Here is a 57,671-nt window from a genome sequence, read left to right on the forward strand (position 1 = left end):
CGCGTGGCGCAGATCGTCAAGCGTCAGGCGGAGGGCGGCCATGAAGTCGCCGTCGTGGTCTCCGCCATGGCCGGCGAGACCGACCGACTGGTACAGTTCTGCCGCGAGGCGAACCCGCTGTTCGATCCGGCGGAATATGACGTGGTGGTGGCCAGCGGCGAGCAGGTGACCAGCGGCCTCCTCGCCATGACGCTGCAGGCGATCGGCGCGAAGGCGCGCAGCTGGATGGGCTGGCAGCTGCCGCTGCGCACGGACCTGTCGCACAGCAAGGCGCGCATCGGATCGATCGTGCAGGACAACCTCATCGCCTCGATGCAGGCCGGCCAGATCGCGGTGATCCCCGGCTTTCAGGGCATGACCGACGAAGGCCGCCTCTCTACCCTTGGGCGCGGCGGATCGGACACCAGCGCGGTGGCCGTGGCCGCGGCGATCGAGGCGGACCGCTGCGATATCTATACCGATGTGGACGGCGTCTACACCACCGATCCGCGCATTGTCAGCCGCGCGCAGAAGCTGAAGATGGTCACCTATGAAGAGATGCTGGAACTCGCCAGCGTCGGCGCCAAGGTGCTGCAGACCCGCTCCGTCGGGCTCGCGATGAAAGAGGGGGTGCGCGTACAGGTGCTCTCCAGCTTCGTGGAGGACGGCGCCCCGCCCGCAGACAGCCTGCCCGGAACGATGATCGTGAGCGACGAGGAACTCGCCGCCGCACAGGACAAGGACCCCAGCATGGAACGCCAGCTCATCACCGGCATCGCCCACGACAAGAACGAGGCGAAGATCACCCTCACCCGCGTTCCCGACGAACCCGGTGCGGTGGCGCGCATCTTCGGGCCGCTGGCGGATGCCAACATCAATGTGGACATGATCGTTCAGAATGTCGGGCGCGATCGGGGCGAAACGGACGTCACCTTCACCGCGCCGCGCAGCGATCTCGTCCGCTGCACCGAAATCCTGGAAAACCAGCGCGAGGCGATCGGCTACAACCGCATGATCACCGACAGCCGGATCGCCAAGATCTCTGTCGTGGGCGTCGGCATGCGCAGCCATGCCGGCATCGCGGCGGACATGTTCAAGGCGCTGTCCGACCGCAAGATCAACATTCAGGCGATCACCACCTCCGAAATCAAGGTCAGCGTTCTGATCGACGAGGACGAGACCGAACTGGCCGTCCGCGTGCTGCATACCGCCTACGGGCTGGACGCGGACTAGACACCCTTTCGCTTTTGCGGGGAATGGCCCCTTCTCAGCTCCCCACACGCTTGCGGGAGCGTCCCGGGGTGGGCATGGAAGCTACATCAGATCCAGCGGCCCGCTTCGCTGACTTCCACCTTTAACCCCTTCCCCAATCGGGAGGGGATCGAGCAGGACCACCATGACCCATCCCAACCTTCGCCGCTTGATGTCTCGCGGCACCGATTTCCTCGGCTGCGACTATGCCATCATGTGCGGCGCGATGAGCTGGGTGTCCGAGCGCAATCTCGTCTCCGCCATCTCCAATGCGGGCGGCTTCGGCGTGATCGCCTGCGGCGCGATGACGCCGGACCTTCTCGACAAGGAAATCGCGGCGACCAAAGAGCGCACCGTCAAGCCGTTCGGCGTGAACCTGATCACCATGCACCCGGACTTGATGGAGCTGATCGCGGTCTGCGGGCGGCATGAGGTGACGCATATCGTGCTGGCGGGCGGCCTGCCCCCGCGCGGCTCGATCGAGGCGATCCGCGAAACGGGCGCCAAGATCATCTGTTTCGCGCCGGCCATCGCGCTCGCCAAGAAACTGGTGCGCACCGGCGTCGATGCGCTGGTGATCGAGGGCATGGAAGCGGGCGGCCATATCGGCCCGGTTTCCACCAGCGTTCTGGCGCAGGAAATCCTGCCCGAGCTGGCCGATCAGCTTCCCATCTTCGTGGCCGGCGGCATCGGGCGCGGCCAAGCCATCGCCAGCTATCTGGAGATGGGCGCGGCGGGCGTGCAGCTGGGCACCCGTTTCGTCTGCGCCACCGAATCGATCGCGCACGAGAATTTCAAAAAAGCCTTCTTCCGCGCCTCCGCCCGCGATGCGGTGGCCAGCGTGCAGGTCGATCCCCGCCTGCCCGTCATTCCGGTGCGCGCCTTGAAGAACAAGGGCACCGAAGCCTTCACCGCCAAGCAGCGCGAAGTCGCCGCCGTGCTCGACGAGGAAAAGATCGAGATGAGCGAGGCGCAGCTTCAGATCGAGCATTATTGGGCCGGGGCCCTTCGCCGCGCGGTCATCGACGGCGATGTCGAGAACGGATCGCTGATGGCCGGCCAGTCGGTCGGCATGGTCAAGCAGGAAGAAAGCGCCGCCGAGATCATCAACACCCTCGCCAACGAAGCGGAAACCGCGCTGGCGCGATAGCTCACGCGCCTGCACTGGCCAAAAAACCGTGAGCCCTGAGCTCGTCAAAGGGCGTTTCTCGGTGACAGCGCTATCTCGAGAATCGCCGTAGGTGCTGCGCACCGTCTGCGACTCCGATAGGCTCAGGGCTACGGCTCTAACCGGTAAAGTTTGCGCGTTGGGCGAACGCTGTCGGTCGCTGGTCGAGGCGCGCACTGGCTGTCTTGCAATCGCAACACAGCTTGGCGATACAGGCAGCATGACCGACGAACCCCAATCCGCTGCCGCCGAACCGCTCTGGGGCGAGGCTGAGGGGCTGACCGCGGTGGAGCCCAATTATCGCTGGGTGATGACCATCAACGCGGGCATTCTCGGTCTCATACTGCTCGTCGGCGTGGCCGTCGCGGATTTCGTGCTGGCCGAAAAACTCGGTTGGCAGCAGGGCAGCCTGCTCGGCCCGCTGGCACTGATCATCCTCTACCTCGTCTTCGCGATACCCGGACGGCGCTGGCTGCGGCTGGGCTATGATCTGAGCGAGGACCGGCTGCGTGTGGCGCGCGGTTATCTATGGCGGCGCGATACGATCGTGCCATTCGGACGCATCCAGCATATCGATGTCGATCAGGGAATAATCGACCGCGGCTTCGATCTGGCGACGCTGATCGTCCACACTGCTGGCACGCATAACAGCACGGTAAGCCTGCCCGGCCTGGACGAAACCCGCGCCGCCGAAATGCGCGAGGCGATCCGCGCGCATATCAAGCGCGAGACGCTGTGAACGAGGCCGCGGCCCCGCCCCGCCCCTGGGGCGAAGAGCGTCCCATAACTAGCGAGGCGGCGGTGGCCGCGGCAGCCGGCGAACCGCAACGCACACATCCGCTCTCGATCGTCACCGGCTTCATCGCCGCCTTGCCGCAGGCGCTCTACGCCATCCCGGCCTTGCTGGTGGGCGGCGGCAAGGCGCTGCCCTTCCTGATCTTCATCATCCCCACAATCATCGCCCTTTCGGGTTTCGCGCGCTGGCTGACCTGGCGCCATTTCACCTATCGCATCGGCGAAGAGGAAATCCGGATCGATCAAGGCGTGGTCAGCCGCCAGAGCCGGTCCGTGCCGTTCGAGCGCATTCAGGATGTGGGGCTGGAACAGAAGCTTTTGCCCCGGCTGCTCGGCCTTGCCGCGGTCAAGATCGAGACCGGCGGCGGCAAGGGCGAGGATGCCGAGCTGAGCTATCTGAAGCTGGCCGATGCCGAGGCGCTGCGCGACCTGATCCGCGATCGCAAGCAGGGGGTCATTTCTGAAACGAACGCTGCGGCGAAGGCCACCGTAGAGGATGAAGCGCCGCCGCTTTTCGCGATGGATACGCGCCGCCTCATCATCGCTGGATTGTTCAATTTTTCGCTCGTCGTGATCGGCCTCACCTTTGCGTTTCTGACGCAGATTCAGGATTTTCTGCCCTTCGATCTTTACGATACGGAATTCTGGATGGGTGTCGCGGGCCGGGTGCATATCGAGGAAATCCGTACCATTGGCCTCGCCGCGCAAATCATGGCCGCCTTAGGCGGTGTTCTGATCCTGATCGCTGTCGGCATCTTGAGCGGTATCATACGCACGGTGCTGCGCGATTACGGGTTCCGGCTCAGCCGCGTGCCTGCGGGCTTCCGCCGCCAGCGCGGGCTTCTGACGCTCACCGATGTGGTACTGCCGCGTCACCGCGTTCAAGCGGCGCTGATCCTGAGCGGGCCGATCCGCCGCCATTTCGGTTGGCGCGAGTTGAAGTTTCAAAGCTTGGCGCAGGACAGCAAGGCGGGGAGCGACCACAGCGTCGCCCCCCTCGCCCACCCACAAGAGCTGGAACCGATCCTGACAGAAGCGGGGCTGGAGAACGCCGCCGACGCCGCCCGTTTTCACCGCGCAAAGCTCGGCCCGTTCCTGCTGAACTGGTCCATCCTGGCGCTCCTGATCGGGGGCGGGGCTACGGCGCTGCTGTTCATCGCACCGCTCGCCGCGCCAGTCGCCTATGCCATTGCGGGGTGGTTCCTGCTGCTCGCCTGGCTGCGCTGGCGCTATCATCGGCACGCGCTCGTCGGCGGTCAGCTTTATGTGCAGACCGGCTGGTGGCGCCAGCGCCTGACGCTGCTGCCTATGGTGAAGACGCAGAGCATCGATCTCGTCCGCAGCCCGGCGGACCGCCTGTTCGGCACGGCAGGGCTGGTCTTCGGCGTGGCCGGAGGATCGGCCAGCTTCCCGCTGCACCTGCGCGCCCTGCCCCTCGCCGACGCCGCAGCGCTACGCGAGACGATCATGGCGGCCGTGACGCGCGTCGATTTTTCGGAAGTGAACGAGGCCTAGGGTTCGCATCCCCAAAACCCGTAGCCCTGAGCCTGTCGAAGGGCGCTTCTCCGTGTTGCGCTGCATCCGATAGACGCCCTTCGACAAGCTCAGGGCTTACGGTTTTCATCAGCATGCATTTCCAGATGCTGGCCATTCTCGAGGCTGCACCCTAGCATCCAGCAAAAGACCAACAGGGAGACCCCTCATGCGCCCCGCTTTCGCATCGCTCGCCGCCATCGCGCTCGCCAGCCTTTCGCCGTCCGCCGCCGCCCTTGCCGCTCCGCCAGCGCCGGAATCGCAGCCGAATCAGGACGCGGCGATCCTGCATGACGTGATGGAAGAATTCTGGGCCTATGTGCTGGAGCGCAACCCCACGCTCGCCAGCTCGGTCGGCGTGGACGATTATGCCGGACAGGTCAGTGATTATTCGCTCGCCGAAATGGACCGCGAGGCGAACCAAGCCGGCGCGTTTCTGAAGCGGCTCGATATGGTCCATCCCGATCGCCTGAATGAGGAAGACCGGGTGAACTTCGCCATCCTGCAACGCATGCTGCGCGAGCAAGTGGAGGCCAATGCGTTCGGCCAGCGCACGGTGAACTTCACGAGCTATTCCAGCTGGCACCAGAATTTCGCCTCGCTCGCCAGCAATTCGCCGTTCGATAGCAAGGCGGATTATCGCAGCTATATCGATCGCCTCGCCAAATTCCCGCAGATCAACGATCAGTCGATCGCGGTGGCGGATCAGGCGATCGCGGGCGGCTACACCCAGCCCTGCGTCACCCTGGTCGGCTATGAAGGTACGATCACGGGGCTCATCACCGAAGACCCAACGGAAAGCCGTTTTTACGAACCGTTCACCCGCCCGCGCCCGGCCACGATCTCAGAAGCCGATTACGAGGCGCTGAAGCGTGAGGCGGCACAGGTGATCCAGCAGGATGTGTTCCCGGCGCTGCTGAAGGAGCGTGACTGGTACACCGAAAATTACGCCCCCAAATGCGCGCGCGATCCGGGTGTCTCCTCCCAGCCGGGCGGCGCCGACTATTACGCCTTCCGCATCCGCCAGATGACGACGACGGACATGACCGCGGACGAAATCCATCAGCTTGGCCTCAGCGAAGTCGCGCGCATCCGGGCGGAAATGGAGAAGGTCGCGGCGAAGGCGGGCTATGACAGCCGCGAGGCGTTTATCGAGCATCTGCGCACCGATCCGTCTTATTATGCGAAGACGCCGGAAGAGCTGCTTGCCAAAAGCGCGCTGCAGGCGAAGAGCAATGACGGCAAGCTGCCCGGCCTGTTCGGCCGCCTGCCCCGCCTGCCCTATGGTTTGAAAGCGATCCCCGCCGAAACCGCGGAGGGCACCACCACCGCTTATTACGGCCCCGGCTCGCCGGAGATCGGCGTGGCGGGCACCTATTTCGTGAACACATCGAAGCTCGACCAGCGGCCCTTCTGGGAAATTCCGGCGCTGACATCGCATGAAGCGGTGCCAGGTCATCACCTCCAGATCGCGCTACAGCAGGAGCTGGAGATGCCGGAATTCCGCAAGCAGCTCGCCTTCTTCACGGCCTTCGTCGAAGGCTGGGGGCTCTATTCGGAACGGCTCGGCATCGAGATGGGCATCTACGACACGCCCGAAAAGGATATGGGACGGCTGAGCTACGAGATGTGGCGCGCCTGCCGCCTCGTCGTCGACACCGGCATCCATTCCAAAGGCTGGTCCAAGGAAAAGGCGGTGGCCTTCATGACCGAGAACAGCGCGCTCAGCGCGGCGAATATCGATGCCGAGGTGAACCGCTATATCTCATGGCCGGGCCAAGCGCTCGCCTACAAGATCGGCGAGCTGAAGATCCGCGAACTCCGGCAGCGGGCCGAGGACGAGCTCGGCGAGAATTTCGACATCCGCGGCTTCCACGACGTCGTGCTCGGTCAGGGCGCGGTGCCGCTGGATCTGCTCGAACGGCGCGTCGATGCGTGGATTGCGGAAAAGGCGGGCTGAGCGGCCCGCCTTTCAACCGTCACCCGTTCGCACTGAGCCTGTCGAAGTGCCGTTCTCACCGGGAGCGAAGCCCAGTGAGGTGAACGGGGGCTTCGACAAGCTCAGCCCTAACGGATTTTAGTTAAATCTAAGGCTCAATTCTGCGGTTCGGGCAGCGGCGTTGTCGCCACCGGATCGGCCTCGCTCTCGGGCACATCGTCCGCAGGCGTTTCGCCGGCAGCCGCTGCCGCCTGCGCCTTTTCGCGTGCATCGCGGCGGGCCAGCTCTTCCTGCACCAGACGTTCGGTCTCGGCCGCTTCCTCGTCGATCCGCGCAAGGCGCTTTGCCCGCTCTTCCTCGACCAGCAGACCGGCCTGCATCTCGGCGCCGCCATCACGCTCGGCATAAGCGCGCTGGATCAGCTGCTGCGTACAGCCGGTGACGCCGCCTGGCCCCGTCGGCGTACAGCTGCCAATGCCGCCCTGGCCGATCGTCTCGAGCGAACGCACCCGCTCGCTCCACGATTCATTCTCCGGGCTGTCGCTGGAACGCAGGCCCTTGGGGATGCGATAGCGCTCGCTCTCGTCGAAGCGCTTGCAGACCACGATTTCGTCGGCGGTGCTGGGCGGGCAGGCATCGTCACCGTAGATGGCAAGCACCTGCACCCGGTCACCCGCATTGTCCTGAGCAGCGGCGGGGGTTGCGGCGGCAAGGGCGAAACCGCCGGCGGCCAGAGCGAAAGAGAGTTTTGCGAAGGTCATATCCATCCTCATCCCAGCGGCCGCGTGAACGCCGCCTTAAATTCGTTTCGAAACCGCAATCGCCACGCGGCAACCCAGCCGGATCAATCCGCTCATTAGCGGATAGCCCGGGGCGTCCTCCGCACCGGAGGCGAGCGCCGTGTCGCGATGTTCCAGCTCCTCCTCCCTGAAATCCGCGATCATGGCCGATAGTTCCGGGTCGCTATCGCCCAGCTCGTCCAGCTGTTCGCTATAATGCCGGTCGATCTCGGTCTCGACCGCGGCGGTGCAGGCCATCGCCGCCTGCGGAGAGATGGCGGCCGTCACCGCGCCCAGCGCAAAGCCTGCGCGGTCCCAGAACGGACGCAGCGCCGTCGGCCGCACCCCGCGCTCTATCATCAGCCGGTCGAACTCGCTGCAATGCCGTTCCTCCTGCGCCGCCATATGCGCGATGGAGCGGGCCGCGGGCGAGCGATCGCCCATCACCGCCAGCTGACCGGCATAGATGCGCGTGGCCCCGAATTCGCCCGCCTGATCCACGCGGATCATGCTTTCGATCGATGCTTTTCGCGGCTGGCTCATGCGGGCCTCCTGCTGGCGTAAAAGAAGATGGCGGCAGCGCCGACCACCGAAATGAGGAAATTATATCCGGCCAGAGAGATGCCGAACAGCGACCATTGCACCTGATCGCAGCGCACGATGGGCGCCTTCATGATCGCGTCCAGAAAATCGCCACCGCCGCTCGCCTGAATAGTGGAGGAGCAGCTGGTGATGCCTTCCCACCAGCCATATTCCACCCCGGCATGAAAACCGCCGATAAGGCCGGAGATCAGGATGGCAAGGCCCGCCAGGATGACGCAGGCGCGAGCCGCGCCGCCTTTCACCGCGAACGCCAGCAGCGCCAGCGCGAGCGCAGCGAAATGCGGGTAGCGCTGCCACCAGCACATCTCGCATGGATACAGGCCATAGGCATATTGGCCGAGATAGGCGCCGCCCAGCAGCGCGGCCGGGATCAGCAGCGCCAGCCAGCGCGCGGTAAACAGCGCCCGGGTTCGCCGCGCCGCCATGTCAGTTTGTCGCCGCCTTCTTCTTGGCCGGAGCGGTCTTGGCCGCTGCCGCGCCGAGCTGGCCATTCTTGCCAAGGCGCCCGATCGTCTCCAGCGCATAATGGAGCTGGAAGTCCTCGATGCCCTGCGCCTTCAGCTCATCCGCGGTCATGGAAAAGCGCGGATCGTCCTTCTGGTCTTCCTCCAGCGCCTTGTCGTCGGCGGCCAGCTCGTTGATCAGATGGCGGCGAAGATCGGATTCGCGGATATTGGTTCGCGAGGCATAATCGGGATCGCTGAGCTGCGGCACGCGTATATCGGGATCGATCCCGCCTTCCTGCACCGACCGGCCGGAGGGCGTATAATAGCGCGCGGTGGTAAGCCGAAGCCCCGTATCGTTCGTCAGCGGCACGATGGTCTGCACCGATCCCTTGCCGAAGCTACGCTCGCCCATCACCAGCGCGCGGTGACGATCCTGAAGCGCGCCCGCCACGATTTCGGACGCCGACGCCGAACCCGCGTCGATCAGCACGATCACCGGCAGGCCGCTCGCCGCATCGCCGGGCTTGGCGAAGAATTTCAGCGTATCGGCCCGGCGGCGGCCGCGCTGGGAGACGATCTCGCCATCGTTCAGGAAATCATCGGAGACGTTCACCGCCTCGTCCAGCAAACCGCCGGGGTTCGAGCGCAGATCGAGGATATAGCCCAAGGGCTTGTGGCCCAGCCTCTGGTCGATCGCCTTCATCGCCGCCCGCACGTCCGCGCCCGCGCCGTCGGTGAAAGAGCTGATGGTGATGATGCCGACATCATCCTTCGTTTCCCACTTCACCGGCTCCAGATCGATGATCGCACGGGTGATGGTAACGTCGAACGGCTTGTCGCGGCCGGGACGGAAAATGGTGAGCGTGATATCCGTGCCCGGCTCCCCGCGCATCTGCTCCACCGCTTCGTCCAGCGTGCCGCCGTAGATCAGCTTGCCGTTCAAATGCGTAATGAAATCGCCCGCCTTGATCCCGGCCTTGTCGGCGGGGGTATCGGCGGTGGGCGCGATCACCTTCACCGCCTCATCCTCCATGGTGACGGTAAGGCCCAGCCCCCCATATTCGCCCTCGGTCTGCGTCATGAGGTCCGAATAAGCGCGCTCGTTCAAATAGGAGCTGTGCGGATCGAGGCTGGAGAGCATGCCAGAAATGGCGCCCTCGATCAGCTTGTCGTCATCCACATCGTCTACATAAAACGCCTTGATCCGCTGCATCACGCCGATCAGCTCGCTCATCTCCCGCGCCGACCCGGCATCGACCTGCGACATGGCGGCGGTGGAAATGGGAAGCAGTGCGGCGGCTCCGGCCAGAGCGAGCGCGCGGAAAAGACGGGTGTTCATATCGATGTGCAGGCCTTCGGGTGATGGGATGCAGGCATGGCACCGCTATAAGGCGATGCGCGCCCGCTTTCCAATCGCATTAAACACGCATGACTTTCATGGGCGTGAATAAGGGGCGAAGGCGCGGCGTTCGATCGGCATCCGTAGCCCTGAGCCTGTCGGAGTCGCAGACGGCTCTTGAGCCAAGGGCGTCTTTCGACCGAGCGCTGCTGCCGATAGACGTGCTTCGACAGGCTCAGCACTTACGAATTTTTGCGACTGCGAAGGGAAGCTTTTACAGCATCGCCGCGACGTCCACCGGCTTTCCCTTGCGGCGCAGCTCCAGCGTCACACGGCCCCCCGCACTGCCAAGCGGTTCACCGGCGCGCACCACCGCGTCCTTGGCAACCGAGAGGCGCCCGAGGCCGGTGACGAGGCTCGTCCAGCCCGCGCCGTGATCGATAATCACGATATCGCCGAAGCTGCGGTAGCGCCCGGCATAGCGCACGGTGCCCGCCGCCGGGGCAACCACGGACGCGCCCGGGCTTGCTGCAATGGTGATACCCCGCTGGCGATAGCCCGAGGCGCTTTCCTCTCCGAAACCGTTCACGACCTTGCCCGCCACCGGCAAGCGATAGGCGGCTGAGCTTCGTTCGGCGGTATCGCCGCGCGGCTTCACCGGCGGTGGCGGCAGATCTTGCAATACGGCCAGCACCTCGCCTGCCGCCCGGTTCCGTTCCTCGTTCGCCACGATATCGCGCGCTTCTTCACCCAGCGCCAGCGCGCGGGAGCGTTCGCGCACCGCACCGCTCTGGAGTGCGGCGAGCGCGCGGCGTTCCGCCACCTCCGCCTCGGCCAGCGCCTGACGCCGTTCGGCGAGCGCGGCGCGTGCGCCCGCCAGATCGTCCAGCTCGGCGCGTTCGGCGGCGCGAAGCTTCTCCACCCGGCGGATCGCGGCGCGCGTTTCGGCGGTCCGTGCCTCGATACGCGGGACGGTGCTGTCCAGAATCGCGCGGACATGAACCAGATCCTTGGTCGATCCGGGGCGCAGCAATGCAAAGGCAGGCGGCTGGCGCGAAAAGCGTTCCAGAGCGCCGGTCAGCCGCATCAGCGGTGCGCGGGCGATGGCTAGCGCGCGCTCTTCCTCCGCCAGCCGTCCGCCGATGATGGCAAGCGCCGCGCGGGCTTCTGCGATCCGCGCTTCCTGCGCGGCGATATCGCGTTCCAGCGCGTTGCGCCGGGCGGCGGTTCCGCGCACGGCGCGCTCCGCTTCCTCGGCCTTCACCCGAAGCGCCTCGCTGCGCTCCTCCGCCGCCACGGCATCGTTCTGCGCGTCCGCCACCGTGCGCTGCGCCGCGGGACCAGCCGCGGCCAGCAGCGGCAGTAGAGCGAGGATGGGAAGGGCTTGGCGCATCGCGTTATCCTTCGCGATGATAGGGGTGGCCTGCAAGGATCGATGTGGCGCGATAAAGTTGTTCGGCCAGCATGGCGCGGGCCAGCATGTGCGGCCAGGTGGCGCGCCCGAAGCTGAACAGCAGGTCCGCCTCCGCCCGCTGGGCATCGTCAAATCCGTCGGCCGCACCAATCATGAAGCGCGCCTCGCGCACCCCGTCGTCGCGCCAGCCGCCCAGCATGTCGGCAAATTCCAACGAATTGAGGGTGCGGCCCGTCTCATCCAGCAGGATGGTGCGCTGCTGTGCCGCCGGCTCGGGCACTTTCCCGCCGCGATCGGGCAGCTCGGTCAGCTTTGTGGGCCACTGGATGCGCTTCACATAGCGCTCGACCAGCTCCGCCTCGGGCGAGCGCCCGATCTTGCCGCGTGCAACGATGTGAAGCAGCACGCGGCCCCTCCCCGATTCAGTCTTCCGCGCGCGGCGCGGTTGCCGTCAGGCGTTTGCGGTTTCTCCGCCCTCGAACGCCCACATCCGCTCCAGATTGTAGAAGCTGCGCACTTCGGGGCGGAACAGGTGGACGATCACATCGTCGGCATCCAGCAGCACCCAATCGGCATTGGGAAGCCCCTCGATCCGCGCGCGGCCGCCGGAATGCTTGATCTTCTCGGCCAGCTTCTGCGCCATCGAGGCGACCTGCCGCGTGGAACGACCGCTGGCGATGACCATATGATCGGCGATCGAGCTTTTGCCTTTCAGATCGATCGAGACGACTTCCTGCGCCTGATCGTCGTCGAGCGAAGCCAGTACGATATCGAGCAGCCCGTGTCCCGTTGGGATGGGGGCGGTTGGCGCCGTGGGGCGGCCCGGCGCAGGCGTGACGTTTCCGGTCAATTCGACTCCTCGGTGTGTTGAACGGACGAACTCGCGTCCGGCGATTTCCCATTTGCGGGGCCATCGCCGTCCGTCAGAAATTCGCGATACCAGTCGGGATCGGCCATGCGGATGGCGGTGGCCGAGCGGGGATCGGGACGAAAGCGCAGTAACACGAGCGCCGGCGTACTCCAGTCCGTCCAGTTTCTTCGCCGGTCCGGGCGATGGACGAACCGCCGGAACCAGGCCATTGCGGGTGACGCAAGGGCATCCTCCATATAGCCCGGACGGGCAATGACCGCAATCGGCATCGTCCGCGCGATCCGGCGCCAGTCCCGCCAGCGGTGAAATTGCGCCAGATTGTCCGCCCCCATCACCCAGATGAAGCGGTGTTTCGGATAACGCCGTTTCAGCGCGCGCAGCGTATCGACGGTGTAGCGCGTGCCCATCCGCCGCTCGATGTCGCTGGCGACGATGCGCGATCGGCGGGCTTGCCGCTTCGCCGATCCCAGCCGTGCTTTATACGGCGCCATGCCCTTTTGCGGCTTCAGCACATTGCCGGGCGAAACGAGCCACCACATCGCGTCCAGTTCCAGCGCGTCGATCGCGAACAGGCTGATCGAACGATGCCCGCCATGCGCCGGATTGAACGATCCGCCCAACAGACCGATGCGGCTCACGCCCAGAACCCGAAACGAATCGAACAGGACAGGAACAAAACGCGATTCAAGCGGCGATCGACCCATTTATCGAGCTGATGCATATCAAGGTTCCCTCTAAAATGGGTCATTTCATCGCACCGTCGCCTCGACTCGTCCGTATTTCGGCGGACATTGATTCGCATTCGATGGATCGCGCCGCTAACTCCGGACCCGAAACGAACAAAGGGTGGGTCTCTTGAGCTTTCAAGCGAAGGCAGCCGGTTTACGCAACCGGCTGACGGAACTATTTGTCGATCGCGAATTCTTCATGCGTGCCCAGGGTGAGGTGCGCTTCATCAAGATCAGCGCGAAATTACAGAAGCGGCTGGTGACGCTTGGCGCGCTGGTGCTGATCGCGATGATCGCGATTTCCGGCGCGGCGCTGTTCGGCCTGATCGCCACGGGCATGGAGCAGAACCAGCTCGCCGCCAAGCAGCAGCGCATCGCCACCGCGCAGGAACGCGTCGCGGCCTATCGCGGCTCGATCGATGAAGTCGCGAAGGATCTGGCGGCGCGGCAGGACAAGCTGGACCGCTTGTACAAAGGCCATTTCGGCCCGCTGAACGATGCGGCCGCGCCTGAGGCAGAGGTGGACGAAACCACCAGGAAAGTCAGCGCGATGATCCCCGAGGCCGCGCCGCTGGCCCGCCTCGAAGCGCGTCAGCTGGCCTTCGTTTCGCAGCTTTCCGGCCTTGCCGATCAGCGCTCCAAGCGCGCCGAGGCGGCCATCCGCAAGTTCGGTATCGATCCGCGCCGCTTCCTGAAATCGAACGAGGCGAGCGGTGGTCCGCTGATCAAGGCCGGCAACACCAAACAGGATTATGCCGATCCGCGCTTCGCCAGCCTGGCCGGCAAGCTGGGCCGGATGGACGCGCTGGAGCGCCTGCTCGCCGCCATCCCGACGTCGAAGCCCGCGGCGATCACCGCGATGACCAGCAATTTCGGCTTCCGTCACGATCCGTTCACCGGCGAAGGCGCGTTCCACAGCGGCATCGATTTCCGCGGCCCCCGCGGCACGCCGATCCTCGCCGCGTCGGAGGGCAAGGTAACCTTCGCCGGCGTCAAGGGCGGCTACGGCAACTGCATCGAAATCACGCACCGCGGCGGCATCGTCACCCGCTATGCCCATTTGCGCAAATTCACCGCGCATGTCGGCCAGACGGTCGATCGCGGCCAGCAGATCGCCCAGATGGGCTCCACCGGCCGCTCCACAGGCCCGCATCTGCATTTCGAGGTCCGCGTGAACGGCCGCGCCGTCAATCCCGCCAAATTCCTGGAGGCCAATCCGGATGTTTTCCAAGCCCAAGCAGACGCCCGAAACCGCACCGACGCCGATGCGTAACCGCGATGCCGCGGGCGGCCACGGCACCACCTTCTCGATCATCGGCGCGGATGTCCGTGTCAGAGGCGATATCGAGGCGAGCGTCGATCTGCATATCGACGGCCAGGTGGAAGGCGACGTGCACTGCGCCGCGCTCGTGCAAGGCGCGGGCAGCGTGATCACCGGCGGCGTGGTGGCGCAAAGCGCCAAGCTCGGCGGCCGCGTGGAAGGCTCGATCGACGCGGTTGACCTCGTCATCGAAGCGGGCGCGGAAATCCACGGCGACGTGACCTACACCAACCTCACCGTCGCCAACGGCAGCAAGGTCGAAGGCGCCTTCCGCCACAAAAGCAGCGCGGCGGACAAACCGGCCAGCAACGTCGAGCCGATCACGCCCGCAAAGGACATCGGCGCTCTGCGGGCGTAAAGCCAAGCGCCGAAAATTCAGCGCAAGACTTTACCGATAGCGCCTCGTCGCCCCTGCGAAGGCAGGGGCAGCGGCATTTTGTGTCGAAGACATTTGAAAACGACCTGTCGGCAATTACTCGAATTATTTCCCTTCCCAAACCTGGACATTCAAAGTCTACATTTGGAACGGTTGCGGAATGTCCGATTTCGGGTTCCGTGAGCATCTAAAAATCCGAAGGTCGTAATTGTTGGAACGTGCCGTTCCGGCCGTGATATCATCCGCCATGGCCATCTTAAAATCCCAAGGGGTATCGCCCACTGAGCGGCTATTAGCGGAATTATGCGACCGTACTTTTTTGCGCCTATGGAGTTATCCTAATCCGTGCCGCGACGACGGAAAAGAACTGTGCGACCTGCTCGTCGTCTTTCAGAATGACGTTCTGATTTTCTTCGACCGAGAAAATCGGAGATTTGACCAAAATCCAGAAGACGTTGATCTAGCTTGGAAGCGCTGGCGCAAGGAAGTCATCGACAAGCAGGTTGCCACCGCCCACGGCGCGGAAAGGTACATTCGCTCCGGGCGATCGATCTATCTGGATCCTCAGAAGAAACAGCCATTTCCTATTCCGATCGATCCAAGCCAGATTCGGTGTCATAAGATCGTTGTTGCGCATGGCGTGAAAGAGGCTTGCAAGCGAGCTTCTTCGGCTAACGTTTTAGGTAGCTTGGCAATCTCCTACGAGGAGAAAGACGAGCGATCCGATCGCCCGTTTTTCGTGCAGATTGATCGGAAACATCCGGTCCACATTCTCGACACCGAGAATTTGCAAATCGCCTTGTCCGAACTCGATACGATTTTCGACTTCACGGCTTATCTGGATGCAAAACTCGAAGCGATTCAGCGTCACGCCCTATCGTACTGCGGAGAGGAAGATGTCATCGCGCACTACTTTCTCAATTTTGACGAGAAGAAAAATCGCCACATGATCGGTACGCTCGACGCGTTCGATATGGTTCATATCGGTGAAGGCGAGTGGTTCGATTTTGAGCGCAGCGAGCTATATGGGCGGCGAAAAGAGGCAAACCAAACTTCGTATTTCTGGGATCGCTTGCTACAGATAACGTCCAACAATGCCCTGAAGGGTGTGCTCGGCGGAAACAGCAAGCCTTTCCACGGCAAGAGCGCGTTGCATTTCATGGCCATGGAACCGCGCTTTTCTCGGCGAGGCCTTTCGGACTTCATGTTGAAGTCGATACGAAACTTTCCCGAATCCGATGAGCCTGTGGTTCGTAATGTCTCGCTGATGCCTTCATTCTACGAAGGCGTGGTGTACGTGTTCCTCCAACTCAAAGTTTCAGATGATCTCCGAAATTCAGAGACCTGTCGGGAGGTACGTTCCGGCATGCTTGAGATAGCGTGTGCCGCTGCAAAGCTTAGAATGCCGACCCTTAAGAGAGTGATCGGCATAGCGACTGACGCGCCGAAGTTCGCGGGCAAAACAAATTCTGAAGATTTGCTTTTGATGGAATTTGAGGACTGGAACGCACAGCGACGGGCCTACTATGAGGACGCTAACGAGAAACTGAGATTTTTCCGGACACCACAAATGGAGGAGTGCAAACAGACGATCTCGGAGTTTCCGACGGCAACTGCAAAATCCAAAGCGCGCGGCAAAGTGGGAAGAAACGAACTATGCGTCTGTGGGTCCGGTTTGAAGTCCAAAAAGTGCTGCGGCCGATAGAGTTTACGAGCCGTAGAGGAAGTAAAGAGGGCTTGCTGAGTGATCGCCGCGGAGCAGAAGACACCCTCCCCCCGACTTGGAGCACTTGCCGTCGTTGCCAGCAGGTGGCCTCGCAAAAAAGCTGACATCCTTCGCTGCGCAGCCATGTAATTGAGCCCCAAGCGCGTCCAATGGCTAACATTGAAGGTTTCTGCGCGCAGAGGCTTAGAAATGTCCGCTCATAGGATACTCTCCCGTTTCGCGGAGTGACTGATACTAGGACGCAAAATGGCCCCTTTCGCAGCCGCTTCGAGCGGCAGCTGACTACCTTGATTCGACCAATCAACGCTTTTGTCGAAAGCAGTCTTTCTCGAGGTCACAGTCTGCAAAGGCCCCGCGCAAAGCATAACTTCCGCCTAAAATCGCTGTCCTACACCGCCCCGCCGGCGCTATGATCGCCCCATGCACACCTCCCGCCTCCGCCCCTCTCTCGACGGCGGGCGCGGGGGACGCGCTTGTTGCGAACGACTTCGCGCGAAACCCGCCTTCCGCGACAAGGGTGACAAGCCAAGCTCAGGCGCGCGGGGGTTGGCGGCGATAGCTGAGGGCTTCGGCGATGTGGATGCGGCTCACCTCATCGGCCTCGGCCAGATCGGCGATGGTGCGCGCGACGCGCAGCACGCGGGTGTAGCCGCGCGCGCTGAGGCGCATCGCCTCGGCCGCCTGTGCGAGCAGCTTGCGGCCCGCCTCGTCCGGCGTGGCGTGGGCTTCCAGCACTTCGCCGTCGATCTCGCAGTTTGTGCGCGCCGCGACGCCTTCGTAGCGCGCGGTCTGGCGCGCCCGCGCGGCAGCCACTCTGGCGGCGACCTCTGCGGAGCCTTCGGCGGGCGGCGGCAGGACGAGGTCCGCGGCGGTCACCGCCTCCACCTCCACATGCAAGTCGATCCGGTCGAGCAGCGGGCCGCTCACCTTGCTCTGATAGTCGGCGGCGCAGCGCGGCGCGCGGCTGCACGCCAGCGCGGCATCGCCGAGGTGGCCGCAGCGGCACGGGTTCATGGCGGCGATCAGCTGCACCCGCGCGGGGAAGGTGACGTGGCTGTTGGCGCGCGCGACGCTGACCTCGCCCGTCTCCAGCGGTTGGCGCAGGCTGTCCAGCACGGGCCGCTGGAACTCAGGCAGCTCGTCGAGGAACAGGACGCCCAGATGCGCCAGGCTCACCTCGCCCGGCTTCACCTTCAGCCCGCCGCCCACCAAAGCGGCCATCGAGGCGCTGTGGTGCGGATCGCGATAGGGCCGCGCGCGGGTGATGCGGCCATCGATCAGCGTGCCCGCGACGGAGGCGACCATGGAGACCTCCAGCGCCTCGGCCGGTGTCAGATCGGGCAGGATGCCGGGCAGGCAGCTCGCCAGCAGCGACTTGCCCGCGCCGGGCGGCCCGATCATCAGCAGGTTGTGCCCGCCCGCCGCGGCGATCTCCAGCGCGCGCTTGGCGGTCTCCTGCCCCTTCACCTGGCGCAGGTCCGGTCCGGCCACGCGCTCGCTCGCCTCGCCCGGCGCGGGCGGGGTGAGGACGGAGCTGCCGTTCAAATGGTTGAGCAGCGCGAGGAGGTCGGGCGTCGCCAGCAGGTTGAGCTCGCCCGCCCAGGCAGCCTCCGCGCCCTGCGATGCCGGGCAGATGAGGCCGCGGTCGCTCTCCGAAGCGTGGAGCGCGGCCAGCAGCACGCCGGGCGAGGCGGCGACGCGCCCGTCCAGGCCCAGCTCGCCCACCACGACATACTCGCTCAACGTCTCGGCGTCCGCCACGCCCATTGCGCCGAGCAGCGCGAGCGCGATCGGCAGATCGTAATGCGAGCCTTCCTTGGGCAGATCGGCGGGCGAGAGGTTCACGGTGATTCGCTTCGGGGGAAGCGACAGGCCGATGGCGGTGAGCGCGCTGTGCACCCGCTCCCGGCTCTCGGCCACCGCCTTGTCGGCAAGGCCGACGATGGTGAATTTGGGCATGCCCGGCGCGATCTGGCACTGCACCTCCACGGCGCGCGCCTCCAGCCCGAGATAGGCGGTCGTGGCGACCGTCGCGACCATATGCGTGCCTCCCCCCCAAGAAGCGGGCGGCCGGAGCGGACGCCTTGGCCGCGATAGTGTCGCGTCCGCGCCCGTCTGACAAGCGCCGAAATGGTGGAAAGGTCAGTCCGCTTCGGAGACTTCGCCCACGAGGTTGCACGCGAACAGGCGCTCCACGTCCTTGCGCGCCCAGCCCTCATGCTCCGCCGCGGCGAGCAGCACCATCAGCTTGGCGAGCGCGGCGACGGGCGTCATGTCGCCCGAAGTAATCGCGCCCACCTGCGGCAGCCAGGCGCCCGCGGCATAGGCGCTCGACGCCTGCCGCCCGGCGATCACCTGCGTGCTGTCGACCACGATTACGCCCGCCTCGCTCGCCGCCTGGAGCGCGCGGTAGACGGCGCCCTCGGCCGGGGCATCGGGATTGCCGGAGGGGAAGTTGCCCTCGCCATAGCCCAGCAGCACGAGGCCCTTGAGGCCGGTGGAGACGCAGGCGTCGATCAGCCGCGCCATCTGCGCGGTGCCGGCGGCGGCATCGAAGGCGGCGGGGAAGGCGCTGAGCGGCATGACGGCGCAGGCGTCGATGGTCTCGGCGATGGCCGCCAGCCGATCGCGCACGCCTTCGCGCACGCTGGGGTCATCCAAGCTGACGGATCGGTCGGCGGGGCCGGGCAGCACGCGGGCGCGGTCCACGTCCAGCGTGATGCCATAGTCGCCCAGCGGCGGGTAGTTGGGCGAATCGAACGCGCGGAAGTCGCTGGCGTCCACCTTCAGCACGCGCGATCCGCGGAACAACCGTGCGTCAAAGTAGACGCAGACCTCCGGCAGCCCCAGCCGCGCGCAGGCCACCGCGCCGCATAGGTTCTGGAAGGCGTCGGTGTTGAAACGCAGCACGTCCGGCTCCCCGCGTGCGTACATGGGTACTTGGCTGCCGGTGACGATGACGGGTTTGGACAAGAGCGCCCCCCCCGCCCCGCCGCAGCCGACGCGGTTCAGCAGGAACGGCAGCGCGGCCGCGGTATAGTCCATCGAATCGGTGCCATGCAGCAGCACAAACCCGTCGAACCGATCATACTGCTCCAGAATGTAGTCCGCGATGCGGCACCAGTCGCGCGGCTGCAAATTGGTGCTGTCCAGCGTGCCCGTCGCAGCGTTCGGAAAGGCAAGCCCGGTGTCCAATGTCAGCTCCAGCTCCGGGTACATCGCGGTCAGCACCGGCTCGATCAGCCGCCGCGAATTGGCCGCGAAGTCTTGCGCGCTCATCGGTGCCAGCGGGTCGCCGACGCAGGCGATAGTCCCGCCGCTGTTGATGACGCAGATCTTCATGAGGCTTTGCCCTACCCTCTATTCGTAATCGTCGTCCTGATAATAGTCGCCTGCCAGATCGCTGAACTTGGTGATCTCGCTCTGGAACTGCAGGGGCACGTTGCCGGTGGAACCGTGGCGCTGTTTGGCGACGATCAGGGTGGCGCGATTGACGAGCTGCTGATGGCGTTCTTCCCATTGTGCCCATTTCTCGACCACGTCGGGCGGACTCGATCCGTCCTGATTGGGCGCATCGGGGCGCAGCGCGTCGTGATAATATTCGGCGCGGTAGATGAAGAGCACGATATCCGCGTCCTGCTCGATCGAGCCCGATTCGCGAAGGTCCGAGAGCTGCGGGCGCTTGTCCTCGCGCTGCTCCACCGCGCGGCTGAGCTGCGATAGCGCAAGCACTGGGACGCTGAGTTCCTTGGCCAACATCTTGAGGCCGCGGCTGATTTCCGAGATTTCATTTACGCGGTTGTCGTTCGCGCGGCCCGTGCCCTGCAGCAGCTGCAGATAGTCGACGATGATGAGGCCGATGCCGTGGCGGCGCTGCAGGCGGCGGGCGCGGGCGCGAAGCGCCGCGATGGTGAGACCGGCGGTATCGTCGATATAGAGCGGCAGATCCTGCAATTCCCGGCTGGCACGCGACAGCTCGCGAAACTCTTCGCGGCTGATCTTGCCCATGCGCAAATGCTCGGACGAGATACCCGACTGTTCGGCCAGAATACGCGTCGCCAGCTGGTCGGCGGACATTTCCAGGCTGAAGAAGGCGGTCTTGGCACCGACAGACTGCGCCGGATCGATTCCGTCGGCCATGTCGCGCATGTATCGGCTCGCCGCGTTGAACGCGAAGTTGGTGGCGAGCGCGGTCTTGCCCATGCCCGGACGCCCCGCAAGGATGGTAAGGTCGCTCGCATGCAAGCCGCCGATCTTGCGGTTCACGCTGTCGAGACCCGTGGTGGTGCCGGAGAGGTTGCCGCCCGCCTGCAAGGCCCGCTCGACCATGCGGATCGCCTCGGTCGAGGCGGTGAGGAAGTCGGTCGCCTGTCCGCTTTCCCCTTCGCCTTCGGCTACCTTATAAAGCGCGCTTTCCGCGTCCTCGATCTGTTGTTTGGGATCGATCGATTCGCTGGTGTCCAGCGCCGCCTCGACGAGGTGCCGGCCGACCGAGACCAGCTCGCGGAGAAGCGCCAGGTCATAGATCTGCTCGGCGAAATTGCGCGCGCCGATCAGGCCGATATTGCTCTCGGTCAGGCGCACCAGATAGCCGGTGCCGCCCACTTCCTTCAGCGCCTCATCATGCTCGAAAAAGGGTTTCAGCGTGACCGGCGTCACCACCATGTTGCGATCGAGCAGCTTCAGCACCTGATCGTAGATTCGCCCGTGCAGCGGCTCGAAGAAGTGCTGTGATTGCAGCTTGGTCTGCACGTCTTCCGCGATACGGTTGTCCAGCAGCAGCGCGCCCAACAGCGCGGCCTCCGCCTCGATATTGTGCGGCAGGCGGGTGGTCTCCTCGCCCTCCCCGCCATCGCTCACCAGTCTGATTGCTTCCGCCATGGGGCGCCTGATGAACCCTCGGCAGCAATGCTGGCAAGTGTGGCGGCGATTATCGCTGGGGAACGATCTGTGGATCGCTGTGGATAAAACATTACTGCTTGTCCCTGCGCGCTCATCGCCTATCGATGGCGACATGGCGAACCCGCGCATCATCAAGGTAGAGCTGGACGAGGCGACGATCCTCTGGCGCAATGCCGATATTGAGCAGGAGCGCCGGATCGCGATCTTCGATCTGATCGAGGAGAACCATTTCGCGCCGTGCCGCGATTATCCGGACGGCTATGCGGGCCCCTATCAGCTTTATCTCTCGGTGAATGAAGGGCGGCTGGTACTCGACATCAAGCGCGAGGATGGCGGAGCGCTGGAGACGCTGATCCTGGGCCTGGGCCGCTTCCGCCGCCCGATCCGCGATTATTTCGCGATCTGCGACAGCTATTATCAGGCGATCCGCAAGGCCACCGCGCAGGAAATCGAGACGATCGATATGGCCCGGCGCGGCGTCCACAATGACGCGGCCGAGCTGCTGAAGGAGCGGCTGGAGGGCAAGGTCGACGTGGATTTCGCCACTGCACGGCGGCTGTTCACATTGATCTGCGTTCTGCATATCAGGGGTTAGAACTGCGGTGGCCGATTCACCGGCCCGCGCTCTCATCCAATCCGAATGACAGGGGAATTCACAAGGTGGCGCGACGGCGTGGCAAGCTGCTTGGCATCGTTCTGGTGCTGCTGGTTCTCGGCGGACTGGCGGCGGGCGCGTGGCTGTTCGCGGCGCGCTGGGCCCCTTCGCGCGCGCAATATCCGGTACAGGGCGTCTATCTCGATACGCATGAGGAGCGCGCGACCTGGCCTACGATGAAAGCGACCGGCGTCGATTTCGCCTATCTGCTCGCCACCATCGGCAGCGATGGGCGCGATCAGGATTTCCAGCGGCGACTGGCTGAGGCAAAGGCTGCAGGAGTGCGCGTGGGCGCGGTACACCGCTTCGATCTGTGCCGGCTGGCAGGCGATCAGGCAGGCAATTTCATCACCAACGTGCCGCGTGGGCGGGACATGCTGCCCCCGGTGATCGAGATGCGTTTCCTCGACAGTTGCAAGGACAGACCGGGCCGTGCGCTGGTCCTTTCCGAGATCGCAGCGCTGATTGCGCAGATCGAAAACCATTCGGGCAAGCCCGCGGTTATCAAGCTGGGCAAGGATTTTGAGGCAATGTACGATATCAGCACGGCGGTGAACCGCACCGTCTGGCTGCAACGTGATTTCTTTCCGCCGGATTATGCGGCAAGACCCTTCGTCATGTGGACGGCGAACGAAAAGCGGGACGTGGAGGGGCTGGAAGGCCCCGGCAACTGGGTGGTGGTACAGCCATGAGCGGTGATTTTTCCGGACTGGACTTGGCGCTGGTGGTCGAGGCGCGCAAGGCGATGGCGAACGCCTATGCGCCCTATAGTCGCTTCGCGGTGGGCGCGGCGGTGGAGTTGGACAACGGCACCATCGTGCGCGGCTGCAATCTGGAAAATGCGAGCTACGGCCTGGCGCTATGTGCCGAAGCCACCGCGCTCGCCACAGTGAACGCGCATGGCGGTTTTGCCCGCGTGCGCCGCATTGCCATCGCCGGCGGCCCGATGGACGCCGATCCGGGCGCACCCAGCGCCGTCGTCACCCCCTGCGGACGCTGCCGCCAGATGATCCGCGAAGCGCGCGATGTAGGCGCCGCGGAAATCCGCATCATCTGCGCAGGCGCGCACGGGGAAACGATGCGGGTCTACGGGATCGATGACCTGCTGCCTGATGCGTTCGGGCCGAGCAATTTGAGCCAGGGGACCGCATGAGCATTCTTTCCGACATCTGGATCCGTGAGCAGGCGCAGAGCCATGCCATGATCGAGCCGTTCGTCGAGGCGCAGCGGCGGGACAATTGCATCAGCTATGGCCTCAGCTCCTATGGCTATGACGCGCGCGTGGCGGACGAGTTCAAGATCTTCACCAATGTCGACAGCGCGGTGGTGGACCCAAAGAACTTCGATTCGAATAGCTTCGTCGATCGCAAAACCGATTGTTGCATCATTCCCCCCAACAGCTTCGCCCTCGCCCGCACGGTGGAATATTTCCGTGTGCCGCGCGACGTGCTGGTCATTTGCCTTGGCAAATCGACCTATGCGCGTTGCGGTATCATCGTGAACGTCACGCCGCTGGAGCCGGGCTGGGAGGGGCATGTCACGCTGGAATTTTCCAACACCACACCCTTGCCGGCGAAGGTCTACGCCAATGAAGGCGCCTGCCAGTTCCTGTTCCTGAAGGGCGATCAGCCTTGCGAGACGAGCTATGCCGATCGCGCCGGAAAATATATGGGCCAACGCGGTGTCACCCTGCCGAAATTGTAAAGATCAGGGGGCGGCATTAGCGATTCGGTAAGCTCTGATCGCTCGCGACTCGCCGGTTTCTCTGGGTTTACGTCTTATTAACCTTTTGCATTCATTTGTCGGATGGTTAATAATGCTGGCGCGTATCCGTTTCAGGGATCGGAACGTGCGGACCGAATGAGTCACAAAGGGGCGACCTCATGCGTGTACTTCTGATCGAAGACGAGCCGACCACCGCGAAAGCGATCGAGATGATGCTCGCCGCTGAAGGCTTCAACGTCTATACCACGGATCTGGGCGAAGAAGGCCTCGATCTGGGCAAGCTGTATGATTACGACATCATCTGCTTGGACCTGAACCTGCCGGACATGCACGGCTACGACGTCCTCAAAAAACTGCGCGTCGCCAAGGTGCAGACGCCGGTGCTGATCCTTTCGGGCGTCGGTGAAATGGATTCCAAGGTGCGCAGTTTTGGCTTCGGTGCCGACGATTACGTCACCAAGCCCTTCCACCGCGAAGAGTTGATCGCGCGTATTCACGCCGTTGTGCGCCGTTCCAAGGGCCATTCCCAGTCGGTCATCCGCACCGGCAAGCTTGCCGTGAACCTCGATGCCAAGACCGTAGAGGTGGACGGCAACCGCGTGCACCTCACCGGCAAGGAATATGCGATGCTGGAGCTGCTCAGCTTGCGCAAGGGCACCACGCTCACCAAGGAAATGTTCCTCAACCATCTCTATGGCGGGATGGACGAGCCGGAACTGAAGATCATCGACGTCTTCATCTGTAAGCTGCGCAAGAAGCTCAGCCTGGCCTGCGAAGGCGAAAACTATATCGAAACCGTCTGGGGCCGCGGCTATGTGCTGCGTGACATCGACGAAGACGGAACGGAACGCACCCGCGCCGCCTGAGCTGCCGCGCGAAAACCTTCATCAAGGATCGAATGAAGGCGGTGCCGCGGCGCCGCCTTTTTTCATTCCGCCGTATCGATGAACCAGCGTTCGGTGCCTTCCAGCCCGATCGCTGTCAGCTTGCCGCTTTCCCATGCACCGGTATCGATGCCGATGCGGTGGCCGCGTTCTTCCACCTCTTCGCTGATCGTGTGTCCGTGCACCACCAGCTTGTCGAGCCGCCCCTTATGCTCGAGAAACTCCTCGCGAATCCAGCGCAGATGCCGGGATTTCTGCGAATCGAGCGGCACGTCCGGCTTCACGCCCGCATGCACGAACAGATAATCACCGATCGCGATGCTATCCTCGAACGCTTCGATGAAGGCGGCATGTTCTTCCGGCACAACCTGCGGGATGCGCTGGGCCAGTTCGGCATGATCGAGTGCGTTCATTTCCTCTTCGGACAGGCCATAGCTCATCACCGTCTCACGTCCACCGATCCTGTAGAAAAAGCGCGCGACTTCCTTGGAGGGAGAGCGCACTGCCTCCAGGAACACCTCTTCATGATTGCCGGCGAGAAAGCGCACATTGCCGCGCCTTGCGCCCAGTTTCATCGCGCGTTCGACCACGCCGCGCGAATCGGGCCCGCGATCAACCAGATCGCCGAGCAGGATCAGTGTGGTCTCCGCAGTGCCTCGCGCCGTATCGTCCGCCTCGATCTTCGCCAGCAGCGCATCGAACAGGTCCGCGCGGCCGTGGATATCGCCGATCGCATAGACGCGCTCCCCCTCCGGGATGCTCGCCTTGCGGCCGCGCGGGCCGACCACGTCTTTTTTGCGTTTGAGAAGTCTCAGTACCATAAGGCCAAACAGATTGCCGAAAAACGCGCGCTTATAGCCTGCCTCGCTGAACTCAAGCTTGATCGCGTCATTCGGATGCGAAAGTCAGCCCCGCGCGTTCCTCGAGCCGCTTTGCCAGTTCCTCGCCGAAAAGCGCGCCGGGCGTCCATACCCCTCCATCGCCGTCATGCGCGCGTTCGGACAAGAGAATCGCCGTTTCCGCGATCATGCGACTGGTGGAGCCGTAACCCGGATCGCGATCCCCCTTCACGCCAAAGCGCGCGGCACGACCGTCCGGCCACTCGCCGATAAACAGGAGGTCGTAGAAGCCGGCATCGCGCTCCGCCTTGCTCGGCCCCTCGCCCGGTTTCGGCCCCTTGTCGCCGGCCAACGGATTGGCCTTAGCGAGCATTTCGGCGGCCTTCTGGCCCATTTCGCCGGGGCTCGTGACCACCATCTCGTCATATCGAAAATCTTCCCCATAGGGATGGCCGAGCAGATGGTTGGTGCGGTGGACGTTCTTGGTGTTGATCGTCGCCATGATGAACGGCGCCACCCAACTGTCCAGCGCATCATCGACATGCGGGACAAGACCCTTGGGCTGGTCCGGCCCCTCGAAACCTGGCGTCAGCGAAAAGGGATCGGTGAGATAACCGATCACCTTCGGGTCTTTCGCCGCCGCGGCCATGGTGGCCTTAAGGCTGGCCGCCGTACCGCCGGAGAAACCGCCTTCCATCGCCCTCACCCGTCCTTTCACGCGCGGCGCTGGAGTGCCGTTGGTCGCGCGGGCGTGCTTTTGCAGAAGAAGCACGCCAAGATCGAAGGGGATCGAGTCGAAGCCGCAGGAAAAGACGATCCGCGCGCCCGTGCGCGCCGCCTCGGCCTGATGCAGATCGATCTGCTGACGCATCCAGGCGGGCTCTCCGCACAGATCGCAATAATCCGTGCCCGTCTTGGCGCAGGCGGCGACCAGTTCGTTGCCGTGCAGCTGGTAAGGCCCAACAGTGGTGAGGACTACCTTGGTGCGCGCGCACATCGCTTCGAGCGAGGCGGGATCGGATGCGTCGGCGACAATCAGCGGCGTATCGCTCGGCGCGCCAATCGCGCTGCGCACCTGCTCGAGCTTGGTGAGATTGCGCCCGGCCATCGCCCATTTCAGCTCGCTGCCACCATGGGCCTGCGCGACATATTCGGCGACCAGCTGTCCCGTGAAGCCTGTTGCCCCATAGATAACGACATCGAATTCGCGATTGGTCATGCCTTCCCTCCCGGCTTGGTTGCTACGTCGAAATCGCCGCGTTTGCGCGCCACCTCACGCTCACGATGCTCTTCCAGCTCCCGCTCGCGTAGCTCGTGCTCGCGGTCCCGTTTTGAACGCATCCGATCGAGCCCGTGGCTGACATTGCCATAGGAGAACACCATGACCAGGCCGCCCGCAACGGCAAGGTTTTTGAGGAACATTGCCTGCTGAATCGGATCGCCCCAGTCATTGTGAAAAACCAGGCCGGTGAGAATGCAGAAGCCTGCCAGCAAAATGGCCGTCAGACGCGTGAACAGGCCGAGCAGCAACAAAAGCCCCAGCACCACCTCGAACGTGGCCGCGGGCACGGCAAGGCCAGCCGGCAGTCCGACAGATTGAATATACCGATCCGTGCCCGCCAGATCGAGAAACTTGCCCAATCCCGCCAGGATGAACAGCGGCGATATCAGGATGCGCGCAATCAGCGCGGCAAATTTGCTGACGAAGTGCATGGAACCCTCTCTTCCTTGGCTCGGCCGGTTTGTTACCGCCACATCCATTACGCACCCGTCATGGCTTTCGTTCCGCGCGAGACGGGCCGCTGCGCATTTGCGGCGCATCGCGGTTGTACGTTACGCCATACCGCGCATATGAAAGATCACGATCATTCGAGAGGAGCAAGGCATGCGCGAACATCTGAAACATTATATCGGCGGCCGATGGGTGGAGAGCGAGGGCGGTGAGCGGCATGAGGTGATCAACCCGGCGACTGAAGAGCCGGTCACCGCGATTACGCTGGGTACCGCAGCCGATGTCGACAAGGCCGTTGCCGCTGCGCGCGAAGCCTATGAAAGCTTTTCGCAAACCAGCGTCCAGGATCGCCTCGCTCTGCTACAGCGCATTGCCGACGAATATAAAGCGCGCATGGGCGACATGGCCAAGGCGATCAGCGAGGAGATGGGCGCGCCGATCAGCTTCGCCAGCGCCGCGCAGGCACCCGCCGGCCTCGGCCATTTCCTCGCTACCGCAAAGGCGCTGAAAGATTTCGCGTTCGAGGAACAGATCGGCAAGGCCACGGTGCTGCATGAGCCGATCGGTGTCGTCGGCCTGATCACGCCGTGGAACTGGCCGGTCAACCAGATCAACGCCAAGGTCGCGCCCTGCATCGCCGCAGGCAATACGATGGTGCTGAAGCCGTCCGAGGAGTGCCCGTCCAATGCGGTGATCCTCGCCGAGATCATGGAAGCCGCCGGTGTTCCCGCGGGCGTGTTCAATCTCGTGCAGGGCGACGGGCCGACCGTCGGCGCGGCGATCGCGGGCCATGAGAATATCGACATGGTGAGCTTCACCGGATCGACGCGCGCGGGCATCGCTGTGGCGCAGGCCGCCGCGCCGACGGTGAAGCGCGTTCACCAGGAACTGGGCGGCAAAGCGCCCAATCTGGTGCTGGAAGGCGCCAAGCTGGACGAGGTGCTTCCGCCCACGCTGCAAGGCGTGCTCGCCAATAGCGGGCAGAGCTGCATCGCGCCCACGCGCCTGCTCGTTCACGAAAGCCAGAAGGAAGAGGCCGAGCAATTCGCGAAAGCCATGTTCGCACAGACCAAGGTGGGCAGCCCGGACGAACAGGGCATGCACATCGGCCCCGTCGTGAACAAGACGCAGTATGACAAGATCCAGGAGCTGATCGAGAGCGGGATCGAGGAAGGGGCGACATTGCTGGAGGGCGGCCCCGGCCTGCCCGAAGGCGTCAACCGCGGCTATTATGTGCGCCCCACCATATTCGCCGACGTGACGCCCGATATGCGCCTTTTTCGCGAGGAAACCTTCGGCCCCGTCGCGACGATCACGAGCTATGCGAGCAGTGAGGAAGCCGTGCGGCTGGCCAATGACACCGCATATGGCCTTTCCGCCACCATCTCCGGCGATCCGGAAGCGGCCCGGCCCGTCGCGGCCAAGCTGCGCGCGGGACTGGTCACCGTGAACAGCTGGGGGCCGGACAGCGGCGCACCCTTCGGCGGCTACAAGCAATCGGGCAATGGCCGTGAATTCGGCGCGTACGGCTTGCGCGACTTCATGGAGGTCAAAACCCTCGTCGGAGCCTGAGCGAATATCGCCCGCCGCCGCCAGTCAGTGGCGGCGGGTGGTCTCTGGAAAGTTTCTATTGAAACAAAATTGCTGAAAAATAGTCGCGTGCGCACACTTGACATACACAGAGGCTCCTGCCACCCAAGCGCCGCCTGCAATGGTGCGGGCGAAGGAGCTTTTGCCATGACCAACGGACGGGACACCCTATTTCCCACACCGGGCGCGCGCTTCTTCTATTATTATCTCGGCTCGTTTAGCAGCCGGTACGTCTACTGAGGCGTATCGGACCGAAAATCACCGCCGGAGAACCGGCGCATTTGCTGACGGCGGCCATTCTATGCCGCATATCCATCCGAGAGTTATTCCATGACCCAGAATCCGAAATCCGCCTCGCGTCCGATCGATAATCTGCGTGAAGAAATCGACGCGCTCGACGATGCGCTGCTCGATCTCGTTGAAAAGCGCTTGGCGCTATCCAAGTCCATCGCCGCCGCCAAGAGCGCGGAGGACGACCGTCATCTGATGATCCGCCCCAAGCGCGAGCGGCAGCTGATCGAGCGCCTCGCCGGCAACACCCGCGCCATCCCGCGCGCCAGCGTTTCGGCGATCTGGCGGGAACTGATGAGCCTCAATCTGCAATCGCAGCGCAGCACCGAACTGGCGCTATGCGCGGATGAGCGCCGCATGCACGTCGCCGATCAGGCGCGCCGCCGCTTCGGCACGGTCGCCCCCATGGTGGAGGTGGCAGAGCCCGCCGCTGCACTGGAACGCGCCCGCACGCGTGAAACCATTGCGATCATCGAACTCAATCCGAAGGCGGACTGGTGGACGGTGCTGGCCGAGGACGACGATCTTGTCATTTTCGATGCGCTGCGGGAGGAAGGCGGCTGGGTTACGGCCATTGTGGTCGGCCGGCTGGACAGCTCGCATGTGCCCGAAGACCGCCGCTACTGCGTCGTGAGCGCGAGCGAGCTGTTGTCGCGCGTGGTGAAGGGGGAGCCGATCTGTCCGCTCGCCAGCGCAGGCGATTGGCGGTTGTGCCTTACCGATCTGGCATCGGCGCACACGCTTTCCGACGCCGCCTGAAGAGGCCGCATCATGACCAGTGAAGTCGCCTATCAAGGCGAGCCCGGCGCGTTCGGCGAGATGGCCTGTCTCGCCGCCCTTCCGGACTGGAAACCGGTTGCCCATGAAAGTTTCGAAGCGGTGGCCGACGCTGTCGCCGCCGGACGTTTCCAAAGAGGGATGATCCCGGTCGAAAACAGCAATGCCGGGCCGGTGCCCGGCAATCTGGAAATGATCGCATCCAAGAACGTCACCATCCTTTCGCGCCATGCGCTGCCGGTTGCGATGCACTGTCTTGGACTGCCGGGCGCCCGGCTGGAGGATATCCGTCTCGTGCGCAGTCATCCTATGGCGATCAAAGAGTCCCGCCGGTTTCTCTGTGATTTGGGGGCGGCAACCGAGGAATCGCGCAACACCGCGATGGCCGCGCATCGTCTTACCGAAACGGGTGATGCCACGGTGGCCGTGCTCGCCTCCTCCCGCTCGGCAGAGATCTACGGTCTCGAATTCCTGGCGCGTGATGTGCAGGACAGCGCGGACAACACCACCTTTTTCGCGATGATCGCCCCACGCTGAGCGGGCATCGCCGGCTCAATAATCCCGCGAAACCCGCGCGTTCACGCTCTGGCGGCCGATGGTCGAGATGCTCGACAGGATCGATAGCCAGCGCGTGATCTGGAACTCCACCCGCGTCGCCGAATAGCCGCGCCCATCGGTGATCAGCTCAACATAGGTGCGGCGCGTGAGATATTTGCCTGCCGCGATGCTGGTACCCTGCCCGGTTTCCGCGTCGGCGGGCAGGAAGCGGAGCCGATCGAGCCCGGCGGCGCGCCGTACAGCGTTGATCGGGTCGAGCCCGCCGCCGCTGCGCAGCCCCGCCACCGCGCTCGCCAACTGAACGGCCTCCGGCGCGCTGAGATCGGTCACGGATGATCCGAACAACAGCCGGGCGAGCAGTTCCTCTTCCGGCAAAGCGGGCGTGCTGGAAAAGCGGATTTCGGGCTTCTGTCCGGTACCGGTGACATTGATGGTCGCATCGACATCCCCCGCATCGGCGAGCGCGACGATATCGAGCGCGGGATCGGGCGGGCTTTCGCCGCGGAAGCGGATGAACCCGCGCGAGAGGCGGAATTCGCGGCCTGCAAATTCGTAATCGCCGCGGATCAGTTCCGCCTGCCCCTCTATCTGAGGGGCGTTGACAAGGCCGCCGACCTGGAAATTGCCCCGCCATTCGCTGTCGAGGCCGAGGCCTGTTACCACGATCTCATCGGGTGCGCGGGCCTCCAGCGCGAACCGCCATTCGCCGCCGCGCCGACGCTGCACCCCGTCATCCGCCGGGCGATTGATCTCGCGCACCACAAGGTCCGGCAACTGCTCGCTAGCCTCTGCATTGCCGAGCGTGAAGCGTCCCTCGTTCACCAGCACCTTGCCCGAAATTGTGCCACCCTGCCCGCTTGACTGGATGTGCAGCGGCCCGGTCACGGTCGCGGCGAAATCCTTACGGTCGATCAGCTCCGCGCTGTCCGCTGACAGGTTGAAATCGATCGCAACGCCGCGGCCACCGGAGAAATCGAACGCGCCCGATCCGGTCACTTTCCCGCGTCCAACCTTGCCACTGACCTGCTGAAACAGAAGCCGCGAGCCGTTGAACCGGCCCTGCGCAGCGATATCGGTGACGACGGTTCCGGAAGCGCCGCTTTCCAGCCGGGCACCTTGCGCGCGGACAACGCCGCGGATGACCGGATCGGTCAGACTGCCGCCGATGTCCGCGCCCAGCCCGACCGGACCGGACAGGTCGAACAGCTCAAACCCCGTCAGGCGCCAGAGCGTGCCCGCCTCACCGGAATAGCGCGCCTGCGCGAACAGGCGGCCATCATAAAGACGTCCGATCAGGTCTCCGGTCGGTGCAAGATCGGAAATGCGCGCCTGGACACGGCCGACGATCTTGCCGTCGTTCGCGATCACCGCGCGCATCGCCATCGCATCGGCCGAAAGCGCCGCGTTCAAGCCGATATCGAGCGGACGAGAGCTGACGAACAGGCCGGAGCGGCTGAGGCCCTTGATCCGAAGCTTCGCATCGCCCGTCGGCTGCAGCCCACCGCGATAATTGACCGTACCGGTTGCCCGCCCGCCAAGGCCCAAATCGGAATAGGCCAGATCCAGCAGGGCCAAAGGCATGTCCGCAAAGCGCAGCTCCAATTCGGCCGAGCCGCCGAACTTTCCCGCAGCGCGCAGCGTACCCCCGCCATAGCTGATCGCCGTGGGGCGCAGGCGCCAGCCCGCATCATCGCGCACGAAAATGGCAGGCTTGGTGAGGCGGATCGGCTGGCGGCGAAAGCTGCCCGATCCACTCACCGCGATCCGGTTCGGCGCGACGGCGGCGCGCGCATCAAAGGCGAAGCGGCTGCCGCGCGTGCCCGCCAGCTTGGCCGCGACATTGCCGCTCCCGTTCACGATCTTGGCCCGCGCATCCAGCGTACCGAGCACGAACTTGCCCTGGCTTATTCCCTGCGCGCGCAGGGTGGCATCGATATCGGAACGCCCCTCACTGAAGAAGGCGTCGATGCTGCCATCGGCGGTGCGTATGCGAATGTCACCGGCATTTCCGAAACGCGCGTTGCGCGCCGTAAAGCTGCCCTGCACGCGCTGCCCGCCGGGCTGACCCATCAGCCGCAGATTGCCGTCCACCCCGCCCCCGCTGAGCGCCAGCGTACCTGTCAGCCCGCCATTTTCCGGACGCACTCGCCCGCGCGCGAGGGTATCGGCCACCAGCAGCCGCTCGACATCGAAGGTCGCGCCGCCACCTTTGGGCAGCAGGATCGCGCCATTGCTGATGAACGGACCCAGCAGCGATCCGCCTGCCGCTTCATAGGCGAAACCGCTCTGCGTGGGATCAAGCACGAGCCGCACATCCGACAGGCCCGCCGCGTCGAACGGATTGGCGAGGTTCAGTACCAGCCGCGGCCGCTCCAGCCGCCCGACCAGCGCCATATCGAAGCGCCCCCACCGTTGATGTTCGCCCACGCCGTCGATGTCGAAAGTGCCGTCGCGATTGCGCAGCCCGCCACCTGTGAAACGGAGCAGCGGCGCAGTGACGGTGAAGTCGGGGAAGCGGAACAGCCCGTCCTCTCCGCGCACGAGCCGGGTGCGCAGCCGGGGCTGACCGCCCGCCAGATCGCGCAGAAACGCATTGTCGAACCGGGTGGTGACGGCATCGACATCGCCCGCAATGGTCAGCCTGCCAGCTGCGCCGGGTGCCAGAAGCAGGTCTGCGCCGATATCGACGAGGCCGAGGCCGTTCACCGGAAAATTGGGTGCCTTACCAATGATGCGTACGCGCCAGTCGCGCTTGTCCAGCGCCACATCCACATTCGCGCGTCCGGAAAAGCTGCGGGTCCGCACGGCAAGCTCCTCCCCGGTGATCCGCGATCCGGCGATGCGCAGGCGCCCGTCCGCCGTCAGATCGGAAAACAGCCTTTCACCCAGCGGGCCGAGGCCGGCCACCAGGCCTGCCTGCAGACGGATCGGCAAGGTGCCGACGCCGTTCACCAACCGCCCATCGCCCGCCGCGCGCATATTATACAGCTCCGCCTTGCCCAGCATCAGGCTGTCCGCGCTCGCACGGTAATCGAAGCGAAGGCGTTTCGGCGGACCGTTGAGCCGCGCCAGCACCCGCAGATTGCCGGCCTTCAGGTCCTTCGAAAGCATGCGCGGATCGAGTATGCGCAGGTCCGCCCGCATCGCATCGAAGCCGCCTTCGCGGGCATCATATCCACCATCGAGCGCCAGAAGCGCGCTGTTCGAACGCAGCGTGCCGCGCCCTGACCAGATGCCGTCCTCGACACGGCCTGCCAGATCGACCGCAAGTTGCGGAGCGGTCAGCCGTGCCAGCGCGCCGCGCAGGAACCGGTCCGCATCCAGGGTGCCCATCGCGGTATAATATCCTGCCCGCGCACCCAGCGTCAGGTCCGCCAACATGTTTCCGCCGCTGTTCGCCGTCAGCCGCCCGTTCCAGCGCTTCCAGTTCCCTTTTCCTTCCACCTGTGCGGAAAGGCCCTCCTCTACGCCGATCAGCGCCGCGATCAGCCCGCCTTGCGGTGCCAACACGTCACCGTCGAGCGCGAAACGCTCGTCATCCGGCGCAATATCGATATCGAGCTCAATGCTGTCGCCTGCACTGGCGAGACCGGTCAGCTGCGCGCGCAGGCGATTGTCGCGTATCTCCCCATTGCCGAACAGCTTGGCGGTCTGTGCGCGGCCGCCCACCGCTTTGTCGATCCGGATATCGGGCAGCGAAAAGCTCCCGATATAGATGTCGAATTGCGGCAGCAGCGGACCGCCTGTCGGCACGAGCGCGGGTTTGCGAAGCAGCTGCGCGCCGTTCGCTTCCAGCCGGTCGATCGAGAGCCGCTGGCCGAGCAGCGCGAACGGGAACCAGTCCAGCGCCACTCGCTCCGCGCGGAAGAACGTGCCTTGCGGGTCGCTCAGCGTCAGGCCGCGCACGATGGTATTTTCGTAGATCGAACCCTCGATCCGGTCGATCCCGATGCGCAGGCCGCTTCTCGGCTGCTGCTCCTCGATTTTCGCGACGATAAAACGGTGCCCCGATGGCGTGTCGAGCCAGATCATCGCGCTGGCGAGGGCGGTGAGCAAAAGAACAACCACCGCCAGAATGCCGGCCTGCCAGCGCCTGCTGCGGCGGCGCGGGCGCGCGTCTTCTTCCTCCGCGCGGACCTGATCGGTTGCGGGCTGCTGCTCGCTCAAAAGGCCTGTCCCAAAGACACCGCCACCGCGATCGGCCCGTCGCCGGGGCCGGGGTTCAGCGGCGTGCCGACATCGATGCGGATCGGCCCGAAATCGCTATAATATCGCAGGCCCAGCCCCACGCCATATTGCAGGTTGGAAAGGTCCGGGAACTGCGCGGTGGTGACGCTGCCCGCGTCGATGAATGGCACCACGCCGAAATTGCCGAAGCGGTAGCGCGCTTCCAGCGAGAATTCGGCGAGGCCGCGCCCGCCGATCGGATTGCCGCTGGGATCGCGCGGGCCGATCCGTTGAAACCCGTAGCCACGGACCGATCCGCCGCCGCCCGCATAATTGCGGCGCGAGGGCGCGATCAGGCCAAGTTCGGTTCCGCTGATAGCGCCGAACCGCGCACGCCCTGCAATGACGACATCGTCGCGTATGGGCTGATAGACGCTGGCGTCCAGCTGCATGCGCGCATAACCATCCGCGGCACCGAGAAAGGAAATCTCGGGAGACAGCGTTCCGCCGAGCCGGAAACCACGCGTCGGATCGAGCAGATTGTCGGTGCCATCGTAAAACAGCCCGGACGGGAAAGCGCCGATATAAAAGGTCTGCCGGTCCTGCGCGCCTAGCGCCAGATTATACGCCTTTTCCTGCGTGTAGAGGATTTCCGGCCCCGCGAACCACGTCCAGCGCTTCTGGAAGATCAGCGTCGTCAGCCGCTCATAATTGGCGGAAATCGAAATGGTGCGCGCGTCGAACGCGTCCAGCCGGGCGTTGCGGGCGAGCACGCGCGCGGTGAGCACCCTGTCCCGCCCGTAGAAATTATTGCGGCGATAGGTGAGCCCTGCCAACTGCTCGCGCGTGCCCAATACGCCGTTAACGCGCAGCGCCCCCTCGGGCGGGAAGAAATTGCGGTGCTCCCAGCTTGCCTCCACCCGGAAGCCTTCACCGGTGCCGTAGCCGATTTCCCCGGCGATGGTGCGCGGCGGCGCGGGATCGATATCGACGGCAAGGTCCACCTCGCCCGGCCGGTCCGATGCCACCGGCTCGATATCCACCTTGGAGACCAGCCCGGTGGCAATCAGTGCGCTGTTGAGATCCTGCACGTCCGAGCGGCGAAAGATATCGCCTTCATCGAACCGGGCGATGCGCGACAGGTGGCGCGCGCCGAACAGATCGTTGCGGCGCGGCACGATCCGCCCGAACACAAAGCGCCCGCCCGGCGTCACCGTCATATCGAGCGTGCCGCTATCCGCCGATCGGTCCACCACGATTTCCGGTTCGCCCGTCTGAAAAAAAGGATAGCCGCTTTCCTCTGCCGTGCTGGTGAGGTTGGTGCGCGCAGCGACCACCAGATCCTGATTGACCGGATCGCCGACATTCAGCGTGAAGGCGGAGCGCAACCGCTCGGTATCGCTGCCCGCCGCGTTGATGCCCGGCAGCGTAATGCGCTGGAAATGATAGAGCGAACCTGGTTCGACATCGAGCTCAACCGAAACGCTGTTTTCGCCCGCGCCGTTCAGCTGTGAATAGACGAGCGCGTCATAATAGCCATCGATGCGCAGCAGACGCTCCAGCAGTTCGGCATCATCGGTCGCCCGCCGCGCGATTTGCCCGGCGAAGGAGCGATCGCCGTCGCTGGCTTTCAGAGTGGACAGCGCATCGAAGCGCTCACGCAGCTTTCCGGTAACCGCATCGGGCAGGCCGGTGAGGTTCACATCATAAGCAAACGGGCCGTCGCCGATGACGGGCGCAGCTGGCTCTGTCGCCTCCTGCGCCGCCAGCGCGTCGGACGGCAGGGCGAGGTCCGGCCCGAAATCGGCGTCAAAATCGGGCGAGGCATCGCTAAGATTGGCGGGCACCGTCTCTTCCGCCAGCGGTTCGGCGGACGGCGGATCGTCGAAAGCACCTTCGTCGGCCAAGGGATCCTCGGCCAGCGGTGTGCCCAGATCGGGCCAGTCGACGCCGAGATCAGGGAGCGGCGCCAGCGGGGCGTCGGGATCGAGCGGTGCATCAAGAAAATCGTCGTCGGCCTGCCCGTCCTGCTGGGCGAGGGCCGCGGCGGGACAAGCGCACAACATGGCGGCCAGTGGCACGAAGACGGCGCGGCGGCGACCCAATCCCAACTCTCCCAACCCGGTCCATGGCATAGCCCAGCCGCGGCCTTAGGAAAATCGGTCTGAACCGGCAACAACGCGCTGAGATTTGCGCCATTCGGCGGTGCGAACGCCGCAAACCATTGAGCCAGCCTTGCAGCGGGATTTCGAGCCCTGACCGGGCAACTTTATCTAGAAAGCGCGTTCGAGCCGGTCGTGCAGATCGTGAACAGGCTGCTGCTCACGATAGGTACCTTTCAGGCGCGCGGCCATGCGATGGACGCGGTAATAAAGATCCTCGCTCTGACGCGCGAGATAGGCGGGGCCGGCCCGCAGCAACGCTACCAGTTCTTCGTCGCTCGCCACGGCATAGCCCAGGCTGCGCTCTTCGGTATGGAGTTCATCCAGCGTCAGCTCGCCGGCGCGATAAGCCTTCTGGTTCAACAGCCAGGCAATGACCTGCATCAGCCGGGTCGTCACCTTCAGGGATTCGCAGGAAAGCGCCAGCGTCTCACGCGGCGACAATGTGATGTCCGTCTCTTCGAACGCCGAGCGTGCCTCATCCGCCAAAACCAGCGCTTCGCAATACAGCGAATCGATGAGCTTGGTAGTGAGACACGCGTCGGGTCGGGAAGTTTGGAACATGCCGATCATATGGCAGAGCGATTCGTCGTCGAACAGCTTATTAACGATAATTCAGATGGTTAACGCAATATTGTGCCGTTTCGGCACGGGAGATTATCAGGCGTGAAAGCTGGGGAACCGGTCAGGCAATAATGTCCGGCGTAATCTCATCCTCGATCCGCCCGATGCGGTCTTTCAGCGCGAGTTTCCGCCGTTTCAGCCGGGCGATCTGCAACTGGTCCGGCACCTGCTGTGCCGTGAGTGCGGCAATCGCATCGTCGAGATCGCGATGCTCGATGCGCAGCCCATGCAGGACCTGACGGTAACCTTCATCATTCATTGCCTGCCCCTTCACCTGCGCCCGCTATCCCGTTCATCGCTAGCAACAGCACGCACAGGCCGCCAGTCCTTGGCGAAGTGTCATCAGATCGTCGCATTTCGCACCCCGACCGGCGAGATCATAGGACTTTGGAAGGTTTTTATGCTTCACTTCGAATCACCGGCAGGATCCTCCCGCCGGCAAATATGAAGGAGAACGCCATGCACAACGGCCATCTGTCCGCACTCGAAAACAAGCATGCCAAGCTTGAGTCGCAGATCGCTAATGAGGCTAACCGTCCCTCTCCCGATCCAGTGAGGATTCACGCCCTTAAAAAGCAGAAGCTCGCCCTCAAGGACGAGATTAGCGTAGCGAGAGCCCACTGATCGACTTGTAATCAAACCGCATAGCGCGGGGGCGGCGGCACCTGGCCACCGCTCTCGCGCGCATCCGGCAGTGTCTTCCCCGGGAAAGCCGCATCGTTGACACCGGCTGAAAAGTGCGACGACCCCATATCCAAACTCGCGCGATACCCCGCAAGCTGATAGGCCGATGGCATGACGCAGACCGCCGCCATCTCCGCCAGACAGATTTTGACCGGCCTCCACGAAGTGATGGCCAGCCGCACCCATGCGCAGGGCAAGCTGAACCATGTCGTCGATATCATCGGCGAGGCGCTGGATAGCGAAGTCTGCTCGATCTATCTGCTGCGCGAAGGTGCGCTGGAGCTTTATGCGACGCGCGGCCTCAACCCCGAAGCGGTTCACGTCACCCGTCTCGCCCGCGGAGAAGGCTTGGTCGGCACGATCGCCGAGAATAACGACACGCTGAACCTGGCCGAGGCGGCGACGCATCCGAACTTCCTCTACATGCCCGAAACCGGCGAGGAGAAGTTCCACAGCTTCGCGGGTGTGCCGATCGTCCGGTCCGAGCGTGCAGTGGGCGTGGTCTGCGTCCAGCATCGCGATCCGCGAAAATATGAAGAGGTGGAGATCGAGGCGCTGCAGACGGTCGCGATGGTGCTGGCAGAGCTGATCACCAATGCCGAACTGATCGATGATCAACGCACGCAGATGGTGGCGGACACCGGCGCTACACGCCTGTCCGGCCTGCCGCTCGTCAAGGGCATGGCGGCGGGCGCGGCGATCTTCCATCAGCCGCGCATCGAGATCGAGCATGTCGTGGCCGAGGATATCGAGGCCGAGCGCGCGCGCGTATACTCAGCGTTCGACAAGATGCGCGACCAGATCGATCGCATGGCGAGCCAGGCCGATTTCGGCGTGGGCGGCGAGCATGAAGAGGTCCTCGAGACCTACAAGATGTTCGCCTATGACGAGGGCTGGAGCCGCCGCATCAACGAGGCGATCGACAGCGGCCTGACCGCCGAAGCGGCGATCGAGCGCGTCCAGCAGCGCACCCGCATGCGCATGCGCCAGATCGACGATCCCCTGCTTGCTGAGCGAATGCACGATCTGGAGGATCTCTCCAACCGCCTGCTGCGCATCGTCTCCGGTCAGATGGGCACCGCCGCGCAATTCGGGCTGCGCAAGGATTCGATCCTCATCGCGCGCAATCTGGGTCCGGCGGAACTGCTGGAATATGACCGGCGCCGGTTGAAGGGTGTGATCCTGGAAGAAGGCTCGCTCACCGCGCATGTCACCATCGTGGCGCGCGCGATGGGCATCCCGATGATCGGGCGGGCGCGTGGCATCCGCAGCCATCTGCGCGAGGGCGATGAACTGCTGCTCGATGCTGACAGCAACAGCATCTTTATCCGCCCCGACACGGAGATCGTCGAAAGTTACGAGACCAAGCTGGCGCAGCGGCAAGAACGGCGCGCGCGCTACGCTGCCTTGCGTGATGCTGAGCCGGTGACGATGGACGGCACGCACATATCGGTGATGGTGAACGCCGGCCTTCGCGACGATGTCGGCGCGGTGGCGATGACGGGCGCGGACGGCGTGGGTCTGTTTCGCACCGAGTTCCAGTTCCTGGTCAGTTCCACTTTGCCGCAGCGCGAGCGCCAGATGCGCTTCTATCGCGACGTGCTAGATGCCGCGGGCGAGAAGCCAGTGATCTTCCGCACGCTCGATATCGGCGGAGACAAGGCGCTGCCTTATATCAAGGACGCCGGGATGGACGAGGAAAACCCGGCCATGGGCTGGCGCGCGCTGCGCGTCGCGCTCGACCGCAGCGGCCTGATGAAAGCGCAGGCACGCGCGCTGATCGAAGCGGCGTCTGGCCGCACTTTGCACGTGATGTTCCCACTGATCGCCGAGCCTTGGGAATTTCTGGAAGCGCGCGATTTGTTTTACGAGCAGGTGGAGTTCTTGCGAACGCGCAAGAAGCAGTTGCCAGTCCATATCCGCTACGGCGCGATGCTGGAGGTGCCGGCCCTTGCCGATGCACTCGACCAACTGACCGGCGAACTGGATTTCCTCTCGGTCGGCACCAATGACCTGACCCAGTTCCTGTTCGCGGCCGATCGTTCGCACCCGCGGCTGGCCGAGCGTTACGACTGGCTGAGCCCCGCGATCCTTCGCTTCCTGCGCCGCGTCGCCCGCAATCTCGAAGATACGCCGGTGCAGCTTGGCGTTTGCGGTGAGATGGGTGGTCGCCCGCTCGAGGCCATGGCACTCCTGGGCCTGGGCTATCGCCGCCTGTCGATCACGCCGGCCGCGGTGGGGCCGATCAAGGCGATGGTCCGCTCGCTCGATCTCGGCGCGGTCAGCACGCTGATGGAGGAGCTTCTTGCGCGTCCGCCCGCAGACTTGCGCGCGACACTCACCGCCTGGGCAAACGAGAAGGCTGTGGATATCGGCTGACCGGTGCGCCGCGGGGGTGAACGGCATTGACAATGCCCCCTCGCCCGCCGCATTTGCTTGGCCCAGGGGCAAGTCTTTCCAGCAGAACGGTAGGGAAGCCGAGGGATAGTGGACGACGAGCGAGAACAGCCCGCCGCAGAGGCCGACACCTATGGTTCGGTGGGAGAAATGTTGCGGCTTGAGCGGGAGAAACAGTCTCTCACGCTGACCGATATTGCGGACAAGACGCGCATCCCGATGCGGCACCTGAAGGCGCTTGAGGCATCGGATCACGACGCCCTGCCCGCCAGCACCTATGAGATTGGATTTGCCAAGGCCTATGGCCGCGCGCTCGGCCTGGACGAAGAGCATATCGCGAACGAGCTGCGCGATGAGATCGGCCACCGCCCGAGCTATGATCGCACGCGCGATCGCGACAATTTTCAGCCCGCCGACCCCGCACGTACCCCGCCGCGCCTGATGGTGTGGACCGCGGCGCTGATCGGCATCCTGCTGGTGGCCGGATATGGCATCTGGCGCGGCTTTTTCTGGACCAGCGATCCTGCCGATCCGTATCTGGGTACGGCCAATCAGCAGCAGGTCGCTTCCGCAACGCCCGTCGCCAAAGCGCCGATTGCGCCCGCCGGGCCAAGCGCGTCCGATCCGGTGGTGCTGACTGCCACAAAGGAAGTCTGGGTGCGCATTTACAATGGTGCCGACGACACGCTGCTCATGAAGACGATGGCGCCAGGCGAGAAATTCGAAGTGCCCGCGCAGGCCGAAAATCCCATGATCAACATCGGCCGTCCCGAGGCACTGACGGTGACCGTGGGTGGCCGCGAGGTTGCCCCGCTCGGCCCGCCGGAACGCGCGATCAAGGATATCGGCATCAGCGCCCGCGCGCTGCTGGCGCGCGACACGGGCGGCGCCGCCACCAACGCCGCGAGCGCTCCAGGCACCACCTGATCGCGGCCCATTCAGCGCCGCGTCAGCAGCCGACAGGTTAAAGCGGTTTCCCGCAGCCGTCCGACATGGCACAGGCAAAAGCGGTGACAGCGACATACCGGCGCTTGGGATTTTGGAAGGAGCGCCGGAACGGGAGGAAAAACATGCGCCTGAAATCGATGATCCTGGCGAGCGTACTCGTGCCGTCCGCCCTCGCACCGCTGGCGCTGATGCCGACGGCGGCCAGCGCGCAGGACACGAGTGTAAATGGTCGCATCGACCGGCTGGAACAGGAAGTTCGCGCCCTGCAGCGCAAGGTCTTCCCCGGCGGATCCGACCGCTATTTCGAACCGGAAATCCAGGCGCAGCAGCAGCCTTCTCGCGTGCCCGGCACCAGCACCGATGCCAGCGCCGTGACCAACCTCATGACGCGCGTCGATGCCTTGGAAGCGCAGCTGGCGAGCCTTACCGGACAGGTCGAGGAGCGCGGCTATCAGATGCGCCAGATGGAAACGAAGCTGAGCGCGCTGCAGGACCGGATCGCGCGTCTGGAAAGCGCCCCGCCCGCTGCCGCTCCCGCGGTGGAAGAAGAGGCGAACCCGGCCCCCGCTCCCTCGGCGGCTTCCAAACCCGCCGCTGCAACCAAGCCGTCCGCCGTCACCAACACTGGCCGCGCGCAGGCCGTGGCCGCCATAGAGAAGCCTTCGACCGGCGATGGCGCGGAAGACAGCTACATCTATGGCTATCGCCTCTGGGAAGCAGGTTTCTATCCCGAAGCGCAAGCACAGCTTGCCAAGACGGTGAAGGACTATCCGAAATATTCGAAGATGAGCTATGCCCGCAATCTTTTGGGCCGGGCGTGGCTGGACGACAAGAAGCCGGCCACCTCCGCACAATATTTTCTGGAAAATTACCAGAAGGACCCGCGCGGGGACCGGGCACCCGACAGCCTGTATTTCCTGGGCGTCGCGCTGACCGACCTGAATAAGAAGAGCGAGGCCTGCCAGGCCTATGCCGAACTGGCGGACGTCTATCCGGATATCGCCAGCGGCCGTCTGGCCAGCCGCGTCACGTCTGGCAAGGCGAAGGCCAATTGCAAATGATCTGACCGAGCGCTTCGCCTCCGGCCTGTTGCGGGCCGTGGGCGAAATGCCGGGCCGGCTGGGCCTTGCTGTTTCAGGCGGGCCGGACAGTCTCGCATTGTTGCTGCTGGCGCAAAACGCCCTGCCGGGACGGATCGCCGCGGCCACGGTCGATCATGGTCTGCGCCCGGAAGCGGCGGATGAGGCCGCCTTCGTCGGCGCGCTCTGCAGCCAGCGCGGCATCCCGCACACAACGCTGCGCCCCCCGCAGCCGATTGCCGGCAACATTCAGTCCGCCGCCCGCGCCGCGCGCTATAGGCTGCTCGTTCAATGGGCCGAGGAGCAGGCCCTCCCTTTCATCGCGACGGCGCATCATGCGGATGATCAGCTGGAAACATTGCTGATGCGGCTTGCGCGCGGCAGCGGCGTGGCCGGCCTCTCCGGCATCCGTCGGCGCAACGGCAAGATCGTGCGGCCGCTTCTGGAGTTCACCAAGGATCGGCTGCTCGCCATCTGCGCGGAGGCGGGCCTTACGCCTGTCGACGATCCCAGCAACCGCGATCCAGCCTTTGATAGAGTGCGTATGCGCGCCCTGCTGAACCAAAGCTCGAACGCCTTTTCACCCGGCGCAACACAGCGCACCGCCGATGCGCTTTTCGACGCGCAGGAAGCCTTGTGCTGGGTCACCGATCGCGCGGCGTCCGAGGCAATCACCGCGCAGGGCGAGGGCTGGCTTCTCCGTGCCGCGCCTTATCCGCGCGAAATTCAGCGCCGCCTCCTCTACCTCACCCTTGCTAGGATGGGCGAATCGCCGCGCGGAGACGTGCTGAGCCGCGCGCTCGATTCGTTGCGGGCGGGCCAGAAAAGCAGCGTCGGCGCGGCTCTATGCGATCCGCGCGATGATGGCTGGCTTATCTGCCCCGCCCCGCCTCGCCGCACCGGCTGATGCGCCGCGCTGTCCAGAGCCCCGCGCCGATGCTATACTGCTTTAATGGCCGCAGACCTTTGCCGCCCCGCCATGCCTATCGATAGGTTTCTCGCAAGCGGCGGGAGGTCTCGGGCAAACGGCCCGGTCAAATCGTGATTACCGCCGGCCGCATTATATTGCCATTCACCATCGCCGCCTTACATTGCACGGGTTGGATTGGAGCAAAGCATGAACGACGATCAGGAGCCGAAAGGCAATCCCTGGATGAAAAGCATGATGATCTGGGCGGGCGCGATCCTCGCGGTCCTGCTCGTATTCTCGGTGTTCGACGGCAACCAGGCCGCCGATGCGCAGGGCGTCAGCTATACTACGTTCCGTGAAAAGGTGGCCTCTGGCTCTGTGAAGAGTGTGCAGATCGGCCCGGATCGCATCATCGGCACCTACACCGATGGCGACAAGTTCCAGACGATTCCCGTGCCGAACGACAGCAGCCTGAACCAGCTGCTGGAAGCCAATGGTGTCGAGGCAAGCGGCATGGCGCAGGAGCAGCCGAGCATCTGGCAGTATATGCTGGTGCAGGCCCTGCCCTTCCTCCTGATCATCGGCATCGCCTTCTTCGTGCTGCGACAGATGCAGAAGGGCGGCGGTGCCAGCGGCGCCATGGGCTTCGGCAAGTCCAAGGCCAAGCTGCTGACGGAGAAGCATGGCAAGGTGACGTTCGATGACGTTGCCGGCATCGATGAGGCGCGCGAGGAATTGCAGGAGATCGTCGAGTTTCTGCGCGATCCCACCAAATTTTCCAAGCTCGGCGGCAAGATTCCCAAGGGCGCGCTGCTGGTCGGTTCGCCCGGCACCGGCAAGACGCTACTCGCCCGCGCGATTGCAGGCGAAGCGGGCGTGCCGTTCTTCACCATCTCCGGCTCTGACTTCGTCGAGATGTTCGTCGGTGTCGGCGCCAGCCGTGTGCGCGACATGTTCGAGCAGGCGAAGAAGAACGCACCGTGCATCCTGTTCATCGACGAAATCGACGCCGTCGGCCGCCATCGCGGCGCCGGCCTCGGCAATGGTAATGACGAGCGCGAGCAGACGCTGAACCAGCTGCTCGTCGAAATGGACGGTTTCGAGGCGAACGAAGGTATCATCATCATCGCGGCGACCAATCGTCCCGATGTGCTTGACCCCGCGCTGCTGCGTCCGGGCCGCTTCGACCGTCAGGTGGTGGTGCCGCGTCCGGACATCGAGGGCCGCGAGAAGATTCTTGCGGTACACATGAAGAAGGTGCCGCTGGCCCCCGACGTGGACGCGCGTACCATCGCGCGCGGTACGCCCGGCTTCTCCGGTGCAGATCTTGCCAACCTTGTGAACGAGGCGGCGCTGATGGCCGCACGCCGCTCCAAGCGCCTTGTTGCCATGCAGGAGTTCGAGGATGCCAAGGACAAGGTCATGATGGGATCGGAGCGCCGCTCCATGGTCATGACCGATGACGAGAAGAAGATGACCGCCTATCATGAGGCCGGCCATGCCATCGTCGCGATCCATGAGCCCGCGTCTGACCCGATCCACAAGGCGACGATCATTCCCCGTGGCCGCGCGCTCGGTATGGTCATGCGCCTGCCGGAGCGGGACAGCTACAGCTATCACCGTGACAAGATGCACGCGAACCTGGCCGTTTCCATGGGCGGACGCGTGGCCGAGGAAATCATCTTCGGCTACAACAAGGTGAGTTCCGGTGCTTCGAGCGACATTCAATATGCCACCAAGCTCGCCCGCGACATGGTGACGCAGTGGGGTATGTCGGATGAGATGGGCCCGCTGCAATATGAAGAGCCGCAGGGTGAAACCTTCTTGGGCTATTCGCAGTCGCAGCGCAGCCACATGTCGGACGAGACTGCGAAGAAGATCGATAAGGAAATTCGTCGGATCGTCGAAGAAGGCTATGAGCGGGCGAAGTCGCTTCTCAACGAGCATAGCGATCAACTGCATCAGCTGGCCAATGCGATGCTGGAATATGAGACGCTCTCGGGCGACGAAATCCGCGAGTTGCTGGAAACCGGCAAATTCGAGCGCGAGGACGGAGAAGTCGTAAAACCGTCGGAAACCCCGCAACTGGGTACGCTCATCCCGTCTGCCGGGCGCGGCAAACCGAAGAACCCATTCGGAGATGCCAGGCCGCAAGGGGCCTGATCGCCACAGCTGAAGAAAATAAAGAAAAGGGGCCTGCAGGCCCCTTTTTTTTACGTCTCTCAAAGCTAGGGTGCTGACAGAAATTCAGGGGGGATTGAATGACTTTGAAGTGGGTCAGCCGCGCATTCGTTGCGGGCATGTTTGCAAGCACATCGATCGCAGCTCACGCAGCCACGCTGGAGCAGCCGCGCTATGAACCGGCACCAAGCTGGGTAGAAGCGCGCCAGCTAGACCCCGTCGGTGAGGGCGACAAGACCGTGCTGCTGCTGGTCGACAGCCAGATTCGCGTCGAGGACGATCGCTCCGTCGAATATCGCGATCTCGCCTATCAGGTCGTCTCGCCGGAAATGCTTTCCCGGCTCGGCAATGTGAAAGTGGAATGGCAGCCCGACGTTCAGGACGCGCTGATCCACGCCGTTTCGATCGTTCGCGGTGGAGAGACCGTCGACGCGTTGAACGGCGGCAAATCGGTCGAAGTGATCCGCCGCGAGGCAGACCTGGAAAAACAGTCATTGGACGGCAAACTGACCGCGACAATGCAACTGACCGGCCTGCAGCTTGGGGACGTCGTTCGCGTAACCTATAGCGTCGTTTCTTCCGATCCGGCGCTTGGAGGTAATGCGGAGGGTCTGGAGAGCCTGCCCGTCGCACCGATCCAGGTCGGCCAGTATCATTTTCGCCTGCTCTGGCCCGAAGCGAAGGCACTGCGCTGGACGGCCGACACGGAGCTGAGTGAAGAGAGCAACGGATCGGTGCGCCAGATCCGTTTCGACGGGATGCTGCCCAAACTCAAGGACCAGCCCGAAAACGCGCCCGCCCGTTTTGTCCAGCCGCCCAAGGTCAACTATACCACCTTTCCGGACTGGCAGAGCGTCAGCCTTTCGGTTGCCCCGCTCTACAACGATCATGCGAAGCTAGTTCCCGGCGGCCCACTATCCCAGCGGGCCGCAGCGATCGCTGCCGCGCATGACAACCAACTGGATCGCATGGCTGCCGCTGTGGAGCTCGTGCAGGATGAGGTGCGCTATCTGTACGAGGGGATGGAGTTCGGCAATTACACCCCGCAAGATCCGGCAGTCACCTGGGAAAAGCGGTATGGCGACTGCAAGGCGAAATCGCTGATGCTCCTCGGCCTGCTACGCGAACTCGGCATCGAAGCGGATGCGATGCTCGTGCGCGCCGAGGATGGCGATATCGTGGGCGAACTGCTGCCTGGGCTATACGCTTTCAACCATGTGGTGGTTCGCGCAAAGGTGGACGGGACCGACTATTGGCTCGACGGCACGATGCAAGGCACCACCCGCGCCAATATTGCCGACGTCGCCAACTTCGCCAAGGCACTTCCACTGACCGAAGCCGGAAGCGACCTCATCGACGTGCCGGTTCGTCCGATGAGCGAACCGACCCAAGTTCTGGAACGCGAGCTGGACCTGAGTGCAGGAGTCGGGTTCCCGGGCATCGACAGCATCACGATGCGGTTCCGGGGGCCGACCGCCACGCAGCTGCTTGCCGCACAGTCCAGCCTCGACAAGAAGAGCTTCGACGACGTGCTCGACGGGATACTTAGTTCGGCAGGCAATGACGGCGCAGTCTTCGAACGCTCGCTTCATTTCGAGGATGACGGCCAGACTGCCATTGTAAGCGGAAAGGCTCTCGAAAGCTATTACTGGCAATGGGAGGATCGCCGATATCAGACGCAGCTCAATCCGCCTGTAGAGAATTTCACGTTCGACGCCGATCGCGGGCGCGCCGCCTGGTCTCACATTCCGGTAATGGTCAACCATCCGCTTTATCAGGCGACCACGGTCAGGCTGTTGCTGCCGGAGATGGCCGAACCGTTCGAACTGCGCGGCGCGGCAAAGTTCGATGGCCGGATCGCGGGATATCAGTTTCATCACGACTATGAGCTTGCCGGGCAGATATTGACGGGCGACATGATGTATCGCTCGGTCGCGGCCGAGATTGCGGCATCGGAGCTTCCTGATGTCCGCACGCGGATTGCAAAGGCCAAGGCGGACAAGCTTCGCCTGCTCGTCCCCGCCAGCCTGACCAGCAAGACGCTCGCCATCCGTCAGAATGTGAAATCACCTGCGGTCAAGCGGCTTCGCGACGCCTATGCCGCCGCCATTGCCCAAGCCGATGACGACGATTTGCAGGCCTATCGCAACAGGGCTTCCTTTCTGACGGGTATCGGTGAGCATGCGGGTGCTGCGGACGATCTTACCAAGGTGCTTCAGCAGGAACCGAGCGTTGCAGACTATATCTGGCATGCACAGCTGACCGAGGTGGACGATCCCGAAGCCGCGCTGCGATCGATTGCCAAAGCGCGCGAGCTGGAGCCCGCTTCCGCGAACGTCATGAACGGGCTTGCGAAAGTCCTATGGCTGAACAACCGGCCGGACGAGATTCTTCTGGCTGCAGACGAGTTCGAATCGCTGGGCGTCGAAAAAACGGATGTGGACATGGTCCGCGCCACCGCAATGGCCTTGGCCGGCCGGGAGGGAGAGGCGGTTGCGCTGCTCGATGCCGCATTCGAGGAGAAGCCGGGCAACGCCGCGCTGTATCGCGCACGCTGTTCGCTCAAGGCGCAATATGGCCTTCAGCTGGAAAGTGCGCTGAAGGACTGCACACGGGCGACGGAGCTTAGCGAGAACAGCTCCAGCGCGCTGGAAGACCGCGGCCTCGCTTATTGGCGCATGGACCGGAAAGACGCTGCGATCGAGGACTGGCGCTCGGCGCTCCTTACCAACCCCGATGCACCGCATGCACGCTGGCTGCTTGGCCTCGCCCAAGGCGGTAAGGCTGGCGCGCAGATGCAAAGGGAAGCGATCCTCATGGACGAAGAGCTTCCGCTGGAACTAAAAAATTGGGGCCTCGCCGACTGATCCCGGCAAGGCCCCGAACATGGTCTGAAACAGTGACGGGGCTCGGCCCCGTTGCTGGCGGGATCAGTCCCGCGCAACACCCGCAGAACGCGCGGGAGCGGCAGCCGTGACGCGCAGCGCCTCGGCGGACTGGCTGAGCGAGCCGACTTCCTCGATCTCATCATCATCGTCGACCTGCACCTTCTGCAGCGACTGGACGAGGCCTTCTTCGAGATGCTTCGGCTTCACCGTCTGTTCGGCGATTTCGCGCAGCGCCACGACGGGGTTCTTGTCACGATCGCGGTCGACGGTGAGGTCGGCGCCGCCGGAAATCTCCCGCGCGCGTTCTGCGGCGAAGAGTACGAGATCGAACCGGTTCGAGACCTTGTCGACACAATCTTCAACGGTAACGCGCGCCATGACGGCTCCTATAATCTGGGATATACGGGATTTTTGACTGGCCGCAGGTAGGGATCGTACCAGCCAAAGTCAAGCGTGGCAGAGCCGGAATGGCCCCTCGGCTTATCGGGCGGCGGGCGTATTGCCCGCTGCCGCTGCGCTTGGCTTACCCGCGGGCGTCACGCGCCAGATGACATTGCCGACATCGTCGCTGACGAGCAGCGCACCGGTCTTGTCCGCGGCTAGCATTGTGGGCCGCCCGTGCGCATTACCCTCCGCATCCAGGAAGCCGGTCAGCACCTCGATGGGCTTGCCTTGCGGTTCGTTCCCCTGAAACGGCACGAAGATCACATCGTAACCCGCTGCGGGCACGCGGTTCCAGCTGCCGTGACGCGCCACGAAGGCACCATTGCCGAAGGGGCCGCCAAGCTTTGCCTGGCCGGCGAACAGCAAACCCAAAGGCGCGACATGCACGCCGAGGGAATAATCCGGACGCCGCTCATATTGCCGCTTGTCCGGAGCGGGGTCATCCAGCCGGGGGTCGGTATATCCGCCCCAATAATGATAGGGCCAGCCATAGTCCGAACCGAAGTCCACCAGCGCGAGATAGTCGGGCACCAGGTCAGAGCCCAGCATGTCGCGCTCGTTCACCGTGGTCCAGAGTTGATCAGTGCCGGGATGGAACGCCAGACCCACCGGGTTGCGAAGGCCGATGGCGTAGGGAATCGCCTTTCCGGTGGCCAGATCATACTGGATCACCATCGCGCGGCCCTTTTCGGTATCCATGCCATTCTCGCCGATATTGCTGTTGGAGCCGACCGCGATATACAGCTTGGTCTCGTCCGGCGAGACCGCGAGATTGCGGGTCCAGTGATTGTTGGGTGCCTTGGCATTCAGGGCATAGATTTTGCGGCCCTTCGCGGAAATCTGCGTATCACCCTGCGCATAAGGAAACTCAAGAAGCGCATCGGTATCGGCCACGAAAAAACGGTCGCCCACCAGCGCCATGCCGAAGGGGGAGTTCAATCCTTTGAGGAACGTCGATCGCAGATCCACCTCCCCGTCCCCGTCGCTATCGCGCAGCAGCGTGATGCGGTTTGCAGACGGCGTGGCCGCGCCCGCTTTGCCGAGCAAATGCTTCATCACCCAACCCTCGATGCCGCCGTTCTCACGCGGAGGACTGTTGGTTTCAGCGACCAGAATATCGCCATTGGGCAGCGTGTAGAGATTGCGCGGATGATCGAGATCGACGGCGTAGCGCTCCACCTGGAGCCCTTGCGCTGCGGTCGGCTTCTGATCCGCCCCCCAGCGCGCGACTTCGGCAATATTCACCGTCGGCACCGTCTGGGGCCGGGGTTCACCAAGCACGGGATCGCGCCCCACCATCTGATCCATCGGTACCTGCGCCTTGTCAGGCCGGGTCAGCCAGAAGGCGACGCCGATCGCCAGGATGACAGCAATGATGGTGAGATTTCGGATATGTTTGCGCATAGTATGGAATTACGCTGCGCGGGCGTGGCTGGCAAGCAGCGCCCGGCCTCATCGTGCCGGGAAAATCGCTCAGCGCTTCGAGCGGTCGACCAGCCAGATGGCAAGCGCGATGGCACCGCCAATCAGCAGCCCGCCGATCATGTACAGCGATGATTGTCCGCGGAATATCCCGATGATCGCACCGATCAGCAGCCCGGCGGCGATGAAGAAACCGCCCGCAACGGGATTTTTGGAAGGAGGATTGGCCATACCGAACCGCTTGGCATGCCGGGCCCGGGCGGACAAGGCCTGCTATGAAGAAGTCGTCAACCAAACTGCTCCACGGTTCTTGCACGGCTGACCGCTAGAGCCGTTGTCTGTCGGTCGGACCGATCCTTTTACACATCGATGGAGTATTCATGCAGGCACCCACTTTCCTGAAGCGCGACGACGTGGCCGAAGCGGAACTGCTGATGCGCAGTTTCGGACGCGCGGCAGGACTGGAAGCAGCCGAGCGCGCGGAAAGTAGCCGCAATATCGGAAATGCCCTGCAATTCTGCCGGTGGCGTCAAATCGAGCGGCTGATCCTGTTTCTTTCCGCACCGCAGGTGACCGGCACCGTGCACTGAGGAGAGAACACGCGCCTTAGAGCCTCAAACCCTCTGTTTCCGGCTGCCCGGTCATCAGGTTGAGGTTCTGCACGGCCGCGCCGCTTGCCCCCTTACCGAGATTATCAAGCATAGCGATCATACGGGCCTGGCCGCCGTCACCGCTTGAAAACACATAGAGGTCGAGCCGGTCGGAGGGTTCCTGATCCTTCGCGATCAGCATTTCGCCGACGCCATCGGTTTGCTTGACGGCGACAAGGCGCTCACCGTCATAATGTTCGGCAAGTGCTTCTGCGAGGTCCTCCGCACGCCCCTTGGCGCCCATTGCCGCGAGCGGCAACGGCACCTCGACGAGCATTCCGCGAAAGCCCGGCACCACGGCAGGCGCAAAAATCGGCGTTTCAGCAAGGCCCGCATGGGCTTTCATCTCCGGCAGATGCTTGTGCTCCAGCGTCAAACCATAGGCGCGAAAAGCAGGCGCCTCGGCCTGCTCATAGCGCTCGATCAACGCCTTGCCACCGCCGGAATAGCCGGAAACCGCGTTCACGCTGTAGGGCCAGTGGGCCGGCAATAATCCGCGCGCGACCAGCGGCGCAACAAGAGCGAGAAAACCGGTGGGGTAGCAGCCGGGGTTAGATACCAGCCGCCCATTCTCGATCGCCGCGCGCTGGCCTGAGTTCAATTCAGCAAAGCCATAGATCCACGCCGGATCAGTCCGGTGCACGCTCGATGCGTCGATAAAGCGGCTGTCCGGGTTGCCGAGCGCCACAGCGTCACGCGCCGCATCATCGGGCAGGCACAATATGGTGACGTCGGCCGAGGCGATAGCGTCGCGGCGGGCCGCGACGTCCTTTCTGCGCTCATCTTCCAGCACGATCACCTCGAACGCCGCGCGACCGCTCAAGCGCTCGCGGATTTCAAGTCCGGTCGTACCGGCGGCTCCATCGATGAAAACGGTGTTCATAGTACTGCCCCATCCAGCGCGAGCGAATAACGCGATGGTGCGCCGTTAGCGGAGGAGCGGGCCTACTGGCAACGCCCCCGCCGCGGCGCGACTAGTGGTTCGCGAAGCTTGGTGCTTCGCCGCGGGCCGGGAAGCCCTTGTCGCGCTTTTCGGCATCGGACTTGATGAACCGCTCAAACCGATCGAGGAAGCTTGCGCCCTTGTCGGTCCCCACCACAAAGACATTGCGCCCATCCGCCTCGTCTCGCTGCCGACGCAGATAGCCAAGCTGCCCCAGCTTGTTGAGCGCACGCGTGATGACAGGCTTCGAGACCTTGAGCTTCTCCGCCAGTCCGCGAACCGTGTGCGGTCCGCGACGGGTATAGACGGTGAATATGATGGCCATTTGGCGATTGGTGAGGTCAGGATCACCCGAGCGCACATAGGCAATCAGGGTATCCATCCAGTCCAACATAGAGTCCGTGGTGGAAAGCGGATTCTGGTCCATCAACATATCGCAAAGAACGGCTTGTGCGGGAAATGGTTTCCTTGCCGTTATATTCGTTCGCGGCTTGCGACCGCTGCTTATCCGTAACGGTTTTTCAGATAACGGAAGCTGGCACGCAGACCGAGTGCTTCCCCGCCCTTGGGCCGTCCGGGCTTGGCCGATGGACGCCACGCAAAGGTGTCAAAATGCGCCCAGTCCGCTTTTTCCGGTGCAAACTTCTTCAGAAACAGCGCAGCCGTGATCGATCCGGCGAACCCGCCGCTGGCGCTGTTCACGCAGTCGGCGATGTCGCTGGAGAGCATCTCCATATAGCCGTCCCACAATGGCAGCCGCCATAGCGGATCGCCCTCCGCCTCGCCGCCTTCGGTGAGGCCTGTCGCAAGAGCGTCGCCATTGGCGAACATCGCCGGCAGATCGGGGCCGAGCGCAACCCGCGCCGCGCCGGTAAGGGTGGCGAAGTCGATCACCAGTTCCGGATTGTCCTCGCCAGCCTTGGTGAGCGCGTCGGCCAAGATCAGCCGTCCTTCTGCATCGGTATTGTCGATCTCCACCGTGGTGCCGCTGCGCGCGGTGATGATGTCGCCAGGTCGCAGGGCGTTGCCCGAAATGGCATTTTCGACGGCGGGTACCAGCATATGGAGGCGCACCGGAAGGTTCGCTTTCATCACCAGTTCGGCGAGCGCGAGGGCGTGGGCGGAGCCGCCCATATCCTTTTTCATCAGCCGCATACCGGTGGACGATTTGACGTCGAGGCCGCCCGAATCGAACACGACGCCCTTACCGATGATCGCCAATTTGGGATGATCCTCCCGCCCCCAGCGCAGCTCGATCAGCCGGGGCGCGTGCTCGCGCATCGCAGCCTGACCGACCGCGTGGATCAACGGATAACCGGTCTCCAGCGCATCGCCGCGTGTCACCTCCACGCTGCCGCCATGCGCCTTGGCAATGCGTTCGGCTTCCGCTTCAAGCGCGGGCGGTCCGCAATCGACTGGCGGCGTGTTGACCAGATCGCGCACCAGCGCGGTCGCCTCGGCCAACATGACCATCTCGTCGATCTTCGCAGGCTCATCGGTGAGCAGCACGCGCGGCCCTTCAGAAGGGTCCTCGAGATAGCGCGTGAATTTGTACTGGCCCATCAGCCAGCCGAACACGGCAGCGCCGGGATGTCCGTTAGCAAGCTTGTAAGTGCCCGCAGGCAGCGTCTCCGACAGCTTGGCGAGACACCAGGTCGAAAGCGCATCGCCGTCTTCCACCCCTGCGACTACGGACCAGCTATCGCCTTCGCCTGGAAGGATCGCGAAAGTGGCGGGCTCTGCCTTGAAGCGGTGTGCAGCCATCGCGGTACGTTCCCGCGCGCTGCGGCTCTTGGACCATTGTTCGAAACCGTTCGTCGAAACGCAATGGATCGGCACGGCGTCCTGGCCGTTGTCGGGGCGAATGAGCTGGCTGTATTGTGTCATGCAGAATCCTTAAACCCGGACCGAGCCCGATGCCCAGCCCCGTCCACCGGAGAAAATCGATGCGAAGTTTGTCCCTTGCCCTGGTGGTTACGCTTGGCGTTGCAGCCTGTTCCTCCGGCGATGCCGTGCAACAGGATGAGCAGACCAGCCCGAAGGCAAGCGCTCGCGCTGAAGCGTCTGCCAAGGAAGCCGGTGCCGTCGCTAAGGCTGAAAGCGACACCAACGGCGCGCAGGGGTCGGCCTGGGACTACAAACAGAAAAACGACCTTTACGAATTCGAATATAAATTCCCCGCCGTGGCGCCAAAGCTGGCCGCCATTTTGAAGAAGGAAGCCGAAAGTGCGGAGGCACAGCTGAAGGCCGATACGAAGCAGGCCAGTATCGACGCGAACAATAGCGACTTTCCCTATCGCCCCTATGACCTGATGTACGTCTGGCAGCAGGTGGCCGATATCCCCGCTTTCCAAAGCCTTTCGGCGCAAATCTACAGCTTCTCCGGCGGTGCGCACGGTAACACCGCTTATGACAGCCTGGTATGGGATAAGGCGGCTGGCCGGGAGCTTAAGCCGATTGATTTCTTCACTTCCTCATCCGCCCTGGGCGCCCAAATTCGCCAGACCTATTGCAAGAAACTGGATGCCGAGCGCCGCAAGAAACGCGAAGGCGATCCGGGCGATCCCAACGGCATGTTCAACGAATGCATCGATCCGATGGAACAGACGCTGCTGCTGGGCTCGTCCAACGGCAAAAGCTTCAATCGGCTGGGGATCATCGCCGGGCCCTATGCCGCCGGCCCCTATGCCGAGGGCAGTTACGATGTCACTCTGCCGGTGACGCAGACCATTCTCGATCAGGTGAAGCCCGAATATCGATCCGCCTTTTCCGTGATGCGTTGATCCTTACTCCGCTGCGGCCATGATGGGCGGGGCGTGCTCCGCCTGTCCGGCCTGGTGGAACACCAGCTCGCCATCGTCGATCGGGTCCTTCAGCAGGATTTTCCGGTCCAGCAGATAGTCCTGATTGAGCTTCCACGGTTGGCGCGATCCGCTCTTGGGCAGGATATCCATCGATCGCTGGAAATAGCCGGAGGAGAAATCGAACGCCGCCTCGGCTTCCACCGATCCGTTTGCGGGCAACGTCGGGACCGCATAATCGCCTACACGCGCCTCGACGGTGTTGATGAACCGGCAGAAATAGCGCGCCACGATGTCCGCCTTCAGCGTCCAGCTGGCATTGACGTAACCGAACACGGCCGCAAGATTCGGAATCCCGCTGAACATCGATCCCTTGTAATAGATCCGATCGGCGAAATTCACCGGCTCCCCATCAATATCGAAAGCGATCTTGCCGGCCACCGCCAGCTTCAGGCCGGTGGCGGTAACGATGATGTCCGCATCTAGATGTTCGCCCGATTTCAACTGGATCCCGGTCTCGTCGAAATGATCGATATGGTCGGTCACGATACTGGCATCGCCCGCCTTCAACGCCTCGAACATGTCCGCATCGGGCACCAGGCAGAGCCGCTGCTCCCACGGATTATAGGGCGGCGTGAAATCCTTCTCGTCCATCTGCCCGCCCAGCGCCTCGCGAATCTTGCCGTGCAGAAACTCGCCGACCTTGCCGGGCTTGGACCGCGCACGGTTGAAGAAGAAGCGCTGCAACAGCACGTTGCGCTTGCGGATCAACTTGTAGGCCGTGTTGTCGGGCAGGACCTTGCGCAGACCATTGGCGATCGCGTCCTCGGACGGGCGGATCGCATACCAGGTCGGTGTGCGCTGGAGCATCGTGACATGCGCCGCTTTCTTCGCGATCGAGGGCACCAGCGTAACCGCCGTGGCGCCCGATCCAATCACCACCACTCGCTTGCCCAAATAGTCGAGATCGTCGGGCCAGAATTGCGGGTGGACGATTTGCCCGCCAAATTCCTCGCGCCCTTCGAAATGCGGTTCGTGGCCTTTGTCGTAATCATAATAGCCGGAGGCCAGGTAAAGATACCGCGCGCTGAGCCGTGTGCGTTTCCCCTCCCCATCGACGGATTCCAGCGTCCATAAAGCGCTCTCGCTCGACCATTCGGCAGTCGACACCTTCTGGCCGAAGCGGATATGCTGCTCGATGTCGCGCTCTTTGGCGATCCGATGGATATAATTCCAGATCGAAGGGCCGTCGGCGATCGCCTTCTGCTCTGTCCAGGGTTCGAAATCGAAGCCCAGCGTGTGCATGTCGCTGTCCGATCGGATGCCGGGATATTGGAACAGGTCCCAAGTGCCGCCCAGATCGTCGCGCTGCTCGAGGATGGCGAAGGTCTTGCCCGGACAGTCGCGCTGCAGATGCACTGCCATGCCGATTCCCGATAAACCCGCGCCCACGATCAGGACGTCGAATTGCTGTTGGCTCATGTCACACTCTCCTCGATGGCGGAGTGTATAGGTTGCATTGCAGGACGCAAGTCGCAGCGGGCGATTCGCAGGAAGCGACGCTTATTGCGAATGGAAAGTCGCGAGGGTCCCTATACGGATAGGCCTGTTCAGCTCCGCTCGGCCGCTTGTTGCGAATGGGCAAGCGGCGCGGGCGATAGAAGGTCATCCTGCCGTTTTACGCCCTCGTGGCGCGGTAGGACAGCGCCCCCTGCCCGCGCCTATTTCGTCAGCCAGATTTCGCCATAGCCGTTGAATGCGGGCGCGATCTTGTGCTTCAATTCGTGAGCGTCCGAAAAGGCCAGGTTCGGGAAGCGATCGAACAGCATCGGCAGCGCGATGCGGCCCTGCGCGAGCCCCAGTTGCGCCCCCAGACAATAATGCGCGCCGCCGCCGAAGGCGAAATGCGTGATCTCGTCCCGGCCAATGTCGAAGGCCTGCGGATTTTCGTTCAGCGCCGGATCGTAATGTGCGCCGAATAGCGAGAGGTGGATGGTCTCCCCCTTGGCGATGCACTGGCCGTTCACCTCCATGTCCTCCGGCGCGGTGCGCAGGCACTGGGCCACCGGCGGCTCGACGCGCAGCACCTCGTCCAGCGCCTTGTCAATCAGCGCGGGATCGCCTTTCAGCTTGGCGAGCTGATCCGGGTTCTGCAGCAGCTTCACCACGCCGCTGCCGATCATGTCCGTTGTCGTACTGTTGCCAGCAATCAGGAGCAGGCGGATCAGCAGCACGATATCGCGCGTGGTCAGCGTGTCGCCTTCTTCCTCGGCGCGGGCGAGGCCGGAGATCAGATCGTCCCCATCGCCGCCGCGGCGCTTCTCCACTTCGCGTGCCAGATAATCGGCAAGCGACGTGGTGCCTTCTTCGTAAAGCGCCGTCTGTTCGGCGGTGCGGAAGGGATTGAGCGCCTGCATGCAGCCCAAAGACCAGCGGCGGAAATCCTTGCGGTCCGCCGGATCGATGCCGAGCAATTCGGCCATCACCGTGGTGGGCAGCGGAGAGCCGAAGACGGCGACGAAATCGAACGGATCGTCGGCCGCTTCGATATCGTCGGCCAGCGTAGCCGCGATCGCCTCGATCCGCGGCAGCAGCGCATCGACGGCGCGCTTGTTGAACGCCTTCAGCACCAGCCGCCGCTGGCGCGCATGGTCCGGATCGTCGAGCATCAGCAGCGACAGCTCCTTGCTGTTCGCGCCGTAGAGCGTCTTAGTGAACGTCCCTTCATTGGCCTTGGCCGGATCGACCACCAGGCTGCGATCCTTCACCAGCCGCTCCACCTCATGCCCGCCGGTGACGAAATAGCGGCCGAGCTGCTGATCGTGATGCACCGGCTCCGCCGCGCGCAGGCGATCAAGTGTCACCCAAGGCGTTTCGCGATAGGTCGGGTCGATCGCGGACAGGGCGTAGCCCGTCGGCAGCGTGGTTTCGTCGGTCATCTGATATTGCCCCCTTCTCTCGATCGTTCGTGCTGAGCTTGTCGAAGCACCGTTCTTCTATGCGGAGGGTACGAAGAAGGACAGCCCTTCGAAAAGCTCAGGGAGAACGGAGGCCTGATTCGGCCACGGAAAAAGGAAACGTCATTGCGAGCGAAGCGAGGCAATCCAGGGTCTTCGCAGCGCTGCATACGCCCTGGATTGCCGCGTCGCC

General features: G+C 63.6%; 51 protein-coding genes (1 of these 51 cut by a window edge). 25 read left to right on the forward strand and 26 right to left on the reverse strand.

Translation table 11 applies throughout. From position 1 onward, the window contains the following. The 5 genes from I6A82_RS13760 to I6A82_RS13780 all read left to right on the forward strand — a co-directional run. Positions 1-1,212, forward strand: partial view of an aspartate kinase gene (locus tag I6A82_RS13760; RefSeq protein WP_198095326.1) — the 3' portion only. It extends 60 nt beyond the left edge of the window; the window shows 1,212 of its 1,272 coding nt (coding positions 61-1,272); its start codon lies beyond the left edge, outside the window; the stop codon is at positions 1,210-1,212. Positions 1,213-1,375: 163 nt separating this feature from the next. Further along, positions 1,376-2,380, forward strand: coding sequence for an NAD(P)H-dependent flavin oxidoreductase (locus tag I6A82_RS13765; RefSeq protein ID WP_198095327.1), 1,005 nt, complete (start codon positions 1,376-1,378; stop codon positions 2,378-2,380). A gap of 238 nt (positions 2,381-2,618) precedes the next feature. Next, complete coding sequence (locus I6A82_RS13770) at positions 2,619-3,137, forward strand: PH domain-containing protein (RefSeq protein ID WP_232343455.1); 519 nt, start codon at positions 2,619-2,621, stop codon at positions 3,135-3,137. Next, a complete protein-coding gene (locus tag I6A82_RS13775) occupies positions 3,134-4,708 on the forward strand; it encodes a PH domain-containing protein (RefSeq protein ID WP_198095328.1) in 1,575 nt (524 codons plus the stop codon). The genes I6A82_RS13770 and I6A82_RS13775 overlap by 4 nt, the downstream gene beginning before the upstream one ends. A 187-nt stretch (positions 4,709-4,895) precedes the next feature. Beyond that, complete coding sequence (locus I6A82_RS13780) at positions 4,896-6,686, forward strand: DUF885 domain-containing protein (RefSeq protein ID WP_198095329.1); 1,791 nt, start codon at positions 4,896-4,898, stop codon at positions 6,684-6,686. 134 nt (positions 6,687-6,820) lie between these two features. Here the strand turns inward: I6A82_RS13780 and I6A82_RS13785 are convergent, their stop codons facing one another. The 8 genes from I6A82_RS13785 to I6A82_RS13820 form a co-directional block, all read right to left on the reverse strand. Continuing rightward, on the reverse strand, positions 6,821-7,426 hold the full coding sequence (locus I6A82_RS13785; protein WP_198095330.1) for a hypothetical protein: 606 nt from the start codon (positions 7,424-7,426) through the stop codon (positions 6,821-6,823). Between the two features lie 36 nt (positions 7,427-7,462). Continuing rightward, complete coding sequence (locus tag I6A82_RS13790) at positions 7,463-7,987, reverse strand: demethoxyubiquinone hydroxylase family protein (protein WP_232343456.1); 525 nt, start codon at positions 7,985-7,987, stop codon at positions 7,463-7,465. Next, complete coding sequence (locus I6A82_RS13795) at positions 7,984-8,472, reverse strand: disulfide bond formation protein B (protein WP_198095331.1); 489 nt, start codon at positions 8,470-8,472, stop codon at positions 7,984-7,986. Before I6A82_RS13795 ends, I6A82_RS13790 begins: the two co-directional genes overlap by 4 nt. A 1-nt stretch (position 8,473) precedes the next feature. After that, entirely contained in the window at positions 8,474-9,832 is a 1,359-nt protein-coding gene (locus tag I6A82_RS13800; protein ID WP_198095332.1) for a S41 family peptidase, read from the reverse strand. Positions 9,833-10,106: 274 nt separating this feature from the next. Beyond that, on the reverse strand, positions 10,107-11,225 hold the full coding sequence (locus I6A82_RS13805) for a murein hydrolase activator EnvC family protein (protein ID WP_198095333.1): 1,119 nt from the start codon (positions 11,223-11,225) through the stop codon (positions 10,107-10,109). A 4-nt stretch (positions 11,226-11,229) separates the two neighbouring features. Further along, positions 11,230-11,652, reverse strand: a complete 423-nt coding sequence (locus I6A82_RS13810; protein WP_198095334.1) for a 23S rRNA (pseudouridine(1915)-N(3))-methyltransferase RlmH — start codon at positions 11,650-11,652, stop codon at positions 11,230-11,232. Positions 11,653-11,697: 45 nt separating this feature from the next. Beyond that, a complete protein-coding gene (gene rsfS / locus I6A82_RS13815; protein ID WP_246449852.1) occupies positions 11,698-12,042 on the reverse strand; it encodes a ribosome silencing factor in 345 nt (114 codons plus the stop codon). 50 nt (positions 12,043-12,092) lie between these two features. After that, on the reverse strand, positions 12,093-12,755 hold the full coding sequence (locus I6A82_RS13820) for a nicotinate-nucleotide adenylyltransferase (RefSeq protein WP_198095335.1): 663 nt from the start codon (positions 12,753-12,755) through the stop codon (positions 12,093-12,095). 217 nt (positions 12,756-12,972) lie between these two features. Between I6A82_RS13820 and I6A82_RS13825 the strand changes: the two genes are divergently transcribed. The 3 genes from I6A82_RS13825 to I6A82_RS13835 all read left to right on the forward strand — a co-directional run bounded on the left by I6A82_RS13825 (position 12,973) and on the right by I6A82_RS13835 (position 16,247). Next, the gene (locus I6A82_RS13825; RefSeq protein WP_198095336.1) at positions 12,973-14,118 is read left to right on the forward strand and encodes a M23 family metallopeptidase; all 1,146 of its coding nucleotides are present in this window, start codon (positions 12,973-12,975) and stop codon (positions 14,116-14,118) included. Continuing rightward, on the forward strand, positions 14,066-14,524 hold the full coding sequence (locus I6A82_RS13830) for a bactofilin family protein (protein WP_232343457.1): 459 nt from the start codon (positions 14,066-14,068) through the stop codon (positions 14,522-14,524). Before I6A82_RS13825 ends, I6A82_RS13830 begins: the two co-directional genes overlap by 53 nt. 229 nt (positions 14,525-14,753) lie before the next feature. Beyond that, on the forward strand, positions 14,754-16,247 hold the full coding sequence (locus I6A82_RS13835; RefSeq protein ID WP_198095337.1) for a YecA family protein: 1,494 nt from the start codon (positions 14,754-14,756) through the stop codon (positions 16,245-16,247). 552 nt (positions 16,248-16,799) lie between these two features. On the opposite strand, the gene I6A82_RS13840 is transcribed toward I6A82_RS13835, so the two are convergent. The 3 genes from I6A82_RS13840 to I6A82_RS13850 all read right to left on the reverse strand — a co-directional run bounded on the left by I6A82_RS13840 (position 16,800) and on the right by I6A82_RS13850 (position 21,149). Next, positions 16,800-18,308, reverse strand: coding sequence for a YifB family Mg chelatase-like AAA ATPase (locus tag I6A82_RS13840; RefSeq protein WP_198095338.1), 1,509 nt, complete (start codon positions 18,306-18,308; stop codon positions 16,800-16,802). A gap of 102 nt (positions 18,309-18,410) precedes the next feature. Continuing rightward, positions 18,411-19,610, reverse strand: a complete 1,200-nt coding sequence (locus I6A82_RS13845; protein WP_198095339.1) for an asparaginase — start codon at positions 19,608-19,610, stop codon at positions 18,411-18,413. Between the two features lie 18 nt (positions 19,611-19,628). After that, positions 19,629-21,149, reverse strand: a complete 1,521-nt coding sequence (locus tag I6A82_RS13850; protein WP_187334360.1) for a replicative DNA helicase — start codon at positions 21,147-21,149, stop codon at positions 19,629-19,631. A gap of 133 nt (positions 21,150-21,282) precedes the next feature. Here I6A82_RS13850 and I6A82_RS13855 point away from each other — a divergent pair, with 133 nt between their 5' ends. From I6A82_RS13855 to ctrA, 5 genes are all read left to right on the forward strand, one after another. After that, positions 21,283-21,765 carry a UPF0262 family protein gene (locus I6A82_RS13855; RefSeq protein ID WP_187334361.1) on the forward strand — a complete coding sequence of 161 codons (483 nt, stop codon included), beginning with the start codon at positions 21,283-21,285 and terminating at the stop codon, positions 21,763-21,765. Positions 21,766-21,830: 65 nt separating this feature from the next. Beyond that, positions 21,831-22,517 (forward strand): GH25 family lysozyme, encoded by a 687-nt coding sequence (locus I6A82_RS13860; RefSeq protein ID WP_198095340.1) that lies wholly within the window; start codon positions 21,831-21,833, stop codon positions 22,515-22,517. Continuing rightward, positions 22,514-22,978: a cytidine deaminase gene (locus I6A82_RS13865; RefSeq protein ID WP_198095341.1), complete on the forward strand. Its 465-nt coding sequence runs from the start codon at positions 22,514-22,516 to the stop codon at positions 22,976-22,978. Before I6A82_RS13860 ends, I6A82_RS13865 begins: the two co-directional genes overlap by 4 nt. Continuing rightward, on the forward strand, positions 22,975-23,529 hold the full coding sequence (dcd, locus tag I6A82_RS13870) for a dCTP deaminase (RefSeq protein WP_198095342.1): 555 nt from the start codon (positions 22,975-22,977) through the stop codon (positions 23,527-23,529). The genes I6A82_RS13865 and dcd overlap by 4 nt, the downstream gene beginning before the upstream one ends. Before the next feature lie 179 nt (positions 23,530-23,708). Next, entirely contained in the window at positions 23,709-24,416 is a 708-nt protein-coding gene (gene ctrA / locus I6A82_RS13875) for a response regulator transcription factor CtrA (protein WP_187334365.1), read from the forward strand. Between the two features lie 62 nt (positions 24,417-24,478). On the opposite strand, the gene I6A82_RS13880 is transcribed toward ctrA, so the two are convergent. The 3 genes from I6A82_RS13880 to I6A82_RS13890 form a co-directional block, all read right to left on the reverse strand. Then, on the reverse strand, positions 24,479-25,255 hold the full coding sequence (locus tag I6A82_RS13880; RefSeq protein ID WP_198095343.1) for a metallophosphoesterase family protein: 777 nt from the start codon (positions 25,253-25,255) through the stop codon (positions 24,479-24,481). 67 nt (positions 25,256-25,322) lie between these two features. Next, positions 25,323-26,492 carry a saccharopine dehydrogenase family protein gene (locus tag I6A82_RS13885; RefSeq protein WP_198095344.1) on the reverse strand — a complete coding sequence of 390 codons (1,170 nt, stop codon included), beginning with the start codon at positions 26,490-26,492 and terminating at the stop codon, positions 25,323-25,325. Beyond that, complete coding sequence (locus I6A82_RS13890; protein WP_232343458.1) at positions 26,489-27,034, reverse strand: DoxX family protein; 546 nt, start codon at positions 27,032-27,034, stop codon at positions 26,489-26,491. Before I6A82_RS13890 ends, I6A82_RS13885 begins: the two co-directional genes overlap by 4 nt. Positions 27,035-27,158: 124 nt before the next feature. On the opposite strand from I6A82_RS13890, the gene I6A82_RS13895 reads away from it, so the two are divergent. From I6A82_RS13895 to I6A82_RS13905, 3 genes are all read left to right on the forward strand, one after another. Next, entirely contained in the window at positions 27,159-28,577 is a 1,419-nt protein-coding gene (locus I6A82_RS13895; RefSeq protein ID WP_198095345.1) for an aldehyde dehydrogenase family protein, read from the forward strand. A gap of 348 nt (positions 28,578-28,925) precedes the next feature. Further along, complete coding sequence (locus I6A82_RS13900; RefSeq protein ID WP_198095346.1) at positions 28,926-29,645, forward strand: chorismate mutase; 720 nt, start codon at positions 28,926-28,928, stop codon at positions 29,643-29,645. 12 nt (positions 29,646-29,657) lie between these two features. Then, the gene (locus tag I6A82_RS13905; protein WP_198095347.1) at positions 29,658-30,200 is read left to right on the forward strand and encodes a prephenate dehydratase domain-containing protein; all 543 of its coding nucleotides are present in this window, start codon (positions 29,658-29,660) and stop codon (positions 30,198-30,200) included. Positions 30,201-30,215: 15 nt separating this feature from the next. On the opposite strand, the gene I6A82_RS13910 is transcribed toward I6A82_RS13905, so the two are convergent. From I6A82_RS13910 to I6A82_RS13925, 4 genes are all read right to left on the reverse strand, one after another. Next, positions 30,216-34,388: a translocation/assembly module TamB domain-containing protein gene (locus tag I6A82_RS13910; protein ID WP_198095348.1), complete on the reverse strand. Its 4,173-nt coding sequence runs from the start codon at positions 34,386-34,388 to the stop codon at positions 30,216-30,218. Next, a complete protein-coding gene (locus I6A82_RS13915) occupies positions 34,385-36,493 on the reverse strand; it encodes an autotransporter assembly complex protein TamA (RefSeq protein ID WP_232343459.1) in 2,109 nt (702 codons plus the stop codon). The genes I6A82_RS13910 and I6A82_RS13915 overlap by 4 nt, the downstream gene beginning before the upstream one ends. A gap of 168 nt (positions 36,494-36,661) precedes the next feature. Beyond that, positions 36,662-37,114, reverse strand: coding sequence for a DUF1465 family protein (locus I6A82_RS13920; protein WP_198095349.1), 453 nt, complete (start codon positions 37,112-37,114; stop codon positions 36,662-36,664). 121 nt (positions 37,115-37,235) lie between these two features. After that, a complete protein-coding gene (locus I6A82_RS13925) occupies positions 37,236-37,433 on the reverse strand; it encodes a YdcH family protein (protein ID WP_198095350.1) in 198 nt (65 codons plus the stop codon). 200 nt (positions 37,434-37,633) lie between these two features. Here I6A82_RS13925 and I6A82_RS13930 point away from each other — a divergent pair, with 200 nt between their 5' ends. From I6A82_RS13930 to I6A82_RS13960, 7 genes are all read left to right on the forward strand, one after another. Then, a complete protein-coding gene (locus tag I6A82_RS13930; RefSeq protein WP_187334375.1) occupies positions 37,634-37,798 on the forward strand; it encodes a YdcH family protein in 165 nt (54 codons plus the stop codon). A 171-nt stretch (positions 37,799-37,969) separates the two neighbouring features. Next, positions 37,970-40,237: a phosphoenolpyruvate--protein phosphotransferase gene (ptsP, locus tag I6A82_RS13935; RefSeq protein WP_198095351.1), complete on the forward strand. Its 2,268-nt coding sequence runs from the start codon at positions 37,970-37,972 to the stop codon at positions 40,235-40,237. A gap of 108 nt (positions 40,238-40,345) precedes the next feature. After that, the gene (locus I6A82_RS13940; RefSeq protein WP_198095352.1) at positions 40,346-41,182 is read left to right on the forward strand and encodes a helix-turn-helix domain-containing protein; all 837 of its coding nucleotides are present in this window, start codon (positions 40,346-40,348) and stop codon (positions 41,180-41,182) included. A gap of 143 nt (positions 41,183-41,325) precedes the next feature. After that, entirely contained in the window at positions 41,326-42,264 is a 939-nt protein-coding gene (locus I6A82_RS13945) for a hypothetical protein (RefSeq protein WP_198095353.1), read from the forward strand. A gap of 46 nt (positions 42,265-42,310) precedes the next feature. Further along, a complete protein-coding gene (tilS, locus tag I6A82_RS13950) occupies positions 42,311-43,189 on the forward strand; it encodes a tRNA lysidine(34) synthetase TilS (protein WP_198095354.1) in 879 nt (292 codons plus the stop codon). 210 nt (positions 43,190-43,399) lie between these two features. Beyond that, entirely contained in the window at positions 43,400-45,355 is a 1,956-nt protein-coding gene (gene ftsH, locus I6A82_RS13955; RefSeq protein ID WP_198095355.1) for an ATP-dependent zinc metalloprotease FtsH, read from the forward strand. Positions 45,356-45,453: 98 nt separating this feature from the next. Further along, positions 45,454-48,240: a DUF3857 domain-containing protein gene (locus tag I6A82_RS13960; RefSeq protein ID WP_198095356.1), complete on the forward strand. Its 2,787-nt coding sequence runs from the start codon at positions 45,454-45,456 to the stop codon at positions 48,238-48,240. Positions 48,241-48,303: 63 nt separating this feature from the next. On the opposite strand, the gene rpoZ is transcribed toward I6A82_RS13960, so the two are convergent. The 3 genes from rpoZ to I6A82_RS13975 all read right to left on the reverse strand — a co-directional run bounded on the left by rpoZ (position 48,304) and on the right by I6A82_RS13975 (position 50,358). Beyond that, a complete protein-coding gene (rpoZ, locus tag I6A82_RS13965; RefSeq protein ID WP_187334382.1) occupies positions 48,304-48,639 on the reverse strand; it encodes a DNA-directed RNA polymerase subunit omega in 336 nt (111 codons plus the stop codon). 102 nt (positions 48,640-48,741) lie between these two features. Continuing rightward, positions 48,742-50,109: a PQQ-dependent sugar dehydrogenase gene (locus I6A82_RS13970; RefSeq protein WP_198095357.1), complete on the reverse strand. Its 1,368-nt coding sequence runs from the start codon at positions 50,107-50,109 to the stop codon at positions 48,742-48,744. A gap of 69 nt (positions 50,110-50,178) precedes the next feature. Beyond that, positions 50,179-50,358, reverse strand: coding sequence for a hypothetical protein (locus I6A82_RS13975; RefSeq protein WP_187334384.1), 180 nt, complete (start codon positions 50,356-50,358; stop codon positions 50,179-50,181). Positions 50,359-50,507: 149 nt separating this feature from the next. Between I6A82_RS13975 and I6A82_RS13980 the strand changes: the two genes are divergently transcribed. Then, a complete protein-coding gene (locus I6A82_RS13980) occupies positions 50,508-50,717 on the forward strand; it encodes a hypothetical protein (RefSeq protein WP_198095358.1) in 210 nt (69 codons plus the stop codon). 16 nt (positions 50,718-50,733) lie between these two features. Here the strand turns inward: I6A82_RS13980 and argC are convergent, their stop codons facing one another. From argC to I6A82_RS13995, 3 genes are all read right to left on the reverse strand, one after another. Continuing rightward, positions 50,734-51,660 carry an N-acetyl-gamma-glutamyl-phosphate reductase gene (argC, locus tag I6A82_RS13985; protein WP_198095359.1) on the reverse strand — a complete coding sequence of 309 codons (927 nt, stop codon included), beginning with the start codon at positions 51,658-51,660 and terminating at the stop codon, positions 50,734-50,736. Positions 51,661-51,751: 91 nt separating this feature from the next. Next, on the reverse strand, positions 51,752-52,147 hold the full coding sequence (locus I6A82_RS13990; RefSeq protein ID WP_232343460.1) for a MarR family transcriptional regulator: 396 nt from the start codon (positions 52,145-52,147) through the stop codon (positions 51,752-51,754). Between the two features lie 77 nt (positions 52,148-52,224). Further along, positions 52,225-53,607: a leucyl aminopeptidase family protein gene (locus tag I6A82_RS13995; protein ID WP_198095360.1), complete on the reverse strand. Its 1,383-nt coding sequence runs from the start codon at positions 53,605-53,607 to the stop codon at positions 52,225-52,227. A gap of 59 nt (positions 53,608-53,666) precedes the next feature. On the opposite strand from I6A82_RS13995, the gene I6A82_RS14000 reads away from it, so the two are divergent. Further along, the gene (locus I6A82_RS14000; protein WP_198095361.1) at positions 53,667-54,503 is read left to right on the forward strand and encodes a DUF4163 domain-containing protein; all 837 of its coding nucleotides are present in this window, start codon (positions 53,667-53,669) and stop codon (positions 54,501-54,503) included. A 3-nt stretch (positions 54,504-54,506) separates the two neighbouring features. On the opposite strand, the gene I6A82_RS14005 is transcribed toward I6A82_RS14000, so the two are convergent. Continuing rightward, complete coding sequence (locus I6A82_RS14005) at positions 54,507-56,003, reverse strand: flavin-containing monooxygenase (protein ID WP_198095362.1); 1,497 nt, start codon at positions 56,001-56,003, stop codon at positions 54,507-54,509. 239 nt (positions 56,004-56,242) lie between these two features. Further along, complete coding sequence (locus I6A82_RS14010) at positions 56,243-57,460, reverse strand: cytochrome P450 (protein ID WP_198095363.1); 1,218 nt, start codon at positions 57,458-57,460, stop codon at positions 56,243-56,245. Between the last annotated feature and the right edge of the window lie 211 nt (positions 57,461-57,671).

It is taken from the genome of Novosphingopyxis sp. YJ-S2-01, assembly GCF_016093175.1.
GTDB lineage: Bacteria > Pseudomonadota > Alphaproteobacteria > Sphingomonadales > Sphingomonadaceae > Novosphingopyxis > Novosphingopyxis iocasae.

Coding starts and splice junctions, on each gene's coding strand:
- I6A82_RS13765 (WP_198095327.1), top strand. CDS start 1,376: ATGACCCATCCCAACCTTCGCCGCTTGATGTCTCGCGGCACCGATTTC.
- I6A82_RS13770 (WP_232343455.1), top strand. CDS start 2,619: ATGACCGACGAACCCCAATCCGCTGCCGCCGAACCGCTCTGGGGCGAG.
- I6A82_RS13780 (WP_198095329.1), top strand. CDS start 4,896: ATGCGCCCCGCTTTCGCATCGCTCGCCGCCATCGCGCTCGCCAGCCTT.
- I6A82_RS13785 (WP_198095330.1), bottom strand. CDS start 7,426: ATGACCTTCGCAAAACTCTCTTTCGCTCTGGCCGCCGGCGGTTTCGCC.
- I6A82_RS13790 (WP_232343456.1), bottom strand. CDS start 7,987: ATGAGCCAGCCGCGAAAAGCATCGATCGAAAGCATGATCCGCGTGGAT.
- I6A82_RS13795 (WP_198095331.1), bottom strand. CDS start 8,472: ATGGCGGCGCGGCGAACCCGGGCGCTGTTTACCGCGCGCTGGCTGGCG.
- I6A82_RS13800 (WP_198095332.1), bottom strand. CDS start 9,832: ATGAACACCCGTCTTTTCCGCGCGCTCGCTCTGGCCGGAGCCGCCGCA.
- I6A82_RS13805 (WP_198095333.1), bottom strand. CDS start 11,225: ATGCGCCAAGCCCTTCCCATCCTCGCTCTACTGCCGCTGCTGGCCGCG.
- I6A82_RS13830 (WP_232343457.1), top strand. CDS start 14,066: ATGTTTTCCAAGCCCAAGCAGACGCCCGAAACCGCACCGACGCCGATG.
- I6A82_RS13840 (WP_198095338.1), bottom strand. CDS start 18,308: ATGGTCGCGACGGTCGCCACGACCGCCTATCTCGGGCTGGAGGCGCGC.
- I6A82_RS13845 (WP_198095339.1), bottom strand. CDS start 19,610: ATGAAGATCTGCGTCATCAACAGCGGCGGGACTATCGCCTGCGTCGGC.
- I6A82_RS13850 (WP_187334360.1), bottom strand. CDS start 21,149: ATGGCGGAAGCAATCAGACTGGTGAGCGATGGCGGGGAGGGCGAGGAG.
- I6A82_RS13855 (WP_187334361.1), top strand. CDS start 21,283: ATGGCGAACCCGCGCATCATCAAGGTAGAGCTGGACGAGGCGACGATC.
- I6A82_RS13865 (WP_198095341.1), top strand. CDS start 22,514: ATGAGCGGTGATTTTTCCGGACTGGACTTGGCGCTGGTGGTCGAGGCG.
- dcd (WP_198095342.1), top strand. CDS start 22,975: ATGAGCATTCTTTCCGACATCTGGATCCGTGAGCAGGCGCAGAGCCAT.
- ctrA (WP_187334365.1), top strand. CDS start 23,709: ATGCGTGTACTTCTGATCGAAGACGAGCCGACCACCGCGAAAGCGATC.
- I6A82_RS13880 (WP_198095343.1), bottom strand. CDS start 25,255: ATGGTACTGAGACTTCTCAAACGCAAAAAAGACGTGGTCGGCCCGCGC.
- I6A82_RS13885 (WP_198095344.1), bottom strand. CDS start 26,492: ATGACCAATCGCGAATTCGATGTCGTTATCTATGGGGCAACAGGCTTC.
- I6A82_RS13890 (WP_232343458.1), bottom strand. CDS start 27,034: ATGGATGTGGCGGTAACAAACCGGCCGAGCCAAGGAAGAGAGGGTTCC.
- I6A82_RS13895 (WP_198095345.1), top strand. CDS start 27,159: ATGCGCGAACATCTGAAACATTATATCGGCGGCCGATGGGTGGAGAGC.
- I6A82_RS13900 (WP_198095346.1), top strand. CDS start 28,926: ATGACCCAGAATCCGAAATCCGCCTCGCGTCCGATCGATAATCTGCGT.
- I6A82_RS13905 (WP_198095347.1), top strand. CDS start 29,658: ATGACCAGTGAAGTCGCCTATCAAGGCGAGCCCGGCGCGTTCGGCGAG.
- I6A82_RS13920 (WP_198095349.1), bottom strand. CDS start 37,114: ATGTTCCAAACTTCCCGACCCGACGCGTGTCTCACTACCAAGCTCATC.
- I6A82_RS13925 (WP_198095350.1), bottom strand. CDS start 37,433: ATGAATGATGAAGGTTACCGTCAGGTCCTGCATGGGCTGCGCATCGAG.
- I6A82_RS13930 (WP_187334375.1), top strand. CDS start 37,634: ATGCACAACGGCCATCTGTCCGCACTCGAAAACAAGCATGCCAAGCTT.
- ptsP (WP_198095351.1), top strand. CDS start 37,970: ATGACGCAGACCGCCGCCATCTCCGCCAGACAGATTTTGACCGGCCTC.
- I6A82_RS13945 (WP_198095353.1), top strand. CDS start 41,326: ATGCGCCTGAAATCGATGATCCTGGCGAGCGTACTCGTGCCGTCCGCC.
- tilS (WP_198095354.1), top strand. CDS start 42,311: ATGCCGGGCCGGCTGGGCCTTGCTGTTTCAGGCGGGCCGGACAGTCTC.
- ftsH (WP_198095355.1), top strand. CDS start 43,400: ATGAACGACGATCAGGAGCCGAAAGGCAATCCCTGGATGAAAAGCATG.
- I6A82_RS13960 (WP_198095356.1), top strand. CDS start 45,454: ATGACTTTGAAGTGGGTCAGCCGCGCATTCGTTGCGGGCATGTTTGCA.
- rpoZ (WP_187334382.1), bottom strand. CDS start 48,639: ATGGCGCGCGTTACCGTTGAAGATTGTGTCGACAAGGTCTCGAACCGG.
- I6A82_RS13970 (WP_198095357.1), bottom strand. CDS start 50,109: ATGCGCAAACATATCCGAAATCTCACCATCATTGCTGTCATCCTGGCG.
- I6A82_RS13975 (WP_187334384.1), bottom strand. CDS start 50,358: ATGGCCAATCCTCCTTCCAAAAATCCCGTTGCGGGCGGTTTCTTCATC.
- I6A82_RS13980 (WP_198095358.1), top strand. CDS start 50,508: ATGCAGGCACCCACTTTCCTGAAGCGCGACGACGTGGCCGAAGCGGAA.
- argC (WP_198095359.1), bottom strand. CDS start 51,660: ATGAACACCGTTTTCATCGATGGAGCCGCCGGTACGACCGGACTTGAA.
- I6A82_RS13990 (WP_232343460.1), bottom strand. CDS start 52,147: ATGGACCAGAATCCGCTTTCCACCACGGACTCTATGTTGGACTGGATG.
- I6A82_RS13995 (WP_198095360.1), bottom strand. CDS start 53,607: ATGACACAATACAGCCAGCTCATTCGCCCCGACAACGGCCAGGACGCC.
- I6A82_RS14000 (WP_198095361.1), top strand. CDS start 53,667: ATGCGAAGTTTGTCCCTTGCCCTGGTGGTTACGCTTGGCGTTGCAGCC.
- I6A82_RS14005 (WP_198095362.1), bottom strand. CDS start 56,003: ATGAGCCAACAGCAATTCGACGTCCTGATCGTGGGCGCGGGTTTATCG.
- I6A82_RS14010 (WP_198095363.1), bottom strand. CDS start 57,460: ATGACCGACGAAACCACGCTGCCGACGGGCTACGCCCTGTCCGCGATC.